Here is a 56,432-nt window from a genome sequence, read left to right on the forward strand (position 1 = left end):
GTCACAAGACCAAACGAGAGGCAGGCGCTCAGGCGCGTCTCTTTGCAATGCAGGCATCATCATGCCCGCCCCCTGCAAAGACGCGACGTCCGAAGCGACACTCCAACCGCCTCCCTGGTGAAATTAGCGCTATGGAACCACCCGATCCCATNNGGTCATCGCCAGGGTTTATACCCAAAAACCCCGCTGCTCACGCAGCGGGGTTTTTCTTTATTAAGTGAAGGCTCTGCTTTTTCGAGTTCCTTCCGCCCCAAGGGCAAGTACGCGAGCTGGCGCTGCAAGCGCTGCTGCAACCGTCTCCCTGGTGAAATTAGCGCTATGGAACCACCCGATCCCATCCCGAACTCGGAAGTGAAACGTAGCTGCGCCGATGGTAGTGTGGCCTAAGCCATGCGAGAGTAGGTCATCGCCAGGGTTTACATCCAAAACCCCGCTGCTCACGCAGCGGGGTTTTTCTTTGCGCGCGAGAAACCAAGGGTAGGGCCGGCCGCTAGCCGGCAGATGCGTGGATGCGCCCGCCTCGTACGGCGCTGCCAACCAAGGTTGGCAACTACCAACGGCGGGGCTGGATGCGCCCTCCACACACGCACAAAAGCAGCGGGGTTTTTCTTCAGGCGCAGGAAATACCCGGTAGTGCCGGTCGCTAGCCGGCAGATGCTCGGATGCGCCCGCCTCGTACTGCGCTGCCAACCAAGGTTGGCAACTACCAACGGCGGGGCTGGATGTGCCCTCCACACACGCACAAAAAAGCGGCGCCCTTGCGGGCACCGCTTCGATTGCTTCACTGCCCGGCCGGATGTTACTTCGTCGTGGCCGGTGCCTTGGCCTTCATCATCGTGTCGCGTGCAGCCTTGAACGGATTGCCTTCGTACCAGTTCGGCCAACGATCGCCGCCGGCCAGTTCCTTGCCGACGCCGTACATCAGCTGCAGGTCCTCGACCGTGCCATCCAGCTTCCAGGTCGCCGCGTCATACTCGTCCTTCGGGCCGTGGTAGCGGTTGGAACCGTAGTCGGCGGCCGCCTTGCGGCCCGCCTCGACGCCACCGTCTCGAAGGTCCTCACCGCCGTCGGCATACAGCGCCGGCACACCCGCCTTGGCGAAGTTGAAGTGATCCGAACGGAAGTAGAAGCCGCTCTGCACCGAGGTCTCGCCGTGCAGGGTGCGATCCTGCGCTGCAGCCAGCGGCTTGAGGATGTCTTCCAGCTCCGAACTGCCGAAGCCGGTCACCGTCACGTCCTTGGCACGACCGGCCACCGACATCGCATCGATGTTGATGACACCGGCGATCTTGTCCAGCGGGAAGGTCGGGTGGGCGACGTAGTACTTCGAACCCAGCAGGCCGGATTCTTCCAGGGTCACCGCCAGGAACACAACCGAGCGTTCCGGCTTCGGCTCCTGGTGGGCCATGGCTTCGGCCACCTCAAGGATGCCGGCCACGCCGGTCGCGTTGTCGACGGCACCGTTGTAGATGTTGTCGCCCTGTTCGCCCTCGTGCTTGCCGAGGTGGTCCCAGTGCGCCATGTACAGCACGGCCTCATCGGCGCGCTTGCTGCCAGGCAGCACACCCACCACGTTGCGCGACTGCTTCTGCGCGACCTTGCTCTTCAGGTCCACCGACGCGGTTGCCTTCAGCGGGACCGGCTTGAAGCCGCGCTTGCTCGCGTCCTTGTAAGCCTGGTCCAGATCCAGCCCGGCGCCGGCGAACAGCGCCCTGGCGGCGTCGGCGCTCAACCAGCCCTGCACCGGCAGGCGCGGTTCGGCGTCGTCCTTGGCCGGCAGGTCGTACTGCGGGCCCGCCCATGAGTTCTTCACCACGTCCCAGCCGTAGGAAGCGCCCGCGGTGTCATGCACGATCAGTGCGGCGGCGGCACCCTTGCGCGCGGCTTCCTCGAACTTGTAGGTCCAGCGGCCGTAGTAGGTCATGCGCTTGCCGTCGAACAGCTTTTCATCATCGACATGGAAGCCCGGGTCGTTGACGAACATCACCACCGTCTTGCCCTTCCAGTCCTGGCCGGCGTAATCGTTCCACTTCTGCTCCGGTGCATCCACGCCGTAGCCGACGAAGACGAGGTCACTGGCATCGACCTTCACTTCTGTCTGGCCGGTACGGGTGCCCACCACCATGTCGGTGCCGAACTTCAGTTCGGTGGTTTTGCCGCCCTGGTTGAGCGTGAGCACGGTCGATTCATCAGCCGTGGTCTCGGTCATCGGCACGTCCTGGAACCAGCTGTCGCCGTTGCCGGGCTGCAGGCCGATGCGCTGCATCTGGTCGCGGATGTAGTTGACCGTCAGTTCTTCACCCTTGCTGCCGGGCGAGCGACCTTCGAACTCGTCTGAGGCCAGGGTCTTCACCATCTCGGCAAAGTCGGCGGCGTTGATCGCGGCTGAGAACGTGTGCGGGGCCGGCTTGGCGGTGCTGTCGGCGCTGGGCGCCGGCGCCGGCGCCGGCGCCGGGGCATCTTCGCCTTTGCAGGCGCTGAGCGCGGCCGCAGCGGCCAGGCACAGGAGGAGTTTGCGGGGCATCATCGGTTCCTGGAAACACAAGGGACGGCCGCGCAGCAGGCGCGACCGGTATCGGCAGTATCGCCCAAGCCGCAGGCTCAGTCGGCCGGGGCGGTATCGGTATCGAAGGGGATCGGATCGGCGCCGGTGACCGCGCCGATGCGTGCACTGCGGTGGACATACAGCACCACTTCGCGCTCGAACAGCAGGCTGCCGCTGACCACTGCATTGGGGCCGATGATGACCCGCGGCTTGCGACTGGCCGTCAGCGAAACGCTGAAGTTCGGCTTGCGCACATGCACACCGCCGCCGACCTGCGAGCCGATGCCGATGGTGATGTCGCCGTTGACGGTCTCCACGTCCTTGCGCACCCGGCTTCCGACCAGGCCGATGCCACCGTTGACGGTTTCCACGCCGCCCTCGATCTGGCTGCCCTGGTCGCTGAAGATGCTGCCGTTGACCGTGCTGACATCGCCGTGGGCCGTCACTTCGCGGCCCATGCGGATGCCGCCGTTGACGGTCTCGATGCTGCCGGTGCGGGCCCGATCGGCGACCTTGACGCCGCCGTTGACGGTGTCGATGCTGCCGGTTTCCACGCCTTCGCCGACACGGATGCCACCATTGACGGTGTCCAGCTTGCCGTAGCGCTGGCCCGGATCGGCGCTGATGCTGCCGTTGACCTTGCTGACGTCCGCCTGGGCCCAGGCCGGGCCACTGGCCAGCGCAATGCCCAACAGCAGCGGAATGGAGAGAGCTTTCATGGGAACCTCGTTGTTGTGCGGCTGGCAGGCCGCGTGCGGAGATGTCACCATTCCCTGCACGTCTCCGCATCTGCCTGAAGTCACTGGAAAGCCCTTGCGCAACAACGTCTTCCCCTCACGCCGGCATCACATCGCCACCCTGCGCGGTGGACGTTGCCTGTTGCTGGGAATGGCGCTTGCCCTGGCGCTGCCATTGCCGGGCGCAGCGCAGACCGCTTCGACCCGCGAGGCCGAGCGCAAGCTGCAGAAGCTGCGCAGCGAGCTGAAGGGCGTGGCGCAGGAGCGCCGGCAGATCGAGGGCCAGCGCGGACAGGCGTCGCAGCAGCTGCGCGAGGCCGATGAAAAAGTCGCGCGCAGTGGTCGCACCTTGGCCCAGACCGAGGCGGCGCTGCGTGAGCAGACCCAGGCGCTGGCCCAGGCCGAACAGCGGCGCAATGCATTGCAGTCCAATCTGGCCAAACAGAATCGCGAACTGGCGGGCCTGTTGCGCGCCGCCTACCAGTTGGGCAACCACGCGCCGTTGAAGCTGCTGCTTTCACAGGACACGGTGGCCGACGCCAACCGTGCGTTGGCCTATCACCGCTACCTGCAGCGCGAACGTGCGCAGCGCATCACTACACTGACGGCCGACTTGAAGGAGCTGGAGACACTGCAGACGCAGATCGCCCAGCGTCAACAGCAGCTGCAGGGCGTTCATCGCGACCAGAAGCAGCAGGTCGCCACGCTCGCGTCGGACCGTCGCGAACGCGCGCAGACCGTGGCTTCGCTGGAAGAACGTTTCAAGGACAAGCGCGAGAAGGAACAGGCACTGGGCCAGGATGCCAAGGCGCTGGAAACCCTGCTGGCCAACCTGCGCGCTGCCGCGGCCCGTGCCGAAGCCGAGCGCCGTGCCGCCGCCCGCAAGGCTGCCGCCGAAAAAGCCGCCGCCGAGCGCGCGGCCCGACAGGCGGCCGCAGCTGGCCGCCCGCCGCCGCCGCCGACCAAGGTTCCCCCGGCGGTCGCCTCGGCGCCAGCGCCGAAGGTCGGTGGCCTGGGTTGGCCACTGTCGGGCAATCTGCTGGCCCGCTATGGCGGCAAGCTGCCGGACGGCCGCACCAGCAGCGGCGTGTTGATCGGCGCACCTGCCGGAAGCACCGTCACCGCTGTGGCCGACGGCACCGTGGTGTTCTCCGATTGGATGACCGGCTACGGCATGATCCTGATCGTCGACCATGGCAATGGCTACATGAGCCTGTACGCCCACAACGACACCCTGCTGAAGGATGCCGGCGCGCGCGTCAGCCGCGGCGATGCGGTGGCCAAGGTCGGCAACTCTGGCGGCCAGGGCGTGACGGCGCTGTACTTCGAGCTGCGCCGTGGTGGGCAACCGGTCAATCCGGACAGCTGGCTGCAGCGGCGCTGAATTCCGGCTGGCCGCACGAGGCCGGATTCAACGGGAATTTAGCCACGCTTCGCGCATAATCGGTGCATGTGCCTTGGGCACGATGCCATCGTCGACAGGAGTGATCCATGCGCGCAGCCCGTACCGCCACCCTCTTGCTGGCTCTGTTGCCGGCCCTGTCCTGGGCCCAGCAGACCGCCCCCATCCCGTTGAAGGAAACTCCCGGGAAGGCGGCGAGCAGCGAGGAGGCGGTGACCTCGAAGGTGCCGCTGGACGATATCCGGCGTTTCGTCGCCGTCTACAACGCGGTCCGCGCGGCCTATGTCGATCCGGTCGATGACAACAAGCTGATGCAGTCAGCTGTACGCGGCTTGCTGCTCGACCTCGATCCGCACAGCACCTACTTCAACAAGGAAGACGCGGAAGCGTTCGACGAGCAGGCCAACGGTGCCTACGAAGGCATCGGCGTGGAGCTGCAGCAGCAGCCGGACAACGCCAGCATGAAGGTGATCTCGCCGATCGACGACACCCCGGCAGCCAAGGCCGGCATCCTCGCCGGTGACCTGATCATCGCCATCGATGGCAAGCCGATCAGCGCGATCGATGCCAGCGAACCGCTGCGTGGTCCGGCCGGCAGCAAGGTGGTGCTGACCATCGTCCGCGACGGCAAGCCCAAGCCGTTCGACGTCAGCCTGACCCGGCAGACCATCCGCGTGACCAGCGTGCGCAGTCGCCTGCTGGAACCGGGCTATGGCTACATCCGCCTGAGCACGTTCCAGGCTGACACCGGCTCTGATTTCCAGAAGCACCTGCAGCAGCTGCAGAAGCAGTCCGGCGGCAACCTCAAGGGGCTGGTGCTGGATCTGCGCAGTAATCCGGGTGGTCTGCTGACCGCGGCCGTGCAGGTAGCCGATGACCTGCTCGACAAGGGCAACATCGTCAGCACCCGTGGCCGCATCAGCATCAGCGATGCACGCTTCGACGCCACTCCGGGCGACCTGCTGAAGGGGGCGCCGGTGGTGGTGCTGGTGGATGCCGGTTCGGCCAGTGCATCGGAAGTGCTGGCCGGTGCGCTGCGCGACAACAAGCGCGCGCGCGTGATCGGCAGCCGCACCTTCGGCAAGGGCTCGGTGCAGACCGTGCTGCCGCTGGACAACGGCGATTCGGTGAAGCTGACCACGGCACGCTATTACACGCCCAGCGGCAAATCGATCCAGGCCACCGGCATCGTGCCGGAAGTGGAACTGAAGGCCGCACCGCGTCCGGAAGACGAGGCATTGCCGGCCAGCCTGAGTGACTACAGCGAAGCAACCCTGCCGGGCCACCTGCGCGGTGACGAGGAAGGCACCGAGGGCTACCACGCAGGCGCCGTGCTGCCGGGCGATGGTCCGATCAACGATGCGCTGGCCGAGCTGAAGAACCCGGGTTCGGTGGCGGCGCGCTTGAAGGCAGAAGCCGCGAAGGCCGACGCGGACAAGGCAGCGAAGGCCGCCGCCAAGCCGGCGCCGAAGGCGGAGCCCAAGGCGGAAGCAAAGCCCGAAGCGAAGCCCGAAGCGAAGCCCGAAGCGAAGCCTGCAGAGATCCCGGCCAAGCCTTGATTCTGTAGCCTCGAGCCATGCTCGACTGATGTCCGAACACCGCCCGGGCATGCCCCGGGCGTTTCGCAGAACGCGGCAAGCGGACGCTAGAACCCGTGCCGCTTGCGCAGGCGCCGTGCGATCGCCGCACGCACGTACATGCCGTACACCACGCCGAACACGAAGCCGCCGATGTGCGCCCACCAGGCGACCATGCCGAAGGTCGGGCCGATGTAGGCGAACACCACCTGCAGCGCCGCCCATACGCCGATCAGCAGATAGGCCGGGGCGCGCACGAATTCGAGGAACAGCCCCAGCGGAATCACCACGCCCAGGCGCGCACCGGGGAACAGCGCCAGATAGGCGCCGATCAATGCCGACACCGCACCACTGGCGCCGATGATGATCTGGTCCGGGCTGCCCATGGTGTAGATGGCGACCAGGTTCGAGATCGCACCGCCCACCAGGAACAGCAGCAGCAGCCGCCACGGGCCCAGCACCCGCTCGGCCGGCAGGCCGAAGATCAGCAGGAACACCAGGTTGCCCAGCAGGTGCGACCAGTCGGCGTGCAGGAACAGGGCGGTGAACAGGCGCAGCACGCTGCCGTCCTGCAGGGTCGCCCACCAGTCCAGCGGGTGGGTCAGGCCGGTGGACAGGGCGCCCCAGTCCAGCCACAGGCTTCCGCGGGCATCGTCCGGGCGCGAGATCGACCACAGGAATGCCAACCACAGTGCCGCAAACAGCACGGGTGTAGCCCAACGCAGGGTCGCCTTCTTGCGCGAGGGGAGGGAGACAAACATGGCACTAGCCTAGCGTGCGGGCACTTTTGGCGGGGAGGGAGCCTGTTCAGCTTTTGCGACGAAGAAAGCCCCGGCGCTGTTATTGTTTCATTAACGGCTCTGGGTAATACTCGCATACGGCGTCGTATGTCGGGAGGGGAATCCGGCGCGCTTCGAAGGGCCATCCGGCCTGACGGGCGCAGGCGCACTCAGAGCACCATCACCGCTTTCCGGAGAGAGAACTACGATGCAAACTGCTTCCACCATTGCCCGCCTGACCCTGCTGGCCGTCGGCGTTGCCGGTGCGCTGGCCGCCGCCGATGCCAACGCCGCCGCCTTCCAGCTGAAGGAAAACAGCGCCAAGGGCCTGGGCCGCGCCTTCGCTGGTTCCACCTCGACCGAAGGCGACGCCTCGGTCATCGCCACCAACCCGGCCTCCATGCGCCTGCTCGACGGCACCGTGGTGCAGGGCGATGTCAGCGCCATCAGCTTCGGCGCCAAGTTCCGCGGCGAAGGCCGCTACGGTAACGGCGCGCCGATTTCCGGCGGCAACGGCGGCGACGCCGGCATGATCGCTCCGGTTCCGGCAGCTTACTTCCACGTCCCGTTCGGCGAAAACAACAACATGCATTTCGGCGTGTCGCTGACCGTGCCGTTCGGCTTCAAGACCGAATACGACCGTGACTGGGTCGGCCGCTACAACGGCGTCAAGACCGAGCTGCAGGCCGTCGACCTGGGTGCTGCGTTCTCCTATGACGTCAACCCGTACCTGTCGTTTGGTGCGTCGGTGTTCGCCGAGCGCCTGAATGTCGACCTGACCAGCGCCGTCGATACCGGCACCGCCATCAATGCAACTGCCCAGCGCACCGCTGCTGCGCGCGTGCTGGCTGCCGGTGGCACCCAGGCCCAGGCCGCTGCCGCTTCGCAGGCCGCTGCCCGCCAGGCCGCACAGCTCGGCTTCTCGCCGGGTACCGCCGATGGCTACCTGCGCATCAAGGGCGATGAGGTGTCGATCGGCTACACCCTCGGCATGACCGTCACCCCGGTGGAAGGCACCAACATCGCCTTCAGCTACCGCTCGGAAGTCGAGCACAAGATCAACGACGGCAAGGCCGACTTCACCATCCCGCAGAATGCTGCTGCCTTCCTGGCCACCGCTGCCCCGGGCACCTTCATCGACAGCAACGGCCGTGCCACCATCACCCTGCCGGCCAGCGCCACCGTCGGCTTCACCCATCGCGTGAACGACCAGTGGCAGATCATGGCCGAAGTCACGCGCACTGCGTGGAGCAAGTTCGACCAGGTCGTCGTCGATTACGACTCCAACCAGCCGGACAGCGTGCTGCCGTTCCACTACCGCGACACCACCTTCGCGTCGATCGGTACCGATTTCCGCGTCAACGACAAGCTGACCCTGCGTGGCGGCCTGGCGTACGACCAGACCCCGACCACCGACGCCCACCGCGACGTGCGCGTGCCGGACACCACCCGCAAGTGGCTGTCGCTGGGTATGACCTACGCCGCTTCGGACAAGATGGAATACAGCGTGGGCTACACCCACCTGTTCACCAAGGATCCGAACGTCAACTCGACCTCGGCAACGGCCAACACCGTTACCGGCAAGTACAAGGTCACCGGCGACGTGCTGGCTGCGTCGATGCAGTACAAGTTCTGATTCGGGCAATCGCCTGAAGCAGTACGAAGGAGGCCCCGCGCAAGCGGGGCTTCTTTTTATCCGGGGATCCGCATCCATGCATGGCGTGGATCTACCGGGCCGACGACGCATGGCATGGATCTACGCGACAATAACGCGATGAACCTGTCCGACCCGAACTTCCAGCTGGAGCTGGCTGCCAACATCGCCGTTGCCGGCTCGATCCTGCTGGCCGGTCGCAACAACGTGCATACGTGGTGGCTGGGCATCGTCGGCTGTGCGCTGTTCGCCGCCGTGTTCGAGCGCCCGCATCTGTACGCGGACATGGTGCTGCAGTTCTTCTTCGTGGTCATCAGCGTGTTCGGCTGGTGGCAGTGGCTGCGTGGCGACCATGGTGCGCCGCTGCCCATCACCCGCTTGCCAGCACGCGCGTGGAGCTGGCTGCTGCCGTTGGCGGTGCTGGCGACCTTCGGTTACGGCTGGATGCTGACCCGCCTGACCAATGCCTATGCGCCGTACATCGATTCGGCGGTGCTGGTGCTGAGCGTGATCGCGCAGATCCTGATGATGCGGCGCAAGCTGGAATCATGGTGGGTATGGCTGCTGGTCAACACCGTCGCGGTGCCGCTGTACTACAGCCGTGGATTGCACCTGACCTCGATCCTGTACATCGGCTTCTGGATCAACGCACTGGTGGCGCTGCGTCACTGGCGGCACCTGATGCGGGATGAGGCCAGGGCGGCCGATGTTGTTGCCTGAGCACGCTGCGCGGGGCCTGGTGGTCGGCAAGTTCTGCCCGCTGCACCTTGGCCACGAGCGCCTGATCGAATTCGCTTCTACACGCTGCGCGCAGCTGCTGGTGATCGGCTGGTCGCAACCGGGCTTTGCCGGCTACAGCGCAGAGCGCCGCGAACGCTGGCTGCGCGTGCGCTTTCCGCAGGCCACCATCGTGGTACTTGATGATGCGCGTCTGGCGGCGATGTGCGAGCAGCAGGGGGTGCCGGTACGCGAGCTGCCGCAGGACAAGGACGACGAGCAGGTGCAGCGCGCGTTTACCGCATGGCTGTGCATGACGCTGTTCGGTGGACCGGTGCAGGCGGTGTTTACCGGTGAGGACTATGGTGACGGCTTCGCGCAGGCGCTGGCTGCGCACTTCGGCGCACCGGTACGCCATGAGCGCCTGGAGCGCACCCTGGATATCGGGCAGGCCTGCGGGACCCAGTTGCGCGCCGATCCGCATGTGCACCGGCACAGCCTGTCAGCTGATGTGTATGCGGCCTACGTGCAGCGCGTGGCCTTCATTGGTGGCGAGTCCAGCGGAAAGACCACACTCGCACAGGTGCTGGCCGAATGCCTGGGCACGGCATGGGTGCCGGAGTTCGGACGTACGTTGTGGGAGCAGCAGGGCGGTGAGCTGCAGGCGCAGGATCTGCTGCGCATCGCTGCGACCCAGCCGCAGCACGAGGATCGCGCCGCGCAGCACGCGCATCGTTGGCTGTTCTGCGACACCACGCCATTGGTGACGCTGGGCTACAGCGGCTGGATGTTCGGCACAGCGCCCGAACCGCTGCAGCGGGCCGCAGCGCGTGCGTACGACCTGCTGTTCCTGTGTGCGCCGGATATCCCGTTCGAGCAGGATGGGACGCGGGTGGGGCAGGAATTCCGCATGCAGCAGCACGCGTGGTATCTGCAGCAGCTGCAGGCGCGTGGGGTCGACTACGTGTTGCTGGAAGGCGATCTGGAAACGCGTATCGCGCGCGTGCAGGTGGAGCTGGCAAAGCGTGCGGACAACCGGTTCAGCGTGGCGGCGTGATCGTCGCCGGGCATGGCCCGGCGCTACCGGCAATGTACAAAAAAACCCCGCTTTCGCGGGGTTTTTCGTTCACTGCATGACGCCTGGAATCAGTCGCCCAGGGTCAGCAGCGAGGCGTTGCCGCCGGCGGCGGTGGTGTTCACCGTCACCGTCTTCTCGGTGGCGAAGCGCAGCAGGTAGTGCGGGCCGCCGGCCTTGGGGCCGGTGCCGGACAGGCCCTGGCCGCCGAACGGCTGCACGCCGACCACCGCACCGATCTGGTTGCGGTTGACGTAGACGTTGCCGACGTGGACGCCGTTGCTGATGCGGTCGACGGTCTCGTCGATGCGCGAATGCACGCCCAGGGTGAGGCCGTAGCCGGTGGCGTTGATCTGATCGATCACGGCATCGAGCTGGTCGCCCTTCCAGCGGATCACGTGCAGGACCGGCCCGAAGATCTCCTTCTGCAGCTGGCCCAGGTCCTTCAGCTCATATGCACGCGGTGCGAAGAAGGTGCCATTGGCGGCTTCGGCGGACAGTTCGGCAGCCGCGATCAGGCGCGCTTCGCGGTCCATGCGCACGGCGTGGTCCTGCAGGATCTGCAGTGCGTCGGCATCGATCACCGGGCCGACGTCGGTGGACAGCAGGCCCGGATTGCCGACCTTCAGTTCCTTCATCGCGCCGGCCAGCATGGTCATCACCTTGTCGGCGATGTCGTCCTGCACGAACAGCACGCGCGCGGCCGAGCAGCGCTGGCCGGCGGAGGTGAAGGCCGAACCGATCGCGTCCTTGACCAGCTGTTCCGGCAGCGCCGAGGAGTCGGCGATGAAGGCGTTCTGGCCACCAGTCTCGGCGATCAGCACGCCGATGGCGGCGTCACGTGCAGCCATCGCGCGGTTGATCGCGCGGGCGGTGTCGGTGGAGCCGGTGAAGGCCACGCCGGCCACGCGCGGGTCGGCAGTCAGCGCAGCACCGACGGTGGCGCCGTCGCCCGGCAGGTACTGCACCACGTCGGCCGGCACGCCGGCATCGTGCAGCAGCTTCACCGCGTAATAGCCGATCAGGTTGGTCTGCTCGGCTGGCTTGGCGATCACGCTGTTGCCGGCGGCCAGTGCCGCAGCCACCTGGCCCAGGAAGATCGCCAGCGGGAAGTTCCACGGGCTGATGCAGACGAAGACGCCGCGGCCATGCAGCTGCAGTTCGTTGGATTCACCGGTCGGGCTCGGCAGCTTCTCGGCGTGGCTGAACTGCTCGCGCGCCTGCTTGGCGTAGTAGCGCAGGAAGTCCACCGCTTCGCGCACTTCGGCGATGCCGTCGGGCAGGCTCTTGCCGGCTTCCTTCACGCACAGCGCCATGAATTCGGGCATGCGCGCTTCCAGCTGGTCGGCGGCGTGCTCGAGGATGGCGGCGCGGCTGGCGGCCGGAGTACGGTTCCAGGCCGGCTGCGCGGCCACGGCGTTGGCCAGCGCCTTCTGCACGGTGGCGGCATCGGCGGCCTGCCACTGGCCGACCACTTCACGGGTGTCGGCCGGGTTGGTCACCGGCAGCGATGCGCCGGTCGGGTTCGCGCCCGGCACCAGCGGTGCGGCCTGCCAGGGCTTCACTGCAGCGTTGAGCTGCTCGGCCAGGGCGCGCAGTTCGTTGTCGTTGGCGAGATTGGCGCCCATGGAGTTCTTCCTGTCGTGGTTCTGGCTGCGCAGCAGGTCAACCGGCAGCGGGATCTTGGGATGCGGAATCGATTCGAACGAGGACACCATCTCGACCGGATCACGGACCAGGTCGGCGATCGGCACGCGCTCGTCGGTGATGCGGTTGACGAAGCTGGAGTTGGCGCCGTTTTCCAGCAAGCGGCGTACCAGGTACGGCAGCAGGTCTTCATGCGAGCCAACCGGGGCGTACACGCGGCAGGGCAGGCCAAGGCGGTCGGCCGGCACTACTTCGGCGTACAGGTCGTCGCCCATGCCGTGCAGCTTCTGGTGCTCGTAGACGCCGCCGTTGGCGATGCTGCGCACCGCGGCGATGGTGTGCGCATTGTGCGTGGCGAACATCGGGTAGATCGCGTCGGCATGGTTGAACAGGCGCTTGGCACACGCCAGGTAGGACACGTCGGTGTTCTGCTTGCGGGTGAACACCGGGTAGCCGGCATAGCCTTCGATCTGCGCGCGCTTGATCTCGGCGTCCCAGTAGGCACCCTTGACCAGGCGTACCTGCAGACGACGACCTGCGCGGCGCGCCATGTCGGCCAGATGATCGATCGTGTACGGGGTGCGCTTCTGGTAGGCCTGAACGACCACGCCGAAGCCATCCCAGCCGGCAAGCGAGGCATCGCCGAATACCTGCTCGATGATGTCCAGCGACAGTTCCAGGCGATCGGACTCTTCGGCGTCGACGGTACAGCCGATGCCGTAGCTCTTGGCCAGCTGCGCCAGTTCCAGTACGCCGGGCACCAGGTCCTTCAGCACGCGAGCGCGCTTGGCGTGCTCGTAGCGCGGGTACAACGCCGACAGTTTGATCGAGATGCCCGGTGCGTTGTTGACGTCGCCATCGGCACGGCCGCCACGCGCCTTGTGGTCACCACCGATGGCGTGGATCGCACGACGGTAGTCTTCCAGGTAGCGCAGGGCATCCTTCATGGTCAGCGCGCCTTCGCCGAGCATGTCGAACGAGTAGCGGTAGCTGGCGCTGTCGCCCTTGTGCGAGCGTGCCAGCGCTTCGCTGATGGTGCGGCCCATGACGAACTGGTGGCCCATGATCTTCATCGCCTGGCGCACGGCCAGACGGACCACCGGCTCACCGACGCGGCCGACCAGGCGCTTGAACGCGCTGGGCGCATCGGCGCGGGTGGCGTCATTCATCTGCACCAGCTTGCCGGTCAGCATCAGGCCCCAGGTGGAGGCGTTGACCAGCACCGAGTCGCTGCCGCCCAGGTGTTTTTCCCAGTCGGCATCGGCCAGCTTGTCGCGGATCAGCTTGTCGGCGGTCTCCTGGTCTGGAATGCGCAGCAGCGCTTCGGCCACGCACATCAGCAGCACGCCTTCCTCGCTGCCCAGGTCGTACTGGCGCATGAAGGCTTCGATCGCACCCTGGTCCTTGGCGCGCACACGCACGCGGGCGACCAGGTCGGCGGCCAGCGCCTGCACCTTGGCCTGCTCGTCGGCCGGCAGGCGTGCCTGCTCCAGCAGTTCGCGCACATGGCTGGCCTCGTCCTTCAGCCAGGCATCGGTGATGGCCTGGCGGAACGGGTTGGGGGACGCCGGCAGTTCCGGCGACAGCAGCGCCGAGGGACGCGGAGCGTCGCTGGCGGCAATGGGAGAGGAAGGTGCGTTCATGCCGGTCCGGCCAGTGGAAAACTTGGCGATTTTAATCATTTTTTCGACTTCAGGAAGGCCCGCGCAGCCACCTTCATGAATGCTGATAGCCCCTAGCGGTGGTGGATTCAGCGTGTTCAGCAAAGTCGGGTCGTTTTGTGCCGAATTCGTCATTCGTGCTGTTGGGGTCATGCTGTGTTGCAGCATCGGAAAAAGTGTGAATGCACCCTTGCTACCGGCGAGAGGGCAGGGCTACCATCAAGACGTTTCCCGCGGCAGGAACGCGGTTGCGACATGATCGAGGTGCTTACAGCTCCGGATGGGTCAGGTACGCAGCTGCGACTGCGTCCCCCACGGGCGCTCGATGCCCGGCAGTTCGTCCTGTTGTTTGCTGTGTTGTCGGGAGTGATGTGGCTGGTGTCCGCCTTCGGGTGGGTGGCCGGCAACGCATTCGCCCCCCTGTTCGCGCTGCTGTACAGCCTGTTGCTGGCAGCTGCGTTGCGCGCGTTGTGGCGCAGCGGTGAACGGCAGGAGGAGATCCGGGTAGTGCCGGCGTACGTGGAGGTCATCCCCGTGCCCGGTGGATTGCCGGTGTTCCGGGCTCATCCGCATTGGGTGCGCCTGCTCACCGACGACCAGAGGGTCCGGCTGGCATCCAGCGGCCGGCAGGTGGAGGTGGGGAGTTTTCTCGCGCCGGCCGAACGTCAAACGCTTGTTGAAACGCTTGAAGATTTGCTCGCCGCCAGCGATGGCGGCAACCGACGACGCTAAGGGTCTAGGCAATGAAGCAAAGCAGAGGGTGGGGCACGAAGTGCGTTGCAATGGCCGCCGCGATGGGGGCCCTGCTGTCGATGCCGGGGACGGCGCTGGCCCAGGCGGCCGATCCAAAGCCGTGGCAGTTGAACATGGGCAAGGGGGTGACCCAGACCTCGCGCCTGGCCTGGGAATCGAACAACCTCTCGTTGATCGTCTGTACGGTGATCGGCGTGATCGTGTTCGGCGCCATGGCCTACGCGATGTTCAAGTTCCGCAAGTCCAAGGGCGCGGTCGCCGCCACCTTCAGCCACAACACCAAGGCCGAGGTCATCTGGACGGTGATCCCGGTGATCATCCTGGTGGTGATGGCGTGGCCGGCCACGGCCAACCTGATCAAGATGTACGACACCCGCGATGCCGAGATGACGGTCAAGGTCACCGGCTACCAGTGGATGTGGAAGTACGAGTACCTGGGCGAGAACGTGACCTTCACCAGCCGCCTGGACCGTGAGTCCGACCGCATGCGGCAGAGTGGCAAGGTACCGACCCGCGAGAGCCATCCGCACTACCTGCTGGATGTCGACAACCGGCTGGTACTGCCGGTGGACACCAAGGTGCGTTTCGTCATCACTTCCGACGATGTGATCCACGCCTGGTGGGTGCCGGCGCTGGGCTGGAAGCAGGACGCGATTCCCGGCTTCATCAACGAAGCCTGGACCAGCATCGAGCAGCCAGGTGTCTACCGCGGCCAGTGCGCGGAGCTGTGCGGCAAGGACCATGGCTTCATGCCGATCGTGGTCGAGGCGGTGTCCAAGGAAGAGTTCAAGCAGTGGCTGGCGCAGCGCAAACCGGCGCCTGCACCCGCGACGCCTGCCGCGCCCGCCGAACCCACCGCGCCTGCCAGTGAATCGCCGGCGCAGCCGGCAGCACCGGCCGCCGCCGAGGCCGGCAACGCGCCTGCCGCGGCGGCCAGCGGAGCCTGATGTAACTGTCCGCGGCCGTGTCGCGGCCGCGGCGACAACCGATCCTGAGAGGTGTTTTGCAATGGCGCACTCGGCAGTTGGGCACGACGATCACCATCACCCGCAGAGCTTCTTCGAGCGTTGGTTCTTCTCGACCAACCACAAGGACATCGGCACGCTGTACCTGGGTTTCAGCTTCATCATGTTCGTCATTGGCGCGTTCATGAGCGTGCTGATCCGGCTGGAACTGGCCCAGCCCGGCATCCAGTACATCCGTCCAGAAATCTTCAACCAGCTGACCACCGTGCACGCGCTGGTGATGATCTTCGGCGGCGTGATGCCGGCCTTCGTCGGCCTGGCCAACTGGATGATCCCGCTGCAGATCGGCGCGCCGGACATGGCGCTGCCGCGCATGAACAACTGGTCGTTCTGGCTGTTGCCGGTGGCCTTCAGCCTGCTGCTGCTGACCTTCCTGCTGCCCGGTGGTGCGCCGGCCGGTGGCTGGACGCTGTATCCGCCGCTGTCGCTGCAGGGCGGCTACAACGTCGCGTTCACCGTGTTCGCCATCCACGTGGCCGGCATCAGTTCGATCATGGGTGCGATCAACATCATCGCCACGGTGCTGAACATGCGCGCGCCCGGTATCGACCTGCTGAAGATGCCGATCTTCTGCTGGGCCTGGCTGATCACTGCGTTCCTGCTGATCGCGGTGATGCCGGTGCTGGCTGGTGCGGTGACGATGCTGCTGACCGACAAGTTCTTCGGTACCAGCTTCTTCAATGCGGCCGGTGGTGGCGACCCGGTGATGTTCCAGCACATCTTCTGGTTCTTCGGCCATCCCGAGGTCTACATCATGATCCTGCCCGCCTTCGGCGTGGTCAGCGAGATCATCCCGACCTTCAGCCGCAAGCCGCTGTTCGGTTACCAGGCGATGGTCTACGCCACCGCGGCGATCGCGTTCCTGTCGTTCATCGTCTGGGCCCACCACATGTTCACCGTGGGCATGCCGCTGGGTGGCGAGATCTACTTCATGTTCGCCACCATGCTGATCTCGATCCCGACCGGGGTGAAGGTGTTCAACTGGGTCAGCACGATGTGGCGCGGGTCGCTCACCTTCGAAGCCCCCATGCTGTGGTCGGTGGCGTTCGTCATCCTGTTCACCATCGGCGGATTTTCCGGCCTGATGCTGGCGATCGTGGCCGCCGACTTCCAGTATCACGACACCTATTTCGTGGTTGCCCACTTCCACTACGTGTTGGTGACCGGCGCGGTGTTCGCGCTGATCGCGGCGGTGTACTACTGGTGGCCGAAGTGGACCGGGCGCATGTACAGCGAGAAGTGGGCCAAGGTGCACTTCTGGTGGTCGATCGTGTTCGTCAATCTGCTGTTCTTCCCGCAGCATTTCCTGGGCCTGGCCGGCATGCCGCGGCGCATCCCCGATTACTCGGTGGCGTTCGCCGACTGGAACCTGATCAGCTCGATCGGTGCGTTCGGCATGTTCGCCACACCGTTCATGATGGCTGCGATCCTGCTGTCCTCGCTGCGCAATGGCGAGAAGGCCGAGGCGCGTTCCTGGGAAGGCGCGCGTGGCCTGGAGTGGACGCTGCCGTCGCCGGCACCGGCGCATACCTTCACCACGCCGCCGACCATCCGCCCGGGTGACCTGGCCCACGACGATATCGGTCATTGAGGTGGTGCATGCATAACGAGAGCCCGCTCCAGAGCTGTAGAGTCGAGCCATGCTCGACTGACGAAAAGCGGCCGAGCATGGCTCGGCTCTACAACCGCGAAGGCGAAGCCCAGAGCGCCGGCATCGAGCAGCAGCGCCAGCGCGCCAAGCGCACCGCGCTGTGGGTGGGCGCGATCGCCGTGCTGGTCTACGTCGGCTTCATCCTCAGCGGCGTGATCGGTCGATGAGCGAAACGCCGGCCACCGCTCCGTCACGCAGCGCCGGCCTGCCGCGCCTGATCGGCGTTGCGGTGGTGGTGTTCCTGCTGACGTTCTCGCTGGTGCCGCTGTATCGCATCGCCTGCGAGAAGGTGTTCGGCGTGCGCCTGGAACGTGGCCCGGGCAGCGAAGCCAGTACCGGTGCCGCCAGTGGCAAGCGCACCGTGAGGGTGGAATTCGATGGTGGCGTCAATTCGCGGCTGCCATGGTCGTTCCATCCCGAGCAGCTGACCATGGATGTGGTGCCTGGCGAGCTCAACGAGGCGCTGTACTTCGCCCGCAACGACAGCCAGCAGGCCGTGGTCGGCAGCGCGGTGCCTTCGGTGGCACCGGCACGCGCGTCGGGTTTCTTCAGCAAGACCGAATGCTTCTGCTTCACTGCGCAGACCCTGCAGGCCGGCGAGAAGCGCGACATGCCGGTGCGCTTCATCGTCGATCCGGACCTGCCGCCGGAAATCCGGACGATCACCTTGTCCTACACCTTCTACCGCAACGATGCGTTGTCCGATCGGCTGGCTCCGGCCGCCACGTCGGAAGGCGCCCACGCTGCTCCCTGACCCGGATACCGACCATGGCCCAGACACCTACCGACGCCAACGTGTACTTCGTCCCGGCCCAGAGCAAATGGCCGTTCGTCGGTTCCATCGCGATGATGGTGACCATGGTCGGCGTGGCCAGCTGGCTCAATGACGCCAGCTGGGGCCGCTGGACCTTCTACATCGGTGTGGCGATGCTGGTGCTGACCCTGTTCTGGTGGTTCAGCGACGTGGTGCGCGAGTCGCAGGCCGGCAACTACAACCGGCAGGTGGACGGTTCGTTCCGGATGGGGATGGTCTGGTTCATCTTCTCCGAAGTGATGTTCTTCGGTGCCTTCTTCGGTGCGCTGTTCTACACCCGCCACCTCGGCCTGTCGTGGTTGAGCGGTGAAGGGCGCGGGGTGATGACCAACGAACTGCTGTGGCAGGGCTACTCGGCCGGCTGGCCGACCAACGGCCCGGCAGCAATCGGTGGCGCGTTCCAGACGATCCCGGCCTGGGGCCTGCCGCTGATCAATACGCTGATCCTGCTGACCTCGGGCGTGACCCTGACCATCGCCCATCATGCGCTGAAGGCGGGCAACCGCCGCCAGCTGCTGATCTGGCTGGGCCTGACGGTATTGCTGGGTCTCGGCTTCCTGACCCTGCAGGCGGAGGAGTACATCCACGCCTACAAGGAACTGAACCTGACGCTCGGCTCGGGTATCTACGGGTCGACCTTCTTCATGCTGACCGGCTTCCACGGCGCACACGTACTGCTGGGCACGATCATGCTGATCGTGATGTGGCTGCGGTCGGCAAAGGGACACTTCACCCGCGACAACCATTTCGCTTTCGAAGCGGCTGCGTGGTACTGGCACTTCGTCGACGTGGTGTGGCTGATGCTGTTCCTGTTCGTCTACGTGCTTTGACCGCGCAGGCGTCGGCAGCCCCAGCCGCCGGCGCTGCCTGGTCTGACGTGGGGTCAGCTGCCGATGCCGTGCGGTTTGATCCAGCCCATGTAGATGCACACGATCACCAGTACGATCAACGCCACCGACACTCCGATGCGGCGGGTCAGTGCATTGACCGTGCGCTTGGTCTGGCCGCGGTCCACCAGCAGGTAATACAGGCCGGCGCCCAGATTCCAGACGATGACGATCAGAAACGCGATTACCAGCAGGGTCTTCAGCGAATCACTCATGCGCGGCTCGAGGGCAGGGTGGATGTGCCTATCTGACCGCGTTTGCGCGGACTTGTCATGATGCGCCAGCACACGCGCCTGATTGGATGGCTGATGGCGCTGCTGGCAATGGCCGGATTCACCGCGCTTGGCCTGTGGCAGCTGCAGCGGATGCATGCCAAACAGGCGTTGCTGGATGCGCAGGCCCCGGCCGTGGCGCAGGCGATGCCATTGGCACAGGCGCTGGCGGCGCAGGGCGCGCTGCATGGCGTGGCCGATCACGGTCGCTTCCTGCCGGGCGTGGTGCTGCTCGACAACCAGACCCGCCACGGCCGCGCCGGAGTGAAGATCTATCGTCCGTTCCGCAGCGACGCGGGCAGCGTGTTGCTGGTGGACCTGGGTTGGCGCGCGCTGCCGCCCGACCGCACGTTGCCGGTGGTGCCCGCACCGCCGTCGCCGGTGGACGTACGTGGCCTGTTGGCACCGCCCCCTTCGGCCGGCTTGGCGCTGGGACCGGCGTTTACCACCACCGATGTTGCAGGGCGCTGGCTGGCCAGTCGCCTTCCCGCCGATGGCCTGGCCGCTGCACTGGGCCTGCCGTCGTTGCCCGAGCGTGTGCTGCGGCTGGATCCGGCGTTGCCGTTCGGCGATGAGCGCGATCTCGACCTGCTGCCGAACACGCTGCCGCCGCAGCGCCACCTGGGTTACGCCGTGCAGTGGTTCGGGCTGGCGCTGACCGTGCTGGTGGTAGCGCTGGTACTGGAATGGCGCAGGCGGCGGCCCGTTGCCCGGTAGTACCGGCCGCTGGCCGGCATCCCTTTCCCAACCATGAGAAAATGCCCCGCATGAACACTGCTACCTCCCCGCAGGCGCGCGGCAATGGCCGCCGGACCCTGGTGCTGCTGTTCGCCGTTTTCTTCGGGGCGATGGCGCTGGCCGCCATCCTGCGTTTCTCGGGTTGGCAGCCGACTGCGCATCGCAACAGTGGTCAATTGCTGAAGCCGCCGGTGGATCTGCGCCAACAACCGCCGACGCTGGCCAATGGCGCGGCCTACCCCTGGAACCCCGACGCGCGCACCTGGCGCCTGCTGGTGGCACCGGCCGGTGCCTGCGACGCGCAGTGCGTCACTTTGTCGCAGGGACTGGGCAAGGTGTGGCAGCTGTTCGGCCATAACGCCGATAATGTCGAGATCCTGTGGCTGGGAACGCCACCGGCGTCGATCGCCTCGCTGCCCGCGCTGCGGCCGCTGGCCCCGTCGCCAGCCCTGCGCGCGGCGCTGCCCGGCGTCGATGATCCGGCGGGTCTGCCGGTCTACGTGATCGATCCGAACGGCTTCGTGATCATGCGTCATGCCCCCGGGAGCGATCTCGGAGGCCTGCGCAAGGACATGGCCACGTTGCTGAAACTGAAGTGAGTCCCGTTTGATGAGCCTTTCCGCGCGTCCGGCGCTGCACCGCAATTTCCACCGCCTGGCGTGGTTCGCCATGATCATGACCGCGAGCACGATCATGTTCGGCGCCTTCGTGCGCCTGTCCGATGCCGGCCTGAGCTGCCCGGACTGGCCGACCTGCTATGGGCAGGCGACCTGGCCGCAGCACGTGGAAGAGACCATCGGGCATCCGGCGGCGGAGATCCGTCCGCTGGAAACGCACAAAGCCTGGCGTGAGCAGGTGCACCGCTTCCTGGCCGGCGCGCTCGGCATCGAGATCCTGACCCTGGCACTGTTGGCCACGCGCAAGCGGCGATTCGGCAGCACGGCCGTGGTCACCGCCTGCGTGCTGGTGGCTGCGGGCATACCGCTGTACATGATGGGCTGGCATGGAACCGCCAGCGCGCTGGCACTGATCGGCGAGGCCATCCTGCTGATCGCGGCACTGCGCTGGAGCAACATCGACCTGGCGCGCGCTGCGCTGCTGACGCTGGCGGTGGTGATCTTCCAGGCCCTGCTGGGCATGTGGACGGTGACCCTGCTGCTCAAGCCGATCGTGGTGATGGGCCATCTGCTGGGCGGCATGCTGATGTTCGGCCTGCTGGTGTGGATGGCCTGGCGGGCCACGCACATGCCGATCACCCTGGCCGAGGCGCCGAAGCTGAAGTGGCTGCTGCGCATCGGTGTGGCGGTGCTGGTCACCCAGATCGCGCTCGGCGGCTGGGTCAGTGCCAACTACGCGGCACTGGCGTGCGGCGGCGGCAGCGCCTCGCTGGACAACTTCCCGCGTTGCGCCAACCAGTGGTGGCCGCAGCACAACTTCGCCGAGGGCTTCACCCTGTGGCGTGGCATTGGCGTGGACTACGAAGGCGGCGTGCTCGACGGTGCCTCGCGCATCGCCATCCAGATGGCCCATCGCCTGTTCGCGATTGTCGTTGCCGTTTACATGCTGTGGCTGGGCCTGCGCCTGTTCCGGCTGCCGAGCATGCGTGGCTGGGCCTCGGCCCTGGTCGCGCTGCTGGTGCTGCAGGTCACTCTCGGCATCCTCAATGTGAAGCTTGCACTGCCGCTGGAAGTGGCAGTGGCGCACAACGGCGTTGCCGTTGCCCTGTTGTTTGTATTGGTCAGCCTGCTGGCCCGCCTGCGTGCCCCGGACTGATTCCATGTTTTCCAACTATCGCCAGTACTGGGACCTGACCAAACCCAAGGTCGTCGCCCTCATCGTCTTCACCGCTTTGGTCGGCATGGTCCTGGCCATTCCGGGTGTGCCCAGCTGGGAGCAGGTGCGTGCCGGCCTGCTCGGCTTCCTTGGCATCTGGCTTGCCGCCTCTGCAGCTGCAGCCATCAACCAGCTGCTGGATGCGCACATCGATGCGCAGATGGCGCGTACCTCGTGGCGACCGCTGGTGGTGGGCAAGGTCAAGCCATGGCAGGTGCTGGTATTCGCCGGCGTGCTGATCGTGCTGTCGATGGCGATCCTGGTGCTGTGGGTGAACTGGATCACCGCGGTGCTGACCTTCGCTTCGCTGATCGGCTATGCGGTGATCTACACCGTCTACCTGAAGCGTGCGACCTCACAGAACATCGTCATTGGTGGTCTGGCCGGCGCGATGCCGCCGATGCTGGGGTGGGCGGCGGTGACCGGCATGCAGGGCTCGTCGGACTGGGCGTACTCGTCGCTGCTGGTGTTGATCATCTTCATCTGGACGCCGCCGCACTTCTGGGCACTGGCGATCTTCCGTCGCGAGGACTACGCCAAGGCGGAAATCCCGATGCTGCCGGTCACCCATGGCGTGGTGCACACGCGCAAGCAGATCATGGCGTACTCGGTGGTGCTGGCACTGGTCTGCCTGCTGCCTTATCTGGTCGGCATGAGCGGCGCGTTCTATCTGGGCGGCGCGATCGTGCTCAACGCCGTGTTCCTCTGGTACGCCTGGCGCATGCTGAACCCGCCGGATGAACTGTTCTCGATGAAGATGTTCAGCTACTCCATCGTCTACCTGATGGCGCTGTTTGCCTTCCTGCTGGTGGACCACTGGATCCTGCCCTGGTTGTGATGGGCTGAGGCATCCACGCATGGCGTGGATCTACCCGGGCATCAGCCGAGCATGGGCTCGGCTCTACAGTAGATCCGCGCTATGCGTGGATGATTTCCCGCAGCAGCCCGCACGTTCAGTAGATCCACGCCGTGCGTGGATGTTTTTCCCGCAGCAGCCCGCGCGTTCAGTGGATCCACGCCATGCGTGGATGATTTCCCGCAGCAGCCGGCACGTTCAGTAGATCCACGCCATGCGTGGATGATTTCCCGCAGCATCCCGCACGTTCAGTAGATCCACGCCGTGCGTGGATGATTTCCCACAGCAGTCCGCGCGTTCAGTGGATCCACGCCATGCGTGGATGATTTCGCGGTTGGGTCAGGGCGCGCGCTTGGCGTAGCGCTGGGCGATCACGCCGCAGACGATCAGCTGGATCTGGTGGTAGATCATCACCGGCAGCACGATCGCGCCGAGGCTGCCGCCAGCGAACAGCACCTTGGCGATCGGCACGCCGGTGGCCAGGCTCTTCTTCGAGCCGCAGAACACGATGGCGATCTCGTCTTCGCGGTTGAAGCGCAGGCGGCGGGCGATGAAGGTGATCAGCGGCATGGCGATGCCGAGCAGTACCGCGGCCACGACAGCCACCGCGAACAGCGAGAGCAGGGGCGTCTTGCTCCACAACCCCTCGGTAACTGCTTCGCCGAACGCCGAGTACACCACCAGCAGGATGGTGGCCTGGTCGGTGTAGCGCAGCAGCGCGCGCTGCTTTTCCACCCAGCCGGCGATCCATGGCCGCAGCAGGTGGCCGGCCACGAACGGCACCAGCAACTGAAGCATGATGCCGCCGATGGCATGCAGCGGGTCATGCACGCCGCCGGAGGTACCGGCCAGTGCGGTCAGCAGCAGGGGCGTCAGGAACACACCGAGGATGCTCGACAGCGAGGCACTGCACACCGCCGCTGGCACGTTGCCGCGCGCCATCGAGGTGAACGCGATGGACGACTGCACGGTGGACGGCAGGGTGCACAGGAACAGCGCGCCCAGGTACAGCTCAGGCGTCAGCAGCCAGCCCGACAGCGGCTTGAACAACAGCCCCAGCAGCGGGAACAGGATGAAGGTGCAGGCGAGGATCGTCAGGTGCAGGCGCCAGTGCAGCATGCCGCCGATGATCGACTCGCGCGGCAGGCGCGCGCCGTGCAGGAAGAACAGCGCGGCGATGGCGACGGTGGTGACATCGTCGAGCACCAGGGCGGCGGCGCCTTTCATCGGCAGCAGCGAGGCCAGGCCGACGGTGCACAGCAGGGCGAGGGTGAAGTTGTCCGGTCGCAGGCGCGACCACCAGCGGGTCATGGTGGATAGACTCCTTGGTGCGGGGAATCAGTGGGTTGGAGAAGGGATGGCCAGGCGCTCGCGGGTGGCCGCTTCCAGCGACTTCAGGCCGGCACGCTGGCCCAGTTGCAGGGCCTGTTCCGGGCTGGCGTGTTCGTAGCGCGCGTTGAGCAGGCCGAGCACGGCACCGGCGCGGTTGCCGGAGGCGCAGTGCAGCAGCACCGGCCCCTGGCTCTGTTGCAGGGCCTGGTGCACGGCGCGCACGTTGGCGGCATCCAGGCCCTCGGCACCGGCCACCGGAATGCGTACATAGCGCAGGCCCAGCGCTTCGGCCTCGCGCGTTTCATCGAAGCCGCGATCTTCATCGGGTTGGCGCAGGTCGATCACCGTGCGCACGCCCTGTGCCGCCAGTTCGCGCAGTTGCGCAGCCGTGGGCTGGCCGCCGGCGTAGAGGCCGGGGCGGACTTCAGCAAGGGCGGGGTCCGCAGCCCAGGCCGGCAGAACCGGGCAGAGCGACAACAACAGCAGGCAGGTCAGGCGCAGCAGCATGGTCTCTCCGGGGCTGTGTTCTGCCGCTACAGGCGCAGATTGGCGCGGGCCTTGAGCAGCTCGCGCATCTCGTACTTGTCAGTATCGTCCAGACCCTGTTGTCGCTGCTTGGCGTTAAGGTCGTCGATCCGCTGGAACAGCAGCTGCTTCTCCAGCTGCCCGACCGCGTCATGCAGTTCCACCGTCCACATCGCTTCATCGCCCGCCAGCGTCTGCGCGGCCAGGGTGTGCAGCGAGGCCTGTTCCTCGCGGCCGTCGAAATGCTCCAGCAAGGCGCCGGTACTGATGTCCGGGCGTTGTTCGACCAGCCCCAGCAGTTCCAGCAGCAGCTCCACCCCCGGCAGGCGCAGGCCCTGGAAGTGGTGCTTGCCGCCCAGGGTCAGGGCCAGCGAGGGCTGCTGCAGCAGCACGGCGATCGCGCCGCGCACCAGGCTGCGCTTGGCCGCGGGTTGGATCGTGCGCGGCGCGGCGCGTTGAGGCATCTGCGGACGGCCCGCCTGCGCGTTGCCGCCCAGGCCGGTCAGCTGTCCCAGCTGCTGTTTCATCAGGTCGCCGAACGCGCCGTCGGGAATCTGCGCGAGCATCGGCTTGGCGCGCTCGGCCAGCCGTGCCTTGCCGTCCAGCGTGCCCAGGTTGATTTCGCGGGTCAGCTCGTCGAAGAAGAACTGCGACAGCGGTGTGGCCTGTTTCAGGCGCTCATCGAACGCCTCGGCGCCTTCCTTGCGCACGATGCTGTCCGGGTCTTCGCCATCGGGCAGGAACAGGAAGAAGGCCTGGCGGCCGTCCTTCATGCGCGGCAGCACCGATTCCAGCGCTTTCCAGCCGGCGCGGCGGCCGGCGGCGTCGCCGTCGAAGCAGAAGAACACGTCCGGCGCGTTGCGGAACAGCAGCTCGGCATGGTCCGGCGTGGTTGCTGTGCCCAGCGTCGCCACCGCCTGGGTGACGCCGAACTGGAACAGCGAGACCACGTCCATGTAGCCCTCGACCACGATCAGGCGCTCGATCTTCTGGTTGGCTTGGCGCACCTGCCACAGGCCGTACAGTTCGCGGCCCTTGTGGAACAGCGCGGTCTCGGGCGAGTTGAGGTATTTGGGGCCGTCGTCCTTCTCGAACACGCGCCCGCCGAAGGCGATCACCCGGCCACGGCGGTCGAAGATCGGGAACATCACCCGGTCGCGGAATTTGTCGTAGACGTGGCCGCGGTCGTTCTTGGAGAACAGGCCGGCGCGGTCGAGCAGCTTCATCCGCCGCTCGTCCTTGCCCAGCGCATCGCGCAGGCCGCTGTAACCATCCGGCGCATAGCCGATCTGGAAGCGCGCGCGGTTCTCTTCGTCCACGCCGCGGCCGTCGAGGTAACTGCGCGCTTTCTCGCTGCCTTCCAGGTTCTTCTGGAAGAACTTGGTAGCGGCGTCCAGCGCGGAGTACAGCTCGCGGCTGTCATCCTGCTGCTGGGCACTGCGCGGGTTCTCGCTGCGCGGCACTTCCATGCCGGCGCGCTTGGCCAGTTCGTCCACCGCGTCGAGGAACTCGAGGCGGTCGTAGTTCATCAGGAAGCTGATCGCGGTGCCGTGCGCGCCGCAGCCGAAGCAGTGATAGAACTGCTTGGTCGGCGAGACGGTGAACGAGGCCGAGCGTTCGTCATGGAACGGGCAGCGTGCGGCGTACTCCTTGCCCTGGCGCTTCAGCGGCACGCGGCTGCCCACCACCTCGACGATGTCGGAGCGGGCCAGCAGGTCGTCGATGAAAGCGTCGGGGATACGGGCCATGGGCAACAGGACAGGGCGCGGCCGCCAGGGCGCGCTGCGGGGGCGGCAGGTCCCCTAGTTTACTCGCTGGCGGCGGCCGGGCCGGTTTCCTGTGGGGCCACATCGGCGCTGGCCAAGCGTGCACGTGCGTACTGGCGTTCGTCGATCACCGCGGTCATCAACGCACCGACGAAGAACACGGCAGTGGCGTAGTAGATCCAGACCAGCGAAATCACCAGTGCGCCCATCGAGCCGTAGGCGCTGCCGGGGGCAACGGTGCTGATGTAGACGCCGATGCCATAGCGGCCGAGGGTGAACAGCAACGAGGTGATGGCGCCGCCGATGAACGCCTGGCGCCAGGCCACGCGCCGGTCCGGCAGGTAGTGATAGAGGAAGGCGAAGGCCAGCGTGTACAGCAGCAGCGATGTCAGGTAGCCGATCGCGGGCAGCACCGAGGGCAGCTGCGCGAACACCACCTGCAGTGCGGTGGTGGCAGTCATCGACAGGATCAGCAGGAAGCCCAGTGCCAGCACCACGCCGAAAGAGAACACACGCTTGCGCAGCCAGGCCTTGATCCCGTCCAGGCGCTGCCCGCTGGTATGGAAGATCCGGTTCAGCGCGTTCTGCAGCTGCGCGAACACGGCGGTGGCGCCGACGAACAACAGCAACGTGCTCCAGACCCCGGCCAGCGAACCGACGCTGGGCTGGCTGTTGGCGTTGTGCAGCACGGTGTCGGCGACGCTGGCCACGCTGCTGCCGGCCACCGAGCCGATCTGTCCGATCAGTGCCTGCTGCGCCGGTGGATACAACGAGGCGGTCAGCCACAGCAGCAGCACCAGCAGCGGAGCCATCGACAGCAGGGCATAGAAGGAGACCGAAGCGGCCTGGGTCAGCACGTCGATTTCGACGAAGCGCTTGGCCACCGCCATCGGGAAGCTGTCCTGCAGGCGATCGGCGTAGTGGCGAAGCCGTGCGGGGATGCCGTGGGGACGCGTGTCGGTGGGGGCGTTGGATTGCTCGACCATGGGGATGTTGTAGCAGCCGGGGGTCGAAGGGGCAGTGAAACGGGTGCATCAATGGGGTCAGAGCCCTTCCGCGATGCGGAAGGGATCCGACCCTGGATGCTGGCTTACGCCAGCTGCTGCTTGACCAGCTTGGACACCAGGCCCATGTCGGCCTGGCCGGCGAGCTTGGGCTTCAGTGCGCCCATCAGCTTGCCCATGTCGGCTGCGCTGCTGGCGCCGGTCTCGGCGATGGCCGCCTGGATCGCCGCGACGATCTCGGCTTCGCCCATCTTGGCCGGCAGGTAGGCTTCGATCACCACGATCTCGGCGCGCTCGATTTCCGCCAGGTCTTCGCGGTTGGCTGCTTCAAACTGGCTGACCGAGTCCTTGCGCTGCTTGACCATCTTGTCGAGCACGGCGATCACGGCGGTGTCGTCGAGCTCGATGCGCTCGTCGACTTCCTTCTGCTTGATGGCCGCGTTGATCAGGCGGATGACGCCCAGCTTGTGCTTTTCGCCGCCCTTCATGGCGGCCTTCATGTCTTCGGTGAGCTGCTGCTTCATGCTCATGGCGAACCTCGTGGTGGTGGTGGGGCAGGGCGGACGCCCAGGCCCGGAAACGCAAAAAGCCGGCGACGCTCGCGCGTGCCGGCTTCGACTCCATCGCGGCAGGGGATGCCCACCGCAATGAAGATGCGTCCGATCAGTACAGGCGCTGACGCTTGGTAACGTCGCGCGACGAGCGGCGCAGCTGACGCTTCACAGCAGCGGCGGCTTTGCGCTTACGCTCCTGGGTCGGCTTTTCGTAGAACTCGCGCTTGCGGGTTTCGGCCAGCACACCGGCCTTTTCGCAAGTGCGCTTGAAGCGGCGAAGAGCAAACTCAAAGGGTTCGTTCTCGCGGACTTTGACGCTGGGCATGGAATCTCCGGGACACAGTAGAACCGGGTCACGCCCGGCGAGCCGCACATTATAGTGGCGAATAAACAAACTGCAAGCCACAAATCCTGAATAGGGGCAAGTTGTTGGATTGCAGTGAGACCTGCCAGTTCCCCCGAGGGGCTGGCAGGGGCGTCATAATAGCAGGCATGCGAGTCCTTGGCATCGAATCTTCCTGTGATGAGACCGGCGTGGCGGTGTATGACACCGACCTGTCCGGCAGCGCGGCCCTGCGCGCCCATGCGGTCTACAGCCAGATCGCCCTGCACGCCGAGTACGGCGGTGTGGTGCCCGAGCTGGCCAGCCGTGACCACGTGCGCAAGCTGCTGCCGCTGGTGCGGCAGACGCTGGCCGAAGCCGGCCTCGGCGTGAACGACATCGACGGGGTGGCCTATACCGCCGGCCCCGGCCTGGTCGGGGCGCTGCTGGTGGGCGCCGGCGTGGCCCGGTCCCTGGCCTGGGCACTGGAGGTCCCCGCCGTGGGTGTGCACCACATGGAAGGCCATCTGCTGGCGCCGCTGATGGAAGACGACCCGCCGCAGGCTCCGTTCGTGGCCCTGCTGGTGTCCGGCGGCCATACCCAGCTGGTGGCCGTCGATGCCATCGGCCAGTACCGCCTGCTGGGCGAAACCCTGGACGACGCGGCCGGTGAAGCCTTCGACAAGACCGCCAAGATGATGGGCCTGCCGTACCCGGGTGGACCGCAGCTGGCCAAGCTGGCCGAGCAGGGCACGCCGGGCGTCTACCGCTTCACGCGGCCGATGACCGATCGCCCGGGCCTGGATTTCAGTTTCTCCGGCCTGAAGACCCAGGTCCTGATGGCCTGGCGCGACAGCGACCAGAGCGAGCAGACCCGCGCCGACATCGCCCGTGGTTTTGAAGACGCCGTGGTCGAGACCCTGTCCATCAAGTGCGAGCGCGCGCTGGAAGCGGCGGGCACCAATGTGATCGTGGTGGCCGGCGGCGTCGGCGCCAACAAGCGTCTGCGCGCCCGCCTGCAGCAGATGGCCGAGCGCCTCGGCGGCCGCGCCTGCTTCCCGCGGCCGGCGCTGTGCACCGACAACGGCGCGATGATTGCCTTCGCTGGCGCATTGCGTCTGCAGGCCGGCCAGCACAGTCCGCCCAAGGTGGAAGTGACCCCGCGCTGGGACATGGCAACCCTGCCGGCGGTCTGAGCCGGACCTGTTACTGTCGTGCCGGCCGCTGGCCGGCAACGTCATCGACGTTTGCCAAGCAGCGGCGAGGCCGCCAGCACCGTCGTCGCCCGTTCATGGCGCTGCAGCCAACCCAGGGTGTGCGGGCAACGGGCGTGGATCAGGCGCCCGATCGCGGCCAGGTCGGCACCGATGTCACGTTCGAGGATGGGTTCGTGGTGGGCGATGCGGTTGCGCAGCTGGCGGATGCGGTCTAGGTCGGCATGGATGGTGGTGCGGACGATGCCGACAGTGTTCTGTGGAGCGTTGGGCAGAGCGATCTTCAGGCTTCGCGTCCACAGGGGCCCCTCAAAGCGTCGTGTAAAGAGGTGCTGCCAGAATGCGAATCGGAGGCTGGCGATGATCTCTGGCGTGTTCATCTGCTGATTCGATCGCCTGTGCAGGTCCTGCAGCGCCGACAGCGCACCATCGGCGGGCATGCGCTGCAGCAATGCTGGATGCCATGGCCAGCGGGGACCATAGGCATGCGCCAGTGCTGCGGCGACTGCGTTGCGGATGACGATTTCGCAGATGTGAAGCGGCGATAGCAAAGCGCCACACATCTGCATGTTCCAGACATACAGCGAGGTCGCATCCAGGGAATGACGAACTGCGATGCGTTTGTAGGTTGCCCAGCGTGGTCGGGATAGTGCTGCTTGCAGAATCCTCTGCTCTTTCATTGTCGGCGGCATCACGTTGTGGATCACCAGCGTGCGCCGGAAGCCGAACAGGTGATATCGGGCAATGCCAGCCGCTTGCCTGGCAGAACTCCCAACGGCATTCGGATTTCTCCGGAATGTCGTGAATGCCTCTGGACGGCAGGGGAAATGATCTTCATCCTTCGCAGCGTGTGCTTCGGGACTCGCGGCTGGATTCCAGCTCCCCCCGAGGACGTTGAGAGGTACCAAAGGGCCCCGCTAGCAGGGCCCTTTGTCTTTTCCAGCCCCTGTGAATGCCCGGCGGCCCATCGCCCGTTCCGGGCAGGCTCACCGCCGTCCCGTTACCATGACCGCCTGTTTTCCGGCTGGTAACCGCAATGGACAAGGTTTTCATCGAAGGGCTGACGATCGACGCCCTGATCGGGATCTACGACTGGGAGCGGCGGATCCGCCAGGACCTCGTGTTCGATCTGGAGATGGGCTTCGACAACCGTCGCCCGGCGGCCAGCGATGACATTGCCCATACCCTGAACTACAAGGCGGTCAGCAAGCGCCTGGAGCAGTTCGTGCGTGAATCGGAGTTCGGCCTGGTGGAAACGCTCGCCGAGCGCTGCGCGCAGATCGTGCTGGACGAGTTCGACGTGAAGTGGCTGCGCCTGAAGCTGAGCAAGCCCGGTGCGGTACGCGGCGCGCGCGCGGTCGGCGTGATCATCGAACGCTCGCGGGACTGACCCGCTACTGCCAGCCGCCGGCTGGCACCCCCCGGTAGTGCCGGCCGCTGGCCGGCAACCTCAAGAACACTGATACAGACAGGAGACAACCGATGGTGGACGCAGTGGTGGCGGTACAGTGGCTGGAACAGCTGCAGAACACACTGGAACCCTATCCTGGCGCCTACCTGGCGTTGATGATCTCGGCCCTGCTGATCGCAGCTGGCCTGGCCAACTGGGTGACCAAGCGCATCCTGGTGCGCGGCCTGCGACGCCTGCTGCAGCGCCTGCCGGGCGCCGAGTCCGGGCGTGGCAGCCACCTGATGCGGGTCATCGCGCGCCTGTCCAACGTGGTGCCCAGCCAGGTGATCGCCTCGGGCATCACCCTCATTCCTGACCTGCCGCCAGGCCTGGTCAACGTCATCATCAAGCTGTGCATCGTGTGGGCGGTACTGACCGTATCGATGGCGTTCTCGCATGCGCTGGATGCGGCCAACAGCCTGTACGAGCGCAAGCCCGATGCACGCAACAAGCCGATCAAGGGCTACCTGCAGGTGGTCAAGATCGTGGTGTTCGTGGCCGCGGGCCTGTCGATCGTCGCCACCCTGCTGGGGGTGAAGCTGGGCCCACTGGTCACCGGCCTGGGCGCGGCCACCGCGGTGCTGATGCTGATCTTCCAGGACACCATCCTGTCACTGGTGGCCAGCGTGCAGATCAGTGGCGATGGCCGCGTGCGCATCGGCGACTGGATCGAGATGCCCAGCCAGAACGCCGACGGCGATGTCATCGATATCGCCCTGCATACCGTCACCGTGCAGAACTTCGACAAGACCATCACCACCATCCCGACCAAGAAGCTGGTGACCGAGTCGTTCAAGAACTGGCGTGGCATGCAGGAAGCGGGGGGCCGCCGGATCAAGCGCGCGCTGTACCTGGACCAGCACAGCGTGCGCTTCATGGAAGAGGACGACCTGGCCTTCCTTGGCCAGTTCGCCCTGCTGGGCGACTACCTGCGCGGCAAGCAGCAGGAGCTGGGCCAGTGGAACGGGCGCCTGCGCGAGCAGGGCGTGGCCGAGGTCAACAGCCGCCGGGTGACCAACCTGGGCACGTTCCGGGCCTACGTGGAGCGCTATCTGGCCAGCCACCCGGGCATCCACACCGACATGACCCTGCTGGTGCGCCAGCTGCAGCCGACCACCGAAGGCCTGCCGCTGGAGCTGTACTGCTTCACCCGCAGCACCGCTTGGGGCGAGTACGAAGCGGTGCAGTCGGACATCTTCGACCACCTGCTGGCGATCCTGCCGGCCTTTGGCCTGCGGGTGTTCCAGGCGTCCAGCGACGCCATGTTGATGGCCGGGCAGCGCCAGTTGGCCGGCTCGGAGTAAGCTGCGATGCCCCCGGCCGGACCGTACGGATCCGGCTGGTGGCTGAAACTGAATGACGAAACCTCTCGCCAAATCGTCCGGGATCGCTAGAATGCCGGGCTTGTAAACGTTTTCATCAAGGACTGCCGGTGGCCTCCGATCGCATCGAATCCCTCATTGCCCAGATGACCGTCGAGGAAAAAGTCGGCCAGCTGGGTGTCTTCGCGGACATGGTCCGCCCGTTCGCCCCGGACGTGAACCCGGAAGCCAACGTGCGCAATGCCGACCAGGTGTTGCAGCAGGTGCGCGAGGGCAAGGTCGGCTCGCTGTTCAACGGTGTCGGCGCCGAGCTCGGCCGCCGCATCCAGCAGGTCGCCACCGAGGAGAGCCGCCTGGGCATCCCGGTGATCCTGGCTGCCGACGTGATCCACGGCATGCGCACCGTGTTCCCGATTCCGCTGGGCGAGGCCGCGAGCTTCGAGCCGGACCTGGCCGAGCGCACGGCGCGCGCCACTGCGGTTGAAGCCACCGCTGCCGGCCTGCACTGGACCTACGCACCGGCAGTGGACATCGCCCGTGACCAGCGCTGGGGCCGCGGTGCCGAAGGTGCTGGTGAGGACGTGGTACTGGGCTGTGCGTTTGCCGCCGCCCGCGTGCGTGGCTTCCAGGGCAGCGACCTGCGCGCCGCCGATTCGCTGCTGGCCACGCCCAAGCACTTCGCCGCCTACGGCGCGGTGATGGCCGGCATGGAATACAACATGGTGGACATCTCGCCGCAGACCCTGCGCGACGTGCACCTGCCGCCGTTCAAGGCCGCCTTCGACGCTGGCGCGATCACCGTGATGTCCTCGTTCAACGACATCAACGGCGTGCCGGCCAGCGCCAACGCCGAGCTGCTGACCGACATCCTGCGCGGTGAATGGAAGTTCCCGGGCGTGGTGATCTCCGACTACACCGCCGACATGGAACTGGTCGCGCATGGCTATGCCGCCGACGACCGCGATGCCACTGCCAAGGCGTTCACCGCCGGCCTCGACCTGAGCATGCAGAGCGGCTTCTACGCCGAGCACCTGCCGGGCCTGGTCGAGAGCGGCGAGGTGCCGATGAGCGTGCTGGATGAGGGCGTGCGCCGCATCCTGTGGCTGAAGGAAACCATCGGCCTGTTCGAGGACCCGTACCGTTCGCTGGACCCGGCGCGCGAAGCCGATACCTCGCACATTGCCGCCCACGACGAACTGTCGCGTGATGCCGCGCGTCGTTCGATCGTGCTGCTGAACAACCGTGACAACGTGCTGCCGCTGCAGAAGAACGGGCAGAAGATCGCGCTGATCGGCCCGTTCGTGCAGGACCGCGACAACATCGAAGGCTGCTGGACGCTGTTCGGCGACAAGCAGCGTTACGTGGATCTGGAAACCGGCGTGCGCGCGGCCATCGGCGATGACGCGCTGCTGGAAGTGGTGCCGGGTTGCGAGCTGGAAGTGGCCATTGCCGGTGGCACTGAAGCGGCCGTGGCGGCTGCGCTGCGTGCCGACGTGGTGGTGCTGGCGCTGGGCGAGCCGCAGCGTTACAGCGGTGAGGCACAGTCGCGCGTGGAGATCACCCTGCCACCGGCGCAGCAGGCGCTGGCCGAAGCGGTGGCGATGACCGGCAAGCCGCTGGTGGTGCTGCTGCGCAATGGTCGCGCGCTGGCACTGCAGGGCGCGGTGCGCAATGCCCATGCCGTGGCCATCACCTGGTACCTGGGCACGCAGACCGGCCATGCCGTGGCCGATGTGCTGTTCGGCGATTACAGCCCGTCCGGCCGCCTGCCGGTCAGCTTCCCGCAGGTGTCCGGCCAGCAGCCGTACTTCTATAACCACCCACGCACCGGCCGCCCGGAACTGCCGACGATGTCGGAGTTCAAGGCACGCTGGCGCGAGATCCCGAACGAGCCGCTGTATCCGTTCGGCCACGGCATCGGTTACACCACCTTCGCCTACGGCGTGCCGCAGCTGAGCAGCGCGCGCGTCGGCTGGGACGACACCCTGACCCTGACCACCACGCTGACCAACACCGGCAACGTGGCCGGCGAGGAAGTGGTGCAGTTGTACATCCATGACCGCGTGGCCAGCCGCGTGCGGCCGGTGCGTGAGCTGAAGGACTTCCGCAAGGTGGCCCTGCAGCCGGGCGAATCGACCGAGGTGGTGTTCACCCTGACCCGCGAGCAGCTGGCATTCACCGGCCGCGACGGCGTGCTGCGTGCCGAGCCGGGCCTGTTCGACGTGTGGGTGTGTGCCTCGTCGATGGCCGGTGACGCAGTGCAGTTCGAGCTGCTGAAGGCCTGATAGGTAGAGCATCCACGCATGGCGTGGATCTACTGGCAATGAGGAGCGCCGGGCCATGCCCGGCGTCCTCACCCATGGCGAACACGCCGGGCGCGGCCCGGCGCTACGATCGGACTCCCTGTATCGATGGAGACCGCACATGCGCACGATGGCCTACCTTGTTCCTGTCCTGTTGCTGGCAGCGTGCTCGCAGCCGGCATCGCCGCCCGAGCCCGCTGCCGATGCGCCGCCGCCGATGACCGGTGCGACGCCGGCCGAGGCGGCCGCCAGCACCACGCCCGATGCCGTTGCGGCGCCGCAGGCTGCGGCGGAACATGCGAAGGATGCGGCGGCGACGCCTGCGGATGCTTCCAGCCCCGTCGAGCCCGCAGCAGACGACGCCCGCGCGCGCATCGAGACGCTGCTTGGCGATGCGGCGCAGTATGAAAAAGTATTCAATGCCTTCAAGACCGCCGTAGTCGCTGGTGACCGTCCTGCGGTGGTTGAAGAAGTGCGCTTCCCACTGAACATCAGTGGTGGCAAGAAGATCACCGGGCCCGGTGAATTCCAGCGCAACTACGAAAAGATCATCACCCCGGCGGTGGTCAAGGCGGTGTCCGCGCAGGAGTTCGGCACGGTGTTCGTCAACCAGCAGGGCGTGATGATCGGCGATGGCCAGGTGTGGTTGAACGGCCAGTGCCTGGACAAGGCCTGCACGCGCACGGAAGTGAAGGTCATCACCATCCAGTGAAAGCAGACGGCCCCGCATGCGGGGCCGTTGCAGTTCGGTAGTGCCGGCCGCTGGCCGGCAACCCGGCCAATCAGGCCTTCGGCGTGAGCTTCAGCAGCCGTGCCTTGCTGCCGTCTTCCAGCAGCCACAGCGCGCCATCCGGGCCCTGTTCAACTTCGCGGATGCGCTCGCCCATGTTGAAGCGTTCGGCTTCGCGTGCGTTGTCGCCGTCGAAGGCAACGCGCACCAGGGACGTGGACGACAGGCCACCGATGAAGGCGCTGCCCTTCCACTGCGGGAACAGGTTGCCGCTGTAGAACATCAGGCCGGCCGGGGAAATCACCGGGTTCCAGGTCACCTTCGGTGCGGCGAATTCCGGGCGGGTGTCGTGGTCGGGAATCGGACGGCCGTCGTAGTGGTCGCCGTTGGACACGATCGGGTAGCCGTAGTTGGCACCGCGCACGATCAGGTTCAGCTCATCGCCGCCGGCCGGGCCCATCTCCTGCGCCCACAGCTTGCCATTGGCATCGAAGGCGATGCCCAGCACATTGCGGTGCCCCAGCGACCATACCTGTGCGGCCACGCCACCCTGCGAGGCGAACGGATTGTCGGCCGGCAGGCTGCCGTCGTCGTTGAGACGGATGATCTTGCCCAGGTTGCCGCTCATGTCCTGCGCCGGATCGAACTTCTGCCGTTCGCTGGAACTGATCCACAGCTTGCCGTCCGGGCCGAAGGCCAGGCGGTGGCCGTAGTGGCCTTCGCCACTGACCTTCGGCGTCTGCCGCCAGATCACCTTCAGGTCTTTCAGCTGGCCGCCGCCGTTGGCGTCGAGGGCGAGGGTGGCACGGGCCACGGCCGCGCCGCGCGTATCCAGCGTGCCTTCCTCGGCATAGCTGACGTAGACCAGGTGGTTGCGGGCGAAATCCGGATGCAGGATCACGTCACCGAAACCGCCCTGGCCGCCGTAAGCGACCTTGGGGACACCGGTGATCTCATGCTTCTGGCCACTGGCCAGGTCGAGGTGCTGCAGCTTGCCGCGCTTTTCGGTCACCAGCAGGCTGCCATCGGGCAGGAAGGTCATCGCCCACGGCTGGTCGAAACGGCTGACCTCGGTGGCGGTGAAGGGGCGTTGGTCGTTGGCGGTGGCGGCTGCCGGTGCCTTCTGACCTGTCGCATCAGGGCCGGCTGCATTGCAGGCGGTGGTGGCGAGGATCGGCAGCAGGCCGAGTGCGAGCAGCAGGGGTGTGCGGGTCATGGGTATCTCCAGCGGAAGGGGATGCGGATGGCCAGGCTCTCCCTTGTATACCACTGGTGGGGTGACGGTCGTGGCCCGAAGGTCCTGCTACCCCCCTGTGCGGCATGGCGCGGATCGTCTAGGGTGTTCTCGCCCGGGCAAAGCATGCCCGCCTGTCTGCCAAGGAACTGCAATGAACGCACCCCTTATCCATCGACCTTCGCCCGCCTTCATCGCCGCCTCGTGGGTGGCCCTGCTGCTGGGGGCGGTGGCCTACCTGGTAGGCTTGTTCAATGCCGAAATGCCGCTGAACGAAAAGGGCTATTACCTGACCCTGCTGCTGTTCGGCCTGTTCGCGGCGGTATCACTGCAGAAGAGTGTGCGCGACCGCGTCGAGAGCATTCCGGTGAGCGGCCTGTACTACGCACTGTGCTGGTTCGCGCTGCTGTCGGCGCTGTTGCTGCTGCTGGTCGGTCTGTGGAACGCCACCCTGGTGCTGAGCGAAAAGGGTTTCTATGGCATGGCCTTCGCGCTGTCGCTGTTTGGCGCGGTGGCGGTGCAGAAGAACACCCGCGACCTGATTGCCGCGAATGCCGCTGAGCCCAAGCGCGCCTCGTCGATTCCGCCGCTGCCGGAACAGGACTGACGGGCGGAGGTAGAGCCGAGCCCATGCTCGGCTGCTGTGTATCGGCAGCCGAGCGGGCTCGACTCTGGATACACAGCCGAGCATGGGCTCGGCTCTACAGGGCATGGTTATCCGCGGCTGTTCCGGTGCGGGTCCAGGTTCACTGCTTCTTCCCAGCCGCGACGCACGGCGCTGCGCGCCTGCGCCCATTCCAGCCGGCTCTTGCCGCGCTCCTTCGCCCATCGCGATTCCAGCTCGCCTTCGATCTCTTCGTATGCGCGGATCATGTCCTGCGCGCGCGCCGTGTGGCCGATCTGGTACGCCGGCTCGTAATCGTCGAAGAACAGCTGGTTGTCGTAGTACGGCTCGCTGGTATAGCGATCACGCCAGTAGTCCGAAACCGCCTGGCGTGGGGTTCCGTCTTCCGGCACGCGGCCGGGGATCTGGTAATCAGTGCTCATGGGCAGGAGGCTCCGTGGTGGACGAAGCCTGATCCTGCCTGTCGCCCGGTTAACGCGTCGGGCCGGCAGCGTGATCGGCAGGTCAATCGGCGCTGGCGTCCTTGCGCGGCAGCTTGTAGATGACCGCGCCAACCGCGAAGGCGACCAGCGCCGCGGCGATGTTCTGCCAACTGGCACTGGCGAACAGGGCCACGCACAGCAGCAGGGCCAGCACCGGAATCAACGGGCCACCGGGCAGCTTCAGCGCGCCGGGGCGGTCCGCATAGCGCTTGGCCAGTACCAACACCGCTGCTGCAGTACCAATGTAGGCGAACAGGCGCGTGGTCATCGACAGCAGCGCCAGCTGCACGAACGAGCCGGACAGTGCCAGGCCGAGGGCGATCAGGCCCTGGCAGAAGATCGCTGCGGCCGGGGTACGGAAGCGTGGGTGCACCTGCGCCAGCACCTTCGGGCCGTAGCCATCGCGGGCCAGCGCGAACAGGAAGCGCGGGCCCATCATCATCGTGTTGCTGTTGGTGCCGAGGATGGAGATGGTCGCGCCCACGGTGAGGATCAGCGCCAGCGCCTCACCACCGAAGCTGGAAGCGGCATCGGCCAGCGGCGTGGCCGACGCGGCCAGGCCCGGCAGCGTGCCTTGCGCCACGATCTGCACTGCCGCGTAGATCACGGTGACGGTGACGATCATGGTGATCAGCGCAAACGGGATGTCGCGGCGTGGGTTGCGGTATTCGCCGGCCGCGGCCGGGATGTTCTCGAACCCGGCATAAGCATACAGCAGCAACAGCGCTGCCTCGCCCATGCGCTGCAGGTCGTGCGGGTCCGGGCGCTGGCCGGAGAAGGCGAGCTGCGGGTCGATGTAGAACGCGCCGATGGCCACGAACAACAGCAGCGGCAGCATCTTGCCGATCACCAGCACGATGCCGGTACGGGCGGCCGACCGCACGCCGATGATGTTCACCCCGGTCAGGAAACCGAGCGAGACCACGATGATCGCTATGCGGCCCATGCCGGCGCCTGCCCATGGCCAGAACCGCGCCACGGCGTCGGCCAACGCATTGCTGAGCGCTGCAGCGGAGCTGATGCGGGTCAGCCAGATCATCCAGCCGATCTCGAAGCCGGCAAAGCGGCCGAAGGCTTCGCGCGCGTACAGGTAGCTGCCACCGGGTTCATCGAAATAGCTGGCTGCCTGCGCGTAGCACAGCACCAGCAGGGCGACGACGATGCCGGCAGCGACCACGCCCCACAGGCTGAAGGGGCCGAGCAGGGCGACCGTAGCCGCAGGCAGCAGGTAGATGCCACTGCCGACCACGTCGTTGATCGAGAGGCCAACAATCTGCCAGCGGCTGACGGCGCGTTGCAATTGGGGTTCGTCGGCGGCGCTCAACGTGCGGCTCCTTCAAGCGCAGGCAGTTTCCACTGTGCCTGCAGGCGCTGGTATTCGGCGCGTGGCAGCAGCACGAAACGTGGCGTGTCCTGCGGGCGCAGCCAGTCCAGCAATGCCTGCATGCGCGCCTGTGGCATCGCGGTACAGCCAGCGGTGGCCTCGCCGGGCTGGCGCCACAGATGGGCAAAGATGCAGCTACCCTTGCCGGGCTGGTTATCCGGGTTGTGCGCGATCACGAAGCCTTCCTGGTAACGCACGTCGCCCTTGTTGTGCAGGTCCAGCCGCATCGGTTCGGTGGAGCCGGTGATGGCGGCACTGCCAACCTTCTTTGCATCGACGATGCGGTTGTAGAACGGCGATGCCGGTACGTCCATGCAGTAGCTGGTGCTGCTCATCGGCTGGTAGGTCATCGCCGTGCTGGGCCGGGTGACGGCATAACCGAACGCGCTGCCCAGCGCGAACACGCCGGCCGGACTGCGACCGTCCCCTTCCTGTTTCTGCGGACCGTCGGCTTGGGCAGGATGCAGGCCCAGGCCCCAGGCACTACCGGTGCGACCCAGCGCAACCGGGAACGACTGGCCGTGCTTGCGCCATTGCTTGCCGTCGCGCACGAAGGCCTGCAGCTGTCCCTGCGTGCTGTCCCAGCTGTCGCTGGTGACGACGATCAATTGGCGTGCCTCATCCAGCGGGGCAGCATGGACAGTGACGGCAGCCGCGAGCAGCAGCGCGGCGGATGCAAGGCGGGCCAGCAGCAGGTTCATCGGGCGCTCCGGTCAGGAATCCAGCAGGTGATCGATCCGTTCCAGGTTCACCGCCAGCTGCTGCTGGCGATCCGGATTGGCGTGGCAGAGCAGCACGAACAGGAAATCGAGCAGGGCGTGCATGGCGCTACGGTACAGCAGCTGCGCCACCTGCGGCGCGCGGTCGTGCGCGCACACCACCAGCGCCGCATCGGCATGCGCGCGCAGCGGGTTGGCGGTGTGGCGGGTGATCGACACCACCTTGCCGCCCATGTCCTGGAACTGGCGCGAGAGCTGTGACAGCTGTGGCAGGTTGCCGAACTCGGAGAACATCAACAGCACATCACCCGGACGCGCCGCCGACAGGTTGGCCAGCATCAGGATCGGATCGGTATGCGGCACCACCAGCAGGCCGAGCAGCGACAGCCGCATGGCGAATTCGCGTGCGTACAGGCCGTCGTCACCGAGGCCGTGGACGAACAGCTTCGGCGCGCCGTCGAGCAGCTGCACGATGCGTTCGATTTCCTCGCGCGGGTTGGCCAGGCGGGTTTCTTCCTCGGCCTGCGCCTTGCTGCGGTGCAGGGCGTCACCCAGGCGCAGGTAGTCATCGCTGATGTCCGGAGCGGCCGGCGCCTGCTGCGGATCGGCACCGGCACGGGCGACGTCCTCGCCGATGGAGTACTTCAGGTCCGGGTAGCCCTTGAAGCCGAGCTTCTGGCTGAACTTGACCACGCTGGACTGGCTGATGCCCAGGGCACTGGCCAGCTGCTGCGAAGAGTAATCGCGCAGCAGGTGGGCGTTGTCGAGGATGAAGTCGGCGATGCGGCGTTCGATGGCCGACATCTGCCCGCGCTCGGTGCGGATTTTCAGCAGGGGCGGCATGCGGGGTGTCCGGGCATGTGTGGGCGCGTTGCGGTTGGTCGCGTAGAGCGTGTCATGGAGTGGGTCGGGCGGGTGGGGTTTGCAGGGGACGCCGTGAATCCGTCCATGGAGGCTTGTCCGCGCTTGCTCGTTTGCGCTGTCCTGCGCAAACGGCAAGACCGGGGTTGGGCGTCCTGCCCAACCCGCCCGAGGCATGCCTCGGGCCCATGGCGGGGACCCCCCTGCAAACCCCACCCGCCCGACCCAGGACAGATCGCGCGCGTGCCAGCCGCGAAAGGGATACGGGGTGGGGCAAAAGCAAGAGCAGAATCAAATGCATCCACGCATGGCGTGGATCTACCCGGAGCTGCTGTTGAGTCCGCCTTCAAGCGAGCCGAGCACCGCAGGTCCGGCGAGGGCGATGAGGCGCGGGTGTCTGAGCGCAGCGAGTTCCCGCGCCGTCCCTCGACGGGCCGAGGAGCGCAGGGAAACGGTGCACAGCACCGGCTCGCGGCCGGCGGAGCGTTTCTTTTGGTTACTTTTCTTTTCGCGAAAAGAAAAGTAACGCCCGACCCAAAGTCAGTTGTACGCCAAGCCAGCCGCAAGGCAGAAATCAACCCAGCATCTCCAGCCCCCGCACTTCGGTGATACCCAGCCCCGGCACATCGCTGATGCTGATCTCCGACTCGTTGAAGCGCACGCCGCCGCTGACCGGATCGAACTGCCCCAGCGACGGGCCATCCAGATCGACCTTGGTGATCACATCGCTCTTGGCTACCGCCAGATGCACTGCCGCGGCGACGCTGATGCTCGACTCGATCATGCAGCCGATCATGCACGGCACGCCGTAGATGCCGGCGATGTCGGCAATGCGGATCGCGTTGGACAGGCCACCGGTCTTCATCAGCTTGATGTTGATGATGTCGGCGGCGCGTTGCTGGATCAGGTCCATTACCTGGCTCGGGCTGAACACGCTTTCGTCGGCCATTACCGGGGTGTTGACCCGGTCGGTCACGTACTTCAGGCCACTGATGTCGGCGGCCTTGACCGGTTGCTCCAGCAGCTCCAGCACCACGCCGGCCTCTTCCAGCGTGCGCATCGCATGCACGGCCTGCTTGGCAGTCCAGCCCTGGTTGGCGTCCAGGCGCAGCAGTGCACGGCCCTCCACGGCGGCATGGATCGCCTTGACCCGCTCGATGTCCACGCCGATGTCCTTGCCGACCTTGATCTTCAGCGACTCGAAGCCGCGTTCGATCGCCGACAGTGAATCGGCCACCATCTTGTCGATGTAGTCCACGCTGATGGTGATGTCGGTGGTGATCACCGGGTCGCCGCCACCCAGCATCTGGTACAGCGGCGCGCCATGCAGCTGCGCCCACAGATCGTAGAGCGCGATCTCCACCGCTGCCTTGGCGCTGGTGTTGCGTTCCATCGCGGTCTGCACCAGCGTGCACAGGCGGTTGAGGTTGACCACCTCCTGGCCGATCAGGCGCGGGGCGATGAAGTGGCGGATCGCTTCGATGATCGAGCCGTGCGTGTCACCGGTGATGACCGCGGTGGCCGGCGCCTCGCCGTAGCCGGTGTGGCCAGTGTCGGTGCGGATCAGCACCACCACGTCTTCCACGGTCTCCACGGTACGCAACGCGGTCTTGAACGGTGTTTTCAGCGGCACGCGCAGCATGCCCAGTTCGATGGCAGTGATCTTCATTCAGGGATTCTTGGCACGCAGGCGTTGGATGTTGGTGATGCGGTCGATGTAGCGGACGCTGTCGCTGGCCATCATCGGCTCCAGCGGCGTGACCGATACGCCATTGAGATGGGCCTGCACACGCTTGCCGTCGGCGCCGAACCAGCTGCCGCCCGCAGTATCGTGGATCACCCAGGTGCGACCGTCGACGTGGCCGATGGCCATCATCACGTGGCCGGGGATGTAGACCAGATCGCCCACCTGCAGATCGGTGACGGCGCGGTCGCGCACGGCCTTGCTGTCCTTGCTGGTGAACGGCAGGCGGTCCAGCGCCGGGCTGATCGCCTGTGCGCTGGTATTGCGCGGCAACAGTACGCCGAAGCTGCGGTAGATCTCTGATACGAACCCACTGCAGTCGCGGGTGTCGTAGTCGTGGCCCCAGCCGTAGCGCTCGCCGAGGAACTTGAACGATTGCTGCAGCAGCAGGCGCGGGGTCAGCGGCAGGTACTCGGCGGCGGTGTCCTGCGAGCGCGGCAGCAGTGCCGGCACCAGGCGCAGGCGGCCGTCGGCCTCGCGCACCGGCAGCTGCACCACCCACGAAGCGTGTGCCTGTTGCCCGTTCACCGGTTCGGCGGCGGGCCAGTCGGCCAGCACCGGCAGGCGCATGCCCATGTCCAGCTGCAGGCGCGATACACGCGGCTCTTCCGGTGTGTAGGCGGTGTGCGCGGTGGCACCGGTGACGATGCGGTACGGGCCCTTCGCGCCGTACCCGAGCACCGTGGCCTTGTCACCACTGGCCACGGCATCGGCTTCGATCCAGGCGCTGTAGCGCTCGCTGTGCACGAACAGCCAGCGGTCATCGGCACTGCGGTGGACCACGGCGACCTTGTCACCAGGGAACAGCGCCGATTCCTGGAAACGGTCGATATCGGTGTCGCCGACGGTGCTGAAAACACGCTGACGGGTGGGGAAGGTGCGCAGCGCGGCGCGCTTCACCACCAGCCCGTACGACGGTGCGACCTGCGCAGGAACCGCGTCGAGGCCGAGGTTGGCTTCGATTGCAGCCCGCAGGCCGGGGGCAATGGCCTGTCCCTTCTCGTCATACAGCGCCCGCTTGGGCCAGCTCGAAAGCGCGCCGATGCTGTCGCGCACCTGCGTGGCGCCGAGCTGTGCAGGCAGCGTGGCGATGTCCTGGATGTGGCTGTCCTCGGCGCGCATCCGCGCGTTCTGCGCATTGATCTGCGCGCGGTCCAGGATCGGTGCGTCGGCGTTGTCCAGCCGTACGGCCCAGTAGTCCGGGGTGAGATAGGCCTCGTGCAGGCCGATCACGTACGGCAGCGGCGCGCCGGGGTCGGGTGCAGGCGTGGCTGCCTGGGTAAAGGCCGGTACCGCCAGCAGGCCCAGGGCCAGCGCCAGGGTCAACCTGCGCGGCCAGTGCCGACGCGGTTCGCGGGAAGCCAGGATCATGCGCTGCACACCCTCCTCGAATGCCTTTTGGAATATTTATTCCTTTTGGCGGCGAAAGCAAGAATAAATTATTGACCGGTCCCCCGGCCCGTGTTACACAGCCGTTACCACCCGCGCTTGGGAAGTGTCGCTGTGGATCCTGCCGTTCGCAAACCGTCTCTGCCTGTCGCTGCCGGACTATGCGCCGCGCTGCTGCTGTGGGCGTGGGCGGCACCGGCCGCGGATCAGCGCAGTGCCGTCGATCGTGAGCAGGAAACGCGGTTGATCGATCTGGTAGACAGCGGTCGCTTCAGCGATGCCAATGCGCTGCTGGCGACCGGAAGCGATGCTGCCGAAAGCGCATTTCAGTACGAGCGCATGCGCCGCATCAAGCTGGATTTCAGCCTCGACGAAGCCGCAGCCAAGGCCGCCGTGCGTCGCTGGATTCCCAACCTGACCGACGAGGAGTTCGCGCGCTGGGACCAGCTGGGCCTGATCGAACACTACGATATCGACGGAACGCGCTGGTACTTCAAGCGCGCACCGTCGAACCTGTTCCTGCTCAGCGACGAGGCGCGTGCGCGCCGTCGCGCGGATGCGCCGATGCCGGCGCCGGGCCCCAACGAGGTGCTCAACGCGCATCACGCGCGCGTGGTCGCTGCCGCCGAACAGAGCGGCACGGCATCGGCGCTGCCGCAGCGCATCGAATTCACCCAATCGCTGACGGTCAAGGCGGATGCCGTGCCGGCAGGCGAAACCGTACGTGCATGGATTCCGTACCCGCGCGAGATTCCCGGCCAGCAGGAGCGCGTGCAGTGGATTGCCAGTTCGCCGGGCAAGGCGCGCATCGCCCCGGCCAGCACCCAGCAGCGCACCGCCTATCTGGAAGCCAAGGCCGTCGCTGGCAAGCCGACGCACTTTGAAATCCGCTATGCGGTGACGATCTTCGCGCGCCACACGGCAATCGACGCGACCAAGGTGCAGGCCACGCCGGATGATCCCGCGTTGAAGCCCTATCTGGCCGAGCAGCTGCCGCACGTGCGCTTCACCCCGGCGTTGAAGCTGTTCTCCGACCAGGTGCTGCAGGGCGAGACACGCCCATATGAAGTGGTACGCAGGCTGTTCGCCGCGGTTGATCGCATTCCCTGGGCTGGTGCACGCGAGTATTCGACGATCAGCAACATCAGCGACTACGCGCTGCGTGCCGGCCACGCCGATTGCGGGCAGCAGACCCTGCTGCTGATCGCCCTGCTGCGCATGAACGGCATTCCCGCGCGCTGGCAGTCGGGCATGGTGTTTTCCGACGATGGCAGCGGCTACAACAACCTGCACGACTGGGGCCAGGTCTACCTGGCGCCGTATGGCTGGCTGCCGATGGATGTGACCACCGGTGCGCTGGCCAGCGACGCGCCCGCGCTGCGTGACTTCTACCTGGGTGGCCTTGATGGCTACCGCATCGCTTTCAACGACGATTTCGGCCAGGCCTTCGTGCCGGCCAAACAGCACTACCGCTCGGAAACGGTCGACTCGCAGCGCGGCGAGGCCGAGTGGTCAGGCGGCAACCTGTACTTCGACCAATGGAGCTATGACTTCCAGTGGCGGGTACTGCCAGCCGGGCAACGCTAGCGCGACACACCACCCCACCACCATTCAATTCTTGCAGGAGAGAGCAGGGGATGAAGGCTTACAACATCAAGCGGGCGGCCTTGTGCGTCGCCCTCGGGACGTGCTTGGGCATCATGCTGCCCACCACGGCCATGGCCCAGAACGTGTCGGGCGCCGTCGCCGGCCGCGCGACCGCGGGCGATCAGATCACCGTCGTCAATGCCGGCACCGGTCTGACCCGGACGGTCACCGTCGGTGCCGATGGCAGCTACCGCCTCGGCCAGCTGCCGGTGGGTGACTACCGGCTGCAGCTCAGCCGCGATGGCCAGACGCTGGGCGAACAGGTGGCGGTCAGCGTCGCTGTCGGTGGCACCACGACCGTCAACCTGGCCAGTGGTGGCGGCGTCACCAACCTCGATGCGCTGCAGGTGGTCGGTACCCGCGTGATCAACCGGGTGGACGTCTATTCCACCGAGACCTCATTCAACATCAACCGGCAGGAGATTTCCCGGCTGCCGGTGGCACAGGACCTGTCCGCTGTCGCGTTGATGGCACCGGGCGTGGTCGGTGGCAACTCGTCGTTCGGCGGCCTGTCCTTCGCCGGTTCCTCGGTGGCCGAGAACGCAGTCTTCATCAACGGCCTCAACGTCACCGACATGTACACGCGTCGCGGCTTCAGCACGGCCCCGTTCGCGTTCTTCAATGAATTCCAGGTCAAGACCGGCGGCTACTCGGTCGAGTTCGGTCGTTCCACCGGCGGCGTGATCAATGCGGTCACCCGCTCGGGCAGCAACGAGTTCAAGGGCGGTGTGGAAGTCTCTGCCGAGCCCAGCGCGGGGCGCTCAAGCGGCGGCGACCACTTCCATCGCGACGGTACGCCGCATTCCTACGGCAGCCGCGACAACAACTCGTTCCTGAAAACCAACGTCTGGGGCTCTGGGCCGATCATCAAGGACAAGCTGTTCCTGTTCGCCATGTACGAGGACCGCAACGACCGCGGCCACAACACCTCGTCCGATGGCAGCACCTGGTTCAAGAACAAGTCCGGCAATGGGTTCTGGGGCACCAAGCTGGACTGGAACATCAATGACAACCACAGCCTGGCGCTGCTGGCGTTCTCCGATGAGGGCGATGTCACCAACGCGTCCTATGCCTACGACTGGGATGACAACCGCCTTGGCGACTGGGGCGGTGATTCGATCACCGAGACTGGCGGCAAGAACTGGTCAGCCACCTACACCGGTCACTTCGGACAGAACTTCACCGCCCGCGCGATGGTCGGCCAGAACAACCAGCGCGCCTTCACCAACTCGTCGCTGGACCAGGCCTGCAGCCCGGTGTTCACCGACAGCACCTATGGCACCCGTCTGTCCAAGCTGCAGGGCCTGCGCGCCGGCTGCCATCCGACCGGCACGGCTGTGGCCGAACGTGATGACACGCGCGACGTGGCGCGCCTGGACTTCGAATGGCAGCTGGGGGATCACCTGCTGCGCTTCGGCGTCGACCGCGAGCTGATGACCACCGACCAGACCACCCGTTATCCCGGGCCGACCGCCTTGAGCTACACCGCGTACGTGGCGCGTCCCGGGGATGAAGTGTGGGACGGTGCCAATGCCTACGTACCGGCCGGTGTCACCGAGATGCTGCGCGCGCGCAACCGGCAATCCGGCGGCAAGTTCGAGACCGAAGCCAATGCCTTCTATCTGGAAGACATCTGGAACATCACCCCCAACCTGATGCTGAACCTGGGCGTGCGCTGGGACCGCTTTGAAAATCGCACCGCCGCCGGCAAGGCGTTCATCAAGATGGACGATCTGATCGCGCCGCGCGTGGGCTTCTCGTGGGACATGAAGGGCGATGGCAGCACCAAGCTGTTCGGCAACGCGGGCCGTTACTACCTGCCGGTGACCAACAACATCAACGTCAACTTCGCCGGCGGCCTGACCGACGAGTACAGCTACTACGTGCTTGAGGGCTGGGAACGGAAAACCTCGCCCACCGGTTCGGCGTACATGGCGCCGGTCATCGGCCAGCAGATCGGGCCGACCGACACGCGCATGAACACCGGTGGTGCCGACCTGCGGCAGAGCGTGGACAAGGATCTGAAGGCGGTCTACCAGGACGAGTACATCCTCGGCTTCCAGAACATGATCAACCAGGCCTGGTCGTGGGGCGTCAATGCCACCTACCGGCGCATGACCCGCGCACTGGATGACATCCGCATCAATTACACCCCCTGCGGACCGACGCCGAGCACGTTGTGGCCGATCGCAAACCCGGGCGAGAGCCTGACCATCTGGGGCGACAAGAGCATCGGCTGCGCCAACGAAGGCTGGATCACCATCGATACCGCCAACAGCGGCTATCGCAAGGGTGGCAGCGGCGAGGTGATCGGTTATTCCAAGCCGAAGCGTACCTACAAGGCGCTTGAGTTCCAGATCGACCGCGCGTGGGACGAGAAGTGGATGCTCAACGCGTCCTACCTGTGGTCCAAGAGCGAGGGCAATTTCGAAGGGCCGGTGAACTCCGATACCAACTACGGCGACACCGGCATGGTCCAGTTCTGGGATCACCCGGCCACCAACGAACGTTACGGCGTGCTGTTCAACGACTTCCGTCACCAGTTCAAGCTGCGTGCTGCGTATGCACTGAACAAGCAGTGGTCGTTCGGCACCACGTTGCAGGTGCAGTCCGGCGGCCCGATCACCGCCTATGGCGTGATGTGGCCGAACGATTCGATCGCCGGTGGCAGCACGTCCAGTGAAGGCAGTGGTGGTGGCACCGGCTGGCTGTGCGTGGCCAACTGTTCCGGCCCGTATGACAAGCGCCAGTTCGAATACAGCCCGCGTGGAGCCTTCGGTCGCCTGCCGTGGACCTGGACCATGGGCGCGAACGTGACCTGGCGCCTGCCGGTGGAGGGCATCGACCTGAGTGCCCGACTGTCGGTATACAACATCTTCAACAACCAGAAGACCATCAACGTGCATCAGCGTTACGAAGCGCAGCCTGGCCAGTACCGCGAGAACACCTTCGCCACCGGTACCCGTTGGCAGGCCCCGCGCTATACCCAGCTGGTGGTGACCTGGAACTTCTGATCGACGAGGATGCGCAGTGCCGGGTGTTGCCCGGCGCTGCCGATGGAGACCGGCCGTGTATCGCCTGCTGACCTTAGCCGTGCTGCTTGCCGCCACCGCCCCTGCAGGGGCCGTGGATACGGCACGCCTGGATGCCGACATCGCCTTCGTGGACCAGCACGAACATCTGCCGGGGATGGCGATGGCAGTGGTCGAGGATGGCCAGGTGGTCTATCGCCATATCGACGGTGTACGTGGTGACGGCGGCCGCATCGACGAGGACACGCTGTTCAAGATCGCCTCCAACAGCAAGGCGATGACCGCCGCGCTGCTGGCCACGCTGGTGGAGCAGGGCAAGCTGCGCTGGGACGATCCGGTGCAGCGCCATCTGCCGGCGTTCCGCATGCACGACCCGTGGGTGGGCGAGCACCTGCAGGTACGCGATCTGCTGATCCACAACAGCGGCCTCGGCCTGGGTGCCGGCGACCTGATGCTGTGGCCCGAACCCAACACCTTCACCCGCGCCGATGTCATCGCCGGTCTGGCACACCTGAAGCCGGTCACCAGCTTCCGCAGCGGTTACGCCTACGACAACCTGATGTACGTCGTTGCCGGCGAGGTGGCCGCGGCCGCCGGTGGCAAGCCGTATGACCAGCTGATGCGCGAGCGCGTGTTTGAACCGTTGGGCATGACCCGCTGCCAGGTGGGCGCATGGTCGGTGGAGCAGGTCGGCAATGTCGCCCAACCGCATGTGCGGCGCGACGGCCGCAATGTGGTGGTCGGTGCGGATGGAACGCTCAGCCCCGACCTGACGTCGATGACGGCTGGTGGCATCCGTTGTTCGCTGCGCGACATGACGCGCTGGATGCAGGTGCTGCTGGACCCGTCGCTGGCGCCGACGTGGTTGGGTGCCGAGCAACGCCGCATGCTGTGGACACTGCACATGCCGATGCCGTTGGGCGAACGCCAACGCGACTGGGACAACGCCCGTTTCTACGGTTATGGGCTGGGCTGGCGGGTGTCGGACATGGACGGGCACTGGAAAGTCGCGCACACCGGTACGCTGTCGGGCATGTATTCTTCGCTGGCGCTGCTGCCGGATCGCAAGGTCGGTGTGGTGATGCTGATCAACGGCGAGGCCGAAGACGCGCGTACCGCGCTGATGCAGTCGGCGCTGAAACAGTTCACCGCGCCGGAAGGCGCGCAACATGTGGGGTACTACCTGGCTGAGCTGGCCGCCGAACGGGCCGTGCGCGCCGCCACGGGGAGTCGTGCGCCCTCCACCCGGGCTGCGCAACCGGCCGCCGCCACCGATCTGTCGCAGTGGCAGGGGCGTTACCGCGATCCCTGGCTGGGCGCGGCATCGCTGTGTCCCACCGGCAACGGCCTGCGCTTGAGCGTGGACAAGTCGCCCACGCTGCAGGCAACAGTGAAGCGGCTGGAAGGGCGCTGGCTGTTGCAGTGGGATACGCTGGAACCCTCGGCGCAGGCGTGGCTGAATCCCGGTGCAGACACGCCGACGCTGGAGCTGCGCGCCATCGATCCGGAGATCGACTTCAGCTATGACTTCCAGGACCTGCATTTCACTCGTACTGGCGATTGCCCTGGCACCGACGGCCCACGCCGCTGAGCCACCACGCATCTCGCCCGCCACCGACACCGTTGCGGCGGGGCTGGTGGAGATCCGCACGCTGTCACCGCGCATCGAGATGGACATCCGCTATGCCGGTGGCAACAACTTCACCGCTGCGCCCGTGCCCGGTTATGAGACGCCTGCATGCTATCTGCTGGCGCCGGTGGCAAAGGCGTTGGCCGATGTGGAGGCCGACCTGCGCGCGCAGGGTTTCGCGCTGCGCCTCTACGACTGCTATCGCCCGGTGCGCGCGGTGCAGGCGTTCATGGCCTGGGTGAACGATCCGCAGGAACAGTCGCGCAAGGCGCTGCAGTATCCGGATCTGGACAAGCCGCAGCTGCTGAGCGATGGCTACATCGCCGAGCGTTCCGGCCACAGCCGCGGTGCTACCGTGGATCTGGGCCTGCTGGATTGCCGCAGCGGGCGCTGTACGCCGATGGACATGGGCACCGACTTCGATTTCTTCGGCCCACGCGCGCATACGCAGGCGCCGGGTTTGAGTGATGCACAGAACGCCAACCGCCAGCAGCTGGTGCAGGCGATGGCACGACGTGGTTTCACCAACTATGCGCAGGAGTGGTGGCATTACACGCTGCAGCCCGAGCCGGATGCCGGTACCGCCTACGACGTGCCAGTGCGGTAGGGGGTGTCGGCAGGGCTGCGCCCTGCACCCGCCGAAGCCTCAAGCCAGAGCAACGGCAACGGCAACAGCGGGCATTCCCTGGGATGGCGGGGTGGGTCCGGTTGCGGGGTACGCCGTAAATACGTCCCTGTAGGCTTGGCCGCGGCATCCATGCCGCGGACACCCCCGCAACCGGACCCACCCCGCCTTCGACAGATTTCCGCGATCTGTCGGAACGGCGTTCTGTGTTGCTGTTGGTGGGTGTCGACCTTGGTCGACACGTAGATCCACGCCATGCGTGGATGATCTTCGATCAATTGTCGAGATATTCGATTTCGATGGAGATTCATCCACGCATGGCGTGGATCTACCCGATCGCGGGAATCTGTCAGAGGTGGGGCGGTGTCGGAGTGCGGGGTGTCCGCCGCATGGATGCGGCTGCCAAGCCCCCAGGGATGGGTTTACGGCGTCCCCGCACTCCGACACCGCCCCACCACCCCACGGAATGCCTGCTGTTGCCGTTGCTTCGGCATCTGCAGGTGCAGGGCGCAGCCTTGCCGATACCCCTTACACTGGCCGCCTTCTCCTGCGTCCCCGCCCGATGAACCTTCCCCTGCATTTCGGCCTGCTCGGTACGCTTGAAGCGGGCCTCATCGCCCTGCTGGTCGGCCTGTTGGTGTACTTCCTGTGGCACCACCTGTGCCGCCTGCTGCACTGGACCGTGGGCCATGCGATCGGCTGGTCGTGCGTCATCGCGGTGATCATTTCCGCCGGCATCGACGCCTGGAAGCTGTTCTACATGGGCATCGTGCGGCTGGAGTCGCCGCTGTATGCGCGCCTGTTCCTGTCCACCATCCACGATCCGAACGAACTGGGCAGCCGCGTGGTGCTGGAAATCGCCGGCGCGCTCTCCGGTGTTGCATTGGGCTGGGTGTTGTTCAGTTCGCGGTCATCGGAAAAAACCGTCGACTGACGCAGGTTTTTCGTTCGCTGCCGGTTAAATCCGGTAGCGCTGAATGCTCGTCTTACTCCCTGCTCACTTCGCACTAACCACCGCGCTAACGCATGCGTCTGCGTGGGTGGTTAACCATGCGTGTTCGCGGCGATCGCCGCGCAAAATCGATTCAGAAACGCGGTGGCAGGGTAGGTGCCGTGCGGAGACAACGACCGCGCACTACCACCCTTCAGGAGACACCCCAGATGACTATTCGCAACCGCAAGCCCCTGATCGCCCTGATCGTCGCCGCCGGCAGCGTGTTGGCCATCCCGGCGATGGCGCAGTCGGCCAAGCAGCAGGCCGCGCATGCACAGAACGAAGCGGCGCAGGCCCAGCAGGCGGCGGCACAGGCAGGCCAGGCGGCCGACCAGGCGACCGATGCGGCCGCAGCAGCGTCGGCGCAGGCCAACGGCGGTGGCCAGACCTGGGCCAGCATCGATACCGATGGCAACGGCACCATCAGCAAGAGCGAAGCGCAGGTGAATGCGGGCCTTGCCCAGGTGTTCGACCAGGCCGATGCCAACAAGGATGGCCAGCTGAGTGCCGACGAGTACAAGGCCTACGTGGCCGCCCAGCAGGCCGGTGCCGGCGCGGGTGGCACGGCCGCAGGCCAGGGCCGCTGATCCACGGTTGAATTCGGGACAACCGGTGCATGGGCAACCCGGGTGGCTTCGGCCACCCGGGTTTTTTTCGTCATCTCTGCGCCTGTATCCTAGGACGATGAACACCTCCACGCCTGCGCCCTCGCGCGCCATCGGCCTGGTCGGTTTTGACGGTGACGACACGCTGTGGAAGAGCGAGGACTACTACCGCAAGGCCGAGCAGGATTACCTGGACCTGCTGTCGCGCTACATCGACGTCCATGACACCCAGACCGCCCGCCACCTGCTGGAAGTGCAGCAGCGCCACCTCGGCGTGTTCGGCTACGGGGTGAAGAGCATGACGCTGTCGATGATCGAAGCGGCCATCGAGATCACCTCGCAGCGCATCGAGGCCAAGGACATCCAGCGCATCCTCGACATTGGCCACGACACCCTGCGCCATCCGGTTGAACTGATCGACGGCGTACGCGAGTCGGTGGCGGCCATCGCCGCGCAGTACCCGGTGGTGCTGATCACCAAGGGTGACCTGTTCCACCAGGAAGCCAAGATCAGGGTGGCGGCGCTGTCCGACCTGTTCCCACGCATCGAGATCGTGTCCGAGAAGGACCCGGAAACCTATGCCCGCGTGCTGGCCGAATTCGACCTGCCGATGCAGCAGTTCGTGATGGTCGGCAATTCGCTGCGCTCGGATATCGAACCGGTGATCACCCTCGGCGGCTGGGGCATCCATACCCCGTACGCGGTGACCTGGGCGCACGAGACCCAGCACGGCGTGGCCGACGACGAACCGCGCATGGTCAGCGCCGATACCGCCTGGGACTGGCCCGCCGCGCTGGCGACGATCGAGGCCAAGGCCGCTGCCGCGGCCTGACACGGCGCGGCGGCTGCGGCAGAATCGGGTCATGAAACTGCCACTGCGCGCGCTGCTGTTGTCCCTGCTGCTGGCGCCGGCCATCGTGCTGGCCCAGCAGACCGCCGAACGTTCGGCGACCTACGAGGTGGATACCGGCGACACCTGGGTCGACACCCAGCTGGCCGACATCAACCATTACGCCGAGCGCTACCCCGATGCCTTCCTCGACGAGGTATCGCGCTACGCCGGTGTACCGCGCGGCTACATCGCCGCGCTGGCCACCACCCACCAGTGGCAGGCCGGCGACATCTACTTCGCCTGTTTCTGGGCCAAGGCCAGTGGCCAGGCCTGCCGCGACAGCGTGCGCGCCTTCAGCCAGGACCCCGAGGGCGGCTGGGCCGAGGTGGTGAAGCGGATGCCGGCCAAGCCGCAGAACCTGCATTACCGCGCCGTGCGCCACGCCATCGTCGCCAGTTACGAGCACTGGGACCGGCCGATCACCCTCGATGCCACCCTGAAGCGCCAGTTGAAACGGTAGCGCCGGGCCATGCCCGGCGAGCGCGCAGCGCGGCCCTGGGGTCCGCCGGGCATGGCCCGGCGCTACCGATGTTCTTCATGTTGCTCTGCGTATCGCCGCGGCCGCGCACTCCGGCGACAATACGGGTTCTCGCCGTTCCCCGTTCCCGTAACCGAGTGACTGATGAGCGCCTCTTTCGTTTCGCCTGATGTGATCCGCCGCCTGTTCGCCCAGGCCATGTCCCGCATGTACCGCACCGAAGTGCCGCTGTACGGCACGCTGGTGGAACTGGTGGAGCGGATCAACTCGCAGGTCCTGGCGCAGGACCCGGCGCTGGCCGCGCAGCTGCTGCGCAACGACGAGCGTGCCCGTCTGGATGAAGAACGCCATGGCGCGATCCGCGTCGGCACCCCGCAGGAATTGGCGACCCTGCGCCGCCTGTTCGCGGTGATGGGCATGTACCCGGTGGGCTACTACGATCTGTCGGTGGCCGGCGTGCCGGTGCATTCCACGGCGTTCCGCCCGCTGACCGCCGCTGCGTTGGCACTGAACCCGTTCCGCGTGTTCACCTCGCTGCTGCGCCTGGAGCTGATCGAAGACGAGGCGCTGCGTGCGCAGTCGGCCGAGATTCTCGCCCGCCGCCGCATCTTCACCGACGACGCGCTGGCGCTGATCGAGCAGGCCGAGCGTGACGGTGGCCTGACCCAGGCCGATGCCGAGCGCTTCGTCGAACAGGCGTTGGAGACCTTCCGCTGGCATGGCGACGCCACCGTGGATCTGCCGACCTACCACGCGCTGCACAAGGCGCACCGGCTGGTGGCCGACGTGGTCAGCTTCCGTGGCCCGCACATCAATCACCTGACCCCGCGCACGCTGGACATCGACGCTGCACAGGCGGCGATGATCGAGCACGGCATGGCCGCCAAGGCGGTGATCGAGGGCCCGCCGCGCCGCGCCTGCCCGATCCTGCTGCGGCAGACCAGCTTCAAGGCCTTGGAAGAGGCCGTGCACTTCCCGGACAACGGGGGCGGCGACGCCGGCACCCATACCGCGCGCTTCGGCGAGATCGAACAGCGCGGCCTGGCACTGACCGCGAAGGGTCGCGCGCTGTACGACCAGCTGTTGACGCAGGCACGCGATGCCGGCGGCGCGGGCAGCACAGGCGGTGACTACGGCCAGCGCCTGCAGGCGGTGTTCGCCAGTTTCCCGGATGACCATGACACCCTGCGCCAGGAAGGCCTGGGCTACTACCGCTACCAGCTGACCGACGCGGGCCGCGCCGCGCCGGAACGCGTGGCCGACCTGCCGGCCGAAGTACTGGTTGCAGCGGGCCTGGCCACGGCTGATCCGATCGTCTACGAGGACTTCCTGCCGGTCAGTGCAGCAGGCATCTTCCAGTCGAACCTGGGCGGTGGCGAGCAGCGCGCCTACACTGCACATGCCAATCGCGAAGCCTTCGAACAGGCGCTGGGCGCGGCGGTGAACGATGAGTTCGAGATCTACGAGCGCATCCAGGCCGAATCGCTGGCGAGCCTGCGCACCGCCTGAAGGTGTGCCGGCCGCTACAGGGAGCGGGCGAGCGATCTCCGATTGCTGGTAGTGCCGGCCGCTGGCCGGCAGCTTCTGGGCCAGGCGAGCATCCGGCGCGGTCGTTGCTGCGGGGAGCCGGCCAGCGGCCGGCACTACCGGATGTCCAGGATCGGATATCCACGCCATAACAAGAAAGGCCGGGCGTCTGCCCGGCCTTTTCACATCATGCCTTCATCGTGCCCGTATCCAGCCAGCGCTGGTGCCACGACAGCGCTTCCGGCAGCAGGTGCGGGGTGTGCTTGCCGTAGCTCTCGCGGCTGGCGCGGTCGAAGTAATCCTGCAGCTGCGCGCGGAAATCCGGGTGCGCGCAGTTGTCGATCAGCACCTGCGCGCGCTTGCGCGGGGTCAGGCCACGCAGATCGGCCAGGCCCTGTTCGGTCACGATCACCGACACGTCGTGCTCGGTGTGGTCGACGTGGCTGGCCATCGGCACGATCGCCGAAATGGTGCCGTTCTTCGCCGTCGACGGGCTCAGGAACGCGGACAGGAACCCATTGCGCGCGAAGTCGCCCGAACCGCCGATGCCGTTCATGATCCGCGTGCCCATCACGTGCGTCGAATTGACGTTGCCGTAGAGGTCCACTTCGATCATGCCGTTCATGCCGATGCAGCCCAGGCGGCGCACCAGTTCCGGATGGTTGGAGATTTCCTGCGTGCGCATGATGATGCGCTCGCGGTAGAAATCGATGTTTTCCTTGAACGTCTCGTTGGCCTGCGGGCTCAGTGCGAAGCCGGTGCACGAGGCATAGCTCAGCACGCCGTCGCGCAGCAGGTCGAGCATGCCGTCCTGGATCACTTCGGTGAACGCGGCCAGGTCGCGGAAGCCGCTCTTGGCCAGGCCGGCCAGTACCGCGTTGGGGATGTTGCCCACGCCCGACTGCAGCGGCAGCAGGTTGGCCGGCAGGCGGCCGCGCTTCACTTCGTGCTGCAGGAACTCGATCAGGTGCGCGGCGATCTGCTCGCTGGTCGCATCGATCGGGCTGAACGGGCTGTTGCGGTCAGGGCCATTGGTGCGCACCACGGCCACGATCTTGTCCGGGTCGCAGCGCAGCGCGGTCTCACCGATGCGGTCGTTGGCATTGACCAGCGGAATCGGCTTGCGGTGCGGCGGCAGCGCGGTGCCGTAGTAGATGTCATGCATGCCATCGACGCCGGCCGGCTGCCACTCGTTGACCTCGATGATCACCTTCTTGGCCAGGTCCAGCCAGGTCTTGTTGTTGCCCAGCGAGGTGGACGGCACCAGCGAACCATCCTCGCGGATGGCCGAGACCTCGATCACGGCGGTATCGATCTCGCCGTAGAAGCCGAACCAGACGTGCTGGGCAACGTGGCTGAGGTGGATGTCGATGTAATCCAGCTTGCCCTCGTTGATGCGGTTGCGCGCATCCGGGTCGC

The 56,432-nt window shown here is 66.1% G+C and carries 50 protein-coding genes and 1 rRNA gene (1 of these 51 running past the window's edge); 31 read left to right on the forward strand and 20 right to left on the reverse strand.

The genetic code is table 11. The annotated features are described in order from the left end of the window. Positions 1-300: 300 nt before the first annotated feature. A 5S ribosomal RNA gene (gene rrf, locus HFK18_RS20315) occupies positions 301-415 on the forward strand. A 384-nt stretch (positions 416-799) separates the two neighbouring features. On the opposite strand, the gene HFK18_RS20320 is transcribed toward rrf, so the two are convergent. Both HFK18_RS20320 and HFK18_RS20325 read right to left on the reverse strand, forming a co-directional pair. Further along, positions 800-2,524 (reverse strand): M28 family metallopeptidase, encoded by a 1,725-nt coding sequence (locus HFK18_RS20320; protein WP_180167633.1) that lies wholly within the window; start codon positions 2,522-2,524, stop codon positions 800-802. Positions 2,525-2,601: 77 nt separating this feature from the next. Beyond that, positions 2,602-3,264 (reverse strand): hypothetical protein, encoded by a 663-nt coding sequence (locus tag HFK18_RS20325; RefSeq protein WP_180167634.1) that lies wholly within the window; start codon positions 3,262-3,264, stop codon positions 2,602-2,604. A gap of 169 nt (positions 3,265-3,433) precedes the next feature. Between HFK18_RS20325 and HFK18_RS20330 the strand changes: the two genes are divergently transcribed. Further along, positions 3,434-4,666, forward strand: coding sequence for a peptidoglycan DD-metalloendopeptidase family protein (locus HFK18_RS20330; protein WP_257216365.1), 1,233 nt, complete (start codon positions 3,434-3,436; stop codon positions 4,664-4,666). 107 nt (positions 4,667-4,773) lie between these two features. After that, positions 4,774-6,243 (forward strand): S41 family peptidase, encoded by a 1,470-nt coding sequence (locus tag HFK18_RS20335; RefSeq protein ID WP_180167636.1) that lies wholly within the window; start codon positions 4,774-4,776, stop codon positions 6,241-6,243. Between the two features lie 86 nt (positions 6,244-6,329). On the opposite strand, the gene HFK18_RS20340 is transcribed toward HFK18_RS20335, so the two are convergent. Continuing rightward, the gene (locus tag HFK18_RS20340; protein ID WP_025878304.1) at positions 6,330-7,022 is read right to left on the reverse strand and encodes a rhomboid family intramembrane serine protease; all 693 of its coding nucleotides are present in this window, start codon (positions 7,020-7,022) and stop codon (positions 6,330-6,332) included. 226 nt (positions 7,023-7,248) lie between these two features. On the opposite strand from HFK18_RS20340, the gene HFK18_RS20345 reads away from it, so the two are divergent. The 3 genes from HFK18_RS20345 (at position 7,249) to HFK18_RS20355 (ending at position 10,468) form a co-directional block, all read left to right on the forward strand. Continuing rightward, the gene (locus tag HFK18_RS20345; protein WP_180167637.1) at positions 7,249-8,676 is read left to right on the forward strand and encodes an outer membrane protein transport protein; all 1,428 of its coding nucleotides are present in this window, start codon (positions 7,249-7,251) and stop codon (positions 8,674-8,676) included. A 138-nt stretch (positions 8,677-8,814) separates the two neighbouring features. After that, positions 8,815-9,414, forward strand: coding sequence for a nicotinamide riboside transporter PnuC (gene pnuC / locus HFK18_RS20350; RefSeq protein WP_180167796.1), 600 nt, complete (start codon positions 8,815-8,817; stop codon positions 9,412-9,414). Beyond that, positions 9,401-10,468 carry an AAA family ATPase gene (locus tag HFK18_RS20355; protein ID WP_180167638.1) on the forward strand — a complete coding sequence of 356 codons (1,068 nt, stop codon included), beginning with the start codon at positions 9,401-9,403 and terminating at the stop codon, positions 10,466-10,468. The genes pnuC and HFK18_RS20355 overlap by 14 nt, the downstream gene beginning before the upstream one ends. 89 nt (positions 10,469-10,557) lie before the next feature. On the opposite strand, the gene putA is transcribed toward HFK18_RS20355, so the two are convergent. Then, positions 10,558-13,776 (reverse strand): bifunctional proline dehydrogenase/L-glutamate gamma-semialdehyde dehydrogenase PutA, encoded by a 3,219-nt coding sequence (putA, locus tag HFK18_RS20360; protein WP_180167639.1) that lies wholly within the window; start codon positions 13,774-13,776, stop codon positions 10,558-10,560. A gap of 273 nt (positions 13,777-14,049) precedes the next feature. Between putA and HFK18_RS20365 the strand changes: the two genes are divergently transcribed. The 6 genes from HFK18_RS20365 (at position 14,050) to HFK18_RS20390 (ending at position 18,867) form a co-directional block, all read left to right on the forward strand. After that, complete coding sequence (locus HFK18_RS20365) at positions 14,050-14,526, forward strand: DUF2244 domain-containing protein (RefSeq protein WP_100554535.1); 477 nt, start codon at positions 14,050-14,052, stop codon at positions 14,524-14,526. An 11-nt stretch (positions 14,527-14,537) separates the two neighbouring features. Further along, a complete protein-coding gene (gene coxB / locus HFK18_RS20370) occupies positions 14,538-15,494 on the forward strand; it encodes a cytochrome c oxidase subunit II (protein ID WP_180167640.1) in 957 nt (318 codons plus the stop codon). Positions 15,495-15,555: 61 nt separating this feature from the next. Then, the gene (ctaD, locus tag HFK18_RS20375; protein ID WP_025878294.1) at positions 15,556-17,163 is read left to right on the forward strand and encodes a cytochrome c oxidase subunit I; all 1,608 of its coding nucleotides are present in this window, start codon (positions 15,556-15,558) and stop codon (positions 17,161-17,163) included. Positions 17,164-17,171: 8 nt separating this feature from the next. Further along, positions 17,172-17,390, forward strand: coding sequence for a hypothetical protein (locus HFK18_RS20380; RefSeq protein WP_089238217.1), 219 nt, complete (start codon positions 17,172-17,174; stop codon positions 17,388-17,390). Continuing rightward, entirely contained in the window at positions 17,387-17,977 is a 591-nt protein-coding gene (locus tag HFK18_RS20385; protein WP_100461555.1) for a cytochrome c oxidase assembly protein, read from the forward strand. Before HFK18_RS20380 ends, HFK18_RS20385 begins: the two co-directional genes overlap by 4 nt. Positions 17,978-17,991: 14 nt before the next feature. Next, positions 17,992-18,867 carry a cytochrome c oxidase subunit 3 gene (locus tag HFK18_RS20390; protein ID WP_049468562.1) on the forward strand — a complete coding sequence of 292 codons (876 nt, stop codon included), beginning with the start codon at positions 17,992-17,994 and terminating at the stop codon, positions 18,865-18,867. Positions 18,868-18,920: 53 nt separating this feature from the next. Here HFK18_RS20390 and HFK18_RS20395 read toward each other — a convergent pair whose 3' ends face one another. Next, a complete protein-coding gene (locus HFK18_RS20395; RefSeq protein ID WP_089238223.1) occupies positions 18,921-19,139 on the reverse strand; it encodes a twin transmembrane helix small protein in 219 nt (72 codons plus the stop codon). A gap of 57 nt (positions 19,140-19,196) precedes the next feature. Between HFK18_RS20395 and HFK18_RS20400 the strand changes: the two genes are divergently transcribed. The 4 genes from HFK18_RS20400 to cyoE are packed head-to-tail and all read left to right on the forward strand — an operon-like array spanning position 19,197 to position 22,605. Next, positions 19,197-19,913 (forward strand): SURF1 family protein, encoded by a 717-nt coding sequence (locus HFK18_RS20400; RefSeq protein ID WP_180167641.1) that lies wholly within the window; start codon positions 19,197-19,199, stop codon positions 19,911-19,913. Positions 19,914-19,963: 50 nt separating this feature from the next. Continuing rightward, on the forward strand, positions 19,964-20,533 hold the full coding sequence (locus tag HFK18_RS20405) for a hypothetical protein (protein WP_089238227.1): 570 nt from the start codon (positions 19,964-19,966) through the stop codon (positions 20,531-20,533). Between the two features lie 10 nt (positions 20,534-20,543). After that, positions 20,544-21,707 (forward strand): COX15/CtaA family protein, encoded by a 1,164-nt coding sequence (locus tag HFK18_RS20410; RefSeq protein WP_100461549.1) that lies wholly within the window; start codon positions 20,544-20,546, stop codon positions 21,705-21,707. Positions 21,708-21,711: 4 nt separating this feature from the next. After that, the gene (gene cyoE, locus HFK18_RS20415; protein WP_099821342.1) at positions 21,712-22,605 is read left to right on the forward strand and encodes a heme o synthase; all 894 of its coding nucleotides are present in this window, start codon (positions 21,712-21,714) and stop codon (positions 22,603-22,605) included. A gap of 357 nt (positions 22,606-22,962) precedes the next feature. Here the strand turns inward: cyoE and HFK18_RS20420 are convergent, their stop codons facing one another. The 6 genes from HFK18_RS20420 to rpsU all read right to left on the reverse strand — a co-directional run bounded on the left by HFK18_RS20420 (position 22,963) and on the right by rpsU (position 28,129). Continuing rightward, positions 22,963-23,934 (reverse strand): bile acid:sodium symporter family protein, encoded by a 972-nt coding sequence (locus tag HFK18_RS20420; protein WP_180167642.1) that lies wholly within the window; start codon positions 23,932-23,934, stop codon positions 22,963-22,965. 27 nt (positions 23,935-23,961) lie between these two features. After that, positions 23,962-24,462, reverse strand: a complete 501-nt coding sequence (locus tag HFK18_RS20425) for a protein tyrosine phosphatase family protein (RefSeq protein ID WP_180167643.1) — start codon at positions 24,460-24,462, stop codon at positions 23,962-23,964. 26 nt (positions 24,463-24,488) lie between these two features. After that, positions 24,489-26,228, reverse strand: a complete 1,740-nt coding sequence (gene dnaG / locus HFK18_RS20430; protein ID WP_180167644.1) for a DNA primase — start codon at positions 26,226-26,228, stop codon at positions 24,489-24,491. A gap of 59 nt (positions 26,229-26,287) precedes the next feature. After that, a complete protein-coding gene (locus HFK18_RS20435; RefSeq protein ID WP_230112547.1) occupies positions 26,288-27,136 on the reverse strand; it encodes a YihY/virulence factor BrkB family protein in 849 nt (282 codons plus the stop codon). 200 nt (positions 27,137-27,336) lie between these two features. Continuing rightward, positions 27,337-27,780 (reverse strand): GatB/YqeY domain-containing protein, encoded by a 444-nt coding sequence (locus tag HFK18_RS20440; protein ID WP_099821346.1) that lies wholly within the window; start codon positions 27,778-27,780, stop codon positions 27,337-27,339. Positions 27,781-27,913: 133 nt separating this feature from the next. Then, on the reverse strand, positions 27,914-28,129 hold the full coding sequence (gene rpsU / locus HFK18_RS20445) for a 30S ribosomal protein S21 (protein WP_002808376.1): 216 nt from the start codon (positions 28,127-28,129) through the stop codon (positions 27,914-27,916). 167 nt (positions 28,130-28,296) lie between these two features. On the opposite strand from rpsU, the gene tsaD reads away from it, so the two are divergent. Further along, positions 28,297-29,322 (forward strand): tRNA (adenosine(37)-N6)-threonylcarbamoyltransferase complex transferase subunit TsaD, encoded by a 1,026-nt coding sequence (tsaD, locus tag HFK18_RS20450; protein WP_099821347.1) that lies wholly within the window; start codon positions 28,297-28,299, stop codon positions 29,320-29,322. 41 nt (positions 29,323-29,363) lie between these two features. Here the strand turns inward: tsaD and HFK18_RS20455 are convergent, their stop codons facing one another. Beyond that, a complete protein-coding gene (locus tag HFK18_RS20455) occupies positions 29,364-30,047 on the reverse strand; it encodes a hypothetical protein (protein ID WP_343124864.1) in 684 nt (227 codons plus the stop codon). A gap of 329 nt (positions 30,048-30,376) precedes the next feature. On the opposite strand from HFK18_RS20455, the gene folB reads away from it, so the two are divergent. From folB to HFK18_RS20475, 4 genes are all read left to right on the forward strand, one after another. Then, complete coding sequence (gene folB / locus HFK18_RS20460) at positions 30,377-30,730, forward strand: dihydroneopterin aldolase (protein WP_025878255.1); 354 nt, start codon at positions 30,377-30,379, stop codon at positions 30,728-30,730. A 92-nt stretch (positions 30,731-30,822) separates the two neighbouring features. Next, positions 30,823-32,094 carry a mechanosensitive ion channel domain-containing protein gene (locus HFK18_RS20465; RefSeq protein WP_100461525.1) on the forward strand — a complete coding sequence of 424 codons (1,272 nt, stop codon included), beginning with the start codon at positions 30,823-30,825 and terminating at the stop codon, positions 32,092-32,094. Between the two features lie 128 nt (positions 32,095-32,222). Further along, a complete protein-coding gene (locus HFK18_RS20470) occupies positions 32,223-34,397 on the forward strand; it encodes a glycoside hydrolase family 3 N-terminal domain-containing protein (protein WP_180167646.1) in 2,175 nt (724 codons plus the stop codon). A 139-nt stretch (positions 34,398-34,536) separates the two neighbouring features. After that, entirely contained in the window at positions 34,537-35,127 is a 591-nt protein-coding gene (locus HFK18_RS20475; protein WP_180167647.1) for a hypothetical protein, read from the forward strand. A gap of 70 nt (positions 35,128-35,197) precedes the next feature. On the opposite strand, the gene HFK18_RS20480 is transcribed toward HFK18_RS20475, so the two are convergent. Next, positions 35,198-36,361: a PQQ-dependent sugar dehydrogenase gene (locus HFK18_RS20480; RefSeq protein ID WP_180167648.1), complete on the reverse strand. Its 1,164-nt coding sequence runs from the start codon at positions 36,359-36,361 to the stop codon at positions 35,198-35,200. A gap of 172 nt (positions 36,362-36,533) precedes the next feature. Between HFK18_RS20480 and yiaA the strand changes: the two genes are divergently transcribed. Further along, a complete protein-coding gene (gene yiaA, locus HFK18_RS20485; protein WP_099821353.1) occupies positions 36,534-36,986 on the forward strand; it encodes an inner membrane protein YiaA in 453 nt (150 codons plus the stop codon). A 107-nt stretch (positions 36,987-37,093) separates the two neighbouring features. Here yiaA and HFK18_RS20490 read toward each other — a convergent pair whose 3' ends face one another. The 6 genes from HFK18_RS20490 to HFK18_RS20515 all read right to left on the reverse strand — a co-directional run bounded on the left by HFK18_RS20490 (position 37,094) and on the right by HFK18_RS20515 (position 43,565). Then, entirely contained in the window at positions 37,094-37,426 is a 333-nt protein-coding gene (locus tag HFK18_RS20490; protein WP_180167649.1) for a hypothetical protein, read from the reverse strand. An 82-nt stretch (positions 37,427-37,508) separates the two neighbouring features. Beyond that, positions 37,509-38,810 carry an amino acid permease gene (locus HFK18_RS20495; RefSeq protein ID WP_180167650.1) on the reverse strand — a complete coding sequence of 434 codons (1,302 nt, stop codon included), beginning with the start codon at positions 38,808-38,810 and terminating at the stop codon, positions 37,509-37,511. Further along, positions 38,807-39,571, reverse strand: a complete 765-nt coding sequence (locus HFK18_RS20500; RefSeq protein ID WP_180167651.1) for a L,D-transpeptidase family protein — start codon at positions 39,569-39,571, stop codon at positions 38,807-38,809. Before HFK18_RS20500 ends, HFK18_RS20495 begins: the two co-directional genes overlap by 4 nt. Before the next feature lie 12 nt (positions 39,572-39,583). Next, positions 39,584-40,432, reverse strand: coding sequence for a MurR/RpiR family transcriptional regulator (locus HFK18_RS20505; RefSeq protein WP_180167652.1), 849 nt, complete (start codon positions 40,430-40,432; stop codon positions 39,584-39,586). Between the two features lie 592 nt (positions 40,433-41,024). Further along, a complete protein-coding gene (locus tag HFK18_RS20510; protein WP_089238266.1) occupies positions 41,025-42,119 on the reverse strand; it encodes a dipeptide epimerase in 1,095 nt (364 codons plus the stop codon). After that, on the reverse strand, positions 42,120-43,565 hold the full coding sequence (locus HFK18_RS20515) for an SH3 domain-containing protein (RefSeq protein WP_180167653.1): 1,446 nt from the start codon (positions 43,563-43,565) through the stop codon (positions 42,120-42,122). A gap of 132 nt (positions 43,566-43,697) precedes the next feature. On the opposite strand from HFK18_RS20515, the gene HFK18_RS20520 reads away from it, so the two are divergent. From HFK18_RS20520 to HFK18_RS20560, 9 genes are all read left to right on the forward strand, one after another. Then, positions 43,698-45,170 (forward strand): transglutaminase domain-containing protein, encoded by a 1,473-nt coding sequence (locus HFK18_RS20520; protein WP_180167654.1) that lies wholly within the window; start codon positions 43,698-43,700, stop codon positions 45,168-45,170. A gap of 50 nt (positions 45,171-45,220) precedes the next feature. Next, positions 45,221-48,244, forward strand: coding sequence for a TonB-dependent receptor (locus HFK18_RS20525; RefSeq protein WP_180167655.1), 3,024 nt, complete (start codon positions 45,221-45,223; stop codon positions 48,242-48,244). Between the two features lie 55 nt (positions 48,245-48,299). Next, complete coding sequence (locus HFK18_RS20530) at positions 48,300-49,853, forward strand: serine hydrolase (protein WP_180167656.1); 1,554 nt, start codon at positions 48,300-48,302, stop codon at positions 49,851-49,853. After that, positions 49,786-50,499 (forward strand): M15 family metallopeptidase, encoded by a 714-nt coding sequence (locus HFK18_RS20535; protein ID WP_180167657.1) that lies wholly within the window; start codon positions 49,786-49,788, stop codon positions 50,497-50,499. Before HFK18_RS20530 ends, HFK18_RS20535 begins: the two co-directional genes overlap by 68 nt. Before the next feature lie 580 nt (positions 50,500-51,079). Next, positions 51,080-51,451 (forward strand): hypothetical protein, encoded by a 372-nt coding sequence (locus tag HFK18_RS20540; protein WP_025878234.1) that lies wholly within the window; start codon positions 51,080-51,082, stop codon positions 51,449-51,451. A 227-nt stretch (positions 51,452-51,678) separates the two neighbouring features. Continuing rightward, positions 51,679-52,098, forward strand: a complete 420-nt coding sequence (locus HFK18_RS20545) for an EF-hand domain-containing protein (protein WP_100554560.1) — start codon at positions 51,679-51,681, stop codon at positions 52,096-52,098. Positions 52,099-52,195: 97 nt separating this feature from the next. Next, positions 52,196-52,948 carry an HAD family hydrolase gene (locus HFK18_RS20550; RefSeq protein WP_180167658.1) on the forward strand — a complete coding sequence of 251 codons (753 nt, stop codon included), beginning with the start codon at positions 52,196-52,198 and terminating at the stop codon, positions 52,946-52,948. Positions 52,949-52,979: 31 nt separating this feature from the next. Then, entirely contained in the window at positions 52,980-53,468 is a 489-nt protein-coding gene (locus HFK18_RS20555) for a hypothetical protein (RefSeq protein ID WP_180167659.1), read from the forward strand. 162 nt (positions 53,469-53,630) lie between these two features. Beyond that, positions 53,631-54,995, forward strand: coding sequence for a VOC family protein (locus HFK18_RS20560; protein ID WP_180167660.1), 1,365 nt, complete (start codon positions 53,631-53,633; stop codon positions 54,993-54,995). A 205-nt stretch (positions 54,996-55,200) separates the two neighbouring features. On the opposite strand, the gene HFK18_RS20565 is transcribed toward HFK18_RS20560, so the two are convergent. Continuing rightward, positions 55,201-56,432: the 3' portion of an acetyl-CoA hydrolase/transferase family protein gene (locus tag HFK18_RS20565; RefSeq protein WP_100554564.1), read on the reverse strand. Its footprint extends 283 nt past the window's final position; the window shows 1,232 of its 1,515 coding nt (coding positions 284-1,515); the start codon falls outside the window, past its right edge — the gene reads right to left on this strand; its stop codon occupies positions 55,201-55,203.

This window comes from Stenotrophomonas sp. SbOxS2 (assembly GCF_013416715.1).
Lineage (GTDB): Bacteria > Pseudomonadota > Gammaproteobacteria > Xanthomonadales > Xanthomonadaceae > Stenotrophomonas > Stenotrophomonas lactitubi.

What these genes read in the sequence shown, in the direction of transcription:
- HFK18_RS20320 (WP_180167633.1), bottom strand. Translation starts at nt 2,524, where the DNA reads ATGCCCCGCAAACTCCTCCTGTGCCTGGCCGCTGCGGCCGCGCTCAGC.
- HFK18_RS20325 (WP_180167634.1), bottom strand. Translation starts at nt 3,264, where the DNA reads ATGAAAGCTCTCTCCATTCCGCTGCTGTTGGGCATTGCGCTGGCCAGT.
- HFK18_RS20330 (WP_257216365.1), top strand. Translation starts at nt 3,434, where the DNA reads ATGGCGCTTGCCCTGGCGCTGCCATTGCCGGGCGCAGCGCAGACCGCT.
- HFK18_RS20335 (WP_180167636.1), top strand. Translation starts at nt 4,774, where the DNA reads ATGCGCGCAGCCCGTACCGCCACCCTCTTGCTGGCTCTGTTGCCGGCC.
- HFK18_RS20340 (WP_025878304.1), bottom strand. Translation starts at nt 7,022, where the DNA reads ATGTTTGTCTCCCTCCCCTCGCGCAAGAAGGCGACCCTGCGTTGGGCT.
- HFK18_RS20345 (WP_180167637.1), top strand. Translation starts at nt 7,249, where the DNA reads ATGCAAACTGCTTCCACCATTGCCCGCCTGACCCTGCTGGCCGTCGGC.
- pnuC (WP_180167796.1), top strand. Translation starts at nt 8,815, where the DNA reads ATGAACCTGTCCGACCCGAACTTCCAGCTGGAGCTGGCTGCCAACATC.
- HFK18_RS20355 (WP_180167638.1), top strand. Translation starts at nt 9,401, where the DNA reads ATGTTGTTGCCTGAGCACGCTGCGCGGGGCCTGGTGGTCGGCAAGTTC.
- putA (WP_180167639.1), bottom strand. Translation starts at nt 13,776, where the DNA reads ATGAACGCACCTTCCTCTCCCATTGCCGCCAGCGACGCTCCGCGTCCC.
- HFK18_RS20365 (WP_100554535.1), top strand. Translation starts at nt 14,050, where the DNA reads ATGATCGAGGTGCTTACAGCTCCGGATGGGTCAGGTACGCAGCTGCGA.
- coxB (WP_180167640.1), top strand. Translation starts at nt 14,538, where the DNA reads ATGAAGCAAAGCAGAGGGTGGGGCACGAAGTGCGTTGCAATGGCCGCC.
- ctaD (WP_025878294.1), top strand. Translation starts at nt 15,556, where the DNA reads ATGGCGCACTCGGCAGTTGGGCACGACGATCACCATCACCCGCAGAGC.
- HFK18_RS20380 (WP_089238217.1), top strand. Translation starts at nt 17,172, where the DNA reads ATGCATAACGAGAGCCCGCTCCAGAGCTGTAGAGTCGAGCCATGCTCG.
- HFK18_RS20385 (WP_100461555.1), top strand. Translation starts at nt 17,387, where the DNA reads ATGAGCGAAACGCCGGCCACCGCTCCGTCACGCAGCGCCGGCCTGCCG.
- HFK18_RS20390 (WP_049468562.1), top strand. Translation starts at nt 17,992, where the DNA reads ATGGCCCAGACACCTACCGACGCCAACGTGTACTTCGTCCCGGCCCAG.
- HFK18_RS20395 (WP_089238223.1), bottom strand. Translation starts at nt 19,139, where the DNA reads ATGAGTGATTCGCTGAAGACCCTGCTGGTAATCGCGTTTCTGATCGTC.
- HFK18_RS20400 (WP_180167641.1), top strand. Translation starts at nt 19,197, where the DNA reads ATGATGCGCCAGCACACGCGCCTGATTGGATGGCTGATGGCGCTGCTG.
- HFK18_RS20405 (WP_089238227.1), top strand. Translation starts at nt 19,964, where the DNA reads ATGAACACTGCTACCTCCCCGCAGGCGCGCGGCAATGGCCGCCGGACC.
- HFK18_RS20410 (WP_100461549.1), top strand. Translation starts at nt 20,544, where the DNA reads ATGAGCCTTTCCGCGCGTCCGGCGCTGCACCGCAATTTCCACCGCCTG.
- cyoE (WP_099821342.1), top strand. Translation starts at nt 21,712, where the DNA reads ATGTTTTCCAACTATCGCCAGTACTGGGACCTGACCAAACCCAAGGTC.
- HFK18_RS20420 (WP_180167642.1), bottom strand. Translation starts at nt 23,934, where the DNA reads ATGACCCGCTGGTGGTCGCGCCTGCGACCGGACAACTTCACCCTCGCC.
- HFK18_RS20425 (WP_180167643.1), bottom strand. Translation starts at nt 24,462, where the DNA reads ATGCTGCTGCGCCTGACCTGCCTGCTGTTGTTGTCGCTCTGCCCGGTT.
- dnaG (WP_180167644.1), bottom strand. Translation starts at nt 26,228, where the DNA reads ATGGCCCGTATCCCCGACGCTTTCATCGACGACCTGCTGGCCCGCTCC.
- HFK18_RS20435 (WP_230112547.1), bottom strand. Translation starts at nt 27,136, where the DNA reads ATGGCGGTGGCCAAGCGCTTCGTCGAAATCGACGTGCTGACCCAGGCC.
- HFK18_RS20440 (WP_099821346.1), bottom strand. Translation starts at nt 27,780, where the DNA reads ATGAGCATGAAGCAGCAGCTCACCGAAGACATGAAGGCCGCCATGAAG.
- rpsU (WP_002808376.1), bottom strand. Translation starts at nt 28,129, where the DNA reads ATGCCCAGCGTCAAAGTCCGCGAGAACGAACCCTTTGAGTTTGCTCTT.
- tsaD (WP_099821347.1), top strand. Translation starts at nt 28,297, where the DNA reads ATGCGAGTCCTTGGCATCGAATCTTCCTGTGATGAGACCGGCGTGGCG.
- folB (WP_025878255.1), top strand. Translation starts at nt 30,377, where the DNA reads ATGGACAAGGTTTTCATCGAAGGGCTGACGATCGACGCCCTGATCGGG.
- HFK18_RS20465 (WP_100461525.1), top strand. Translation starts at nt 30,823, where the DNA reads ATGGTGGACGCAGTGGTGGCGGTACAGTGGCTGGAACAGCTGCAGAAC.
- HFK18_RS20475 (WP_180167647.1), top strand. Translation starts at nt 34,537, where the DNA reads ATGCGCACGATGGCCTACCTTGTTCCTGTCCTGTTGCTGGCAGCGTGC.
- HFK18_RS20480 (WP_180167648.1), bottom strand. Translation starts at nt 36,361, where the DNA reads ATGACCCGCACACCCCTGCTGCTCGCACTCGGCCTGCTGCCGATCCTC.
- yiaA (WP_099821353.1), top strand. Translation starts at nt 36,534, where the DNA reads ATGAACGCACCCCTTATCCATCGACCTTCGCCCGCCTTCATCGCCGCC.
- HFK18_RS20490 (WP_180167649.1), bottom strand. Translation starts at nt 37,426, where the DNA reads ATGAGCACTGATTACCAGATCCCCGGCCGCGTGCCGGAAGACGGAACC.
- HFK18_RS20500 (WP_180167651.1), bottom strand. Translation starts at nt 39,571, where the DNA reads ATGAACCTGCTGCTGGCCCGCCTTGCATCCGCCGCGCTGCTGCTCGCG.
- HFK18_RS20505 (WP_180167652.1), bottom strand. Translation starts at nt 40,432, where the DNA reads ATGCCGCCCCTGCTGAAAATCCGCACCGAGCGCGGGCAGATGTCGGCC.
- HFK18_RS20510 (WP_089238266.1), bottom strand. Translation starts at nt 42,119, where the DNA reads ATGAAGATCACTGCCATCGAACTGGGCATGCTGCGCGTGCCGCTGAAA.
- HFK18_RS20515 (WP_180167653.1), bottom strand. Translation starts at nt 43,565, where the DNA reads ATGATCCTGGCTTCCCGCGAACCGCGTCGGCACTGGCCGCGCAGGTTG.
- HFK18_RS20525 (WP_180167655.1), top strand. Translation starts at nt 45,221, where the DNA reads ATGAAGGCTTACAACATCAAGCGGGCGGCCTTGTGCGTCGCCCTCGGG.
- HFK18_RS20535 (WP_180167657.1), top strand. Translation starts at nt 49,786, where the DNA reads ATGACTTCCAGGACCTGCATTTCACTCGTACTGGCGATTGCCCTGGCA.
- HFK18_RS20540 (WP_025878234.1), top strand. Translation starts at nt 51,080, where the DNA reads ATGAACCTTCCCCTGCATTTCGGCCTGCTCGGTACGCTTGAAGCGGGC.
- HFK18_RS20545 (WP_100554560.1), top strand. Translation starts at nt 51,679, where the DNA reads ATGACTATTCGCAACCGCAAGCCCCTGATCGCCCTGATCGTCGCCGCC.
- HFK18_RS20550 (WP_180167658.1), top strand. Translation starts at nt 52,196, where the DNA reads ATGAACACCTCCACGCCTGCGCCCTCGCGCGCCATCGGCCTGGTCGGT.
- HFK18_RS20555 (WP_180167659.1), top strand. Translation starts at nt 52,980, where the DNA reads ATGAAACTGCCACTGCGCGCGCTGCTGTTGTCCCTGCTGCTGGCGCCG.
- HFK18_RS20560 (WP_180167660.1), top strand. Translation starts at nt 53,631, where the DNA reads ATGAGCGCCTCTTTCGTTTCGCCTGATGTGATCCGCCGCCTGTTCGCC.